51 protein-coding genes and 5 pseudogenes (1 of these 56 running past the window's edge) are annotated in these 57671 nt (G+C 47.3%); 42 read left to right on the top strand and 14 right to left on the bottom strand.

All coding sequences use genetic code 11. The annotated features are described in order from the left end of the window. The 4 genes from PVA01S_RS14380 to PVA01S_RS14365 form a co-directional block, all read left to right on the top strand. Positions 1 to 209, top strand: partial view of an ABC transporter substrate-binding protein gene (locus PVA01S_RS14380; RefSeq protein WP_127608187.1) — the final stretch only. 1117 nt of this gene lie to the left of the window's left edge; 209 of the gene's 1326 nt are visible here — the last part of the coding sequence; its start codon lies beyond the left edge, outside the window; its stop codon occupies positions 207 to 209. 88 nt (positions 210 to 297) lie between these two features. Beyond that, positions 298 to 1179: a carbohydrate ABC transporter permease gene (locus PVA01S_RS14375; protein ID WP_127608186.1), complete on the top strand. Its 882-nt coding sequence runs from the start codon at positions 298 to 300 to the stop codon at positions 1177 to 1179. After that, the gene (locus PVA01S_RS14370; RefSeq protein ID WP_127608185.1) at positions 1166 to 2008 is read left to right on the top strand and encodes a carbohydrate ABC transporter permease; all 843 of its coding nucleotides are present in this window, start codon (positions 1166 to 1168) and stop codon (positions 2006 to 2008) included. The genes PVA01S_RS14375 and PVA01S_RS14370 overlap by 14 nt, the downstream gene beginning before the upstream one ends. Before the next feature lie 26 nt (positions 2009 to 2034). Next, positions 2035 to 3231 (top strand): enolase C-terminal domain-like protein, encoded by a 1197-nt coding sequence (locus PVA01S_RS14365; protein ID WP_127608184.1) that lies wholly within the window; start codon positions 2035 to 2037, stop codon positions 3229 to 3231. Between the two features lie 494 nt (positions 3232 to 3725). On the opposite strand, the pseudogene PVA01S_RS27735 reads toward PVA01S_RS14365, so the two are convergent. Further along, positions 3726 to 3935, bottom strand: a pseudogene (locus PVA01S_RS27735) (IS110 family RNA-guided transposase); the annotation flags it as partial. Between the two features lie 134 nt (positions 3936 to 4069). Between PVA01S_RS27735 and PVA01S_RS14355 the strand changes: the two are divergent. Then, positions 4070 to 4555: a YiaA/YiaB family inner membrane protein gene (locus PVA01S_RS14355; protein ID WP_127608183.1), complete on the top strand. Its 486-nt coding sequence runs from the start codon at positions 4070 to 4072 to the stop codon at positions 4553 to 4555. Here PVA01S_RS14355 and PVA01S_RS14350 read toward each other — a convergent pair. Both PVA01S_RS14350 and PVA01S_RS14345 read right to left on the bottom strand, forming a co-directional pair. Continuing rightward, a pseudogene (locus tag PVA01S_RS14350) lies at positions 4556 to 4736 on the bottom strand (IS3 family transposase); the annotation flags it as partial. Positions 4737 to 4769: 33 nt separating this feature from the next. After that, a complete protein-coding gene (locus PVA01S_RS14345) occupies positions 4770 to 6422 on the bottom strand; it encodes a PucR family transcriptional regulator (protein ID WP_164751839.1) in 1653 nt (550 codons plus the stop codon). A gap of 213 nt (positions 6423 to 6635) precedes the next feature. On the opposite strand from PVA01S_RS14345, the gene dctA reads away from it, so the two are divergent. Next, a complete protein-coding gene (gene dctA / locus PVA01S_RS14340; protein ID WP_127608181.1) occupies positions 6636 to 7976 on the top strand; it encodes a C4-dicarboxylate transporter DctA in 1341 nt (446 codons plus the stop codon). A 58-nt stretch (positions 7977 to 8034) separates the two neighbouring features. Then, positions 8035 to 8387 (top strand): annotated as a pseudogene (locus PVA01S_RS27260) (hypothetical protein); the annotation flags it as partial. A gap of 304 nt (positions 8388 to 8691) precedes the next feature. On the opposite strand, the gene PVA01S_RS14330 reads toward PVA01S_RS27260, so the two are convergent. From PVA01S_RS14330 to allC, 4 genes are read right to left on the bottom strand one after another with little or no spacing between them, the layout of a single operon-like run. Next, positions 8692 to 9240 (bottom strand): chromate transporter, encoded by a 549-nt coding sequence (locus tag PVA01S_RS14330; RefSeq protein WP_127608180.1) that lies wholly within the window; start codon positions 9238 to 9240, stop codon positions 8692 to 8694. A gap of 31 nt (positions 9241 to 9271) precedes the next feature. Next, positions 9272 to 10855 (bottom strand): gamma-glutamyltransferase, encoded by a 1584-nt coding sequence (gene ggt / locus PVA01S_RS14325; protein WP_397375970.1) that lies wholly within the window; start codon positions 10853 to 10855, stop codon positions 9272 to 9274. A 4-nt stretch (positions 10856 to 10859) separates the two neighbouring features. Beyond that, positions 10860 to 12104: a pyridoxal-phosphate-dependent aminotransferase family protein gene (locus PVA01S_RS14320; RefSeq protein WP_127608178.1), complete on the bottom strand. Its 1245-nt coding sequence runs from the start codon at positions 12102 to 12104 to the stop codon at positions 10860 to 10862. Continuing rightward, on the bottom strand, positions 12101 to 13387 hold the full coding sequence (allC, locus tag PVA01S_RS14315; protein WP_127608177.1) for an allantoate deiminase: 1287 nt from the start codon (positions 13385 to 13387) through the stop codon (positions 12101 to 12103). Before allC ends, PVA01S_RS14320 begins: the two co-directional genes overlap by 4 nt. Positions 13388 to 13913: 526 nt before the next feature. Between allC and PVA01S_RS14310 the strand changes: the two genes are divergently transcribed. The 12 genes from PVA01S_RS14310 to PVA01S_RS14255 all read left to right on the top strand — a co-directional run bounded on the left by PVA01S_RS14310 (position 13914) and on the right by PVA01S_RS14255 (position 28761). Next, positions 13914 to 15128, top strand: coding sequence for an efflux RND transporter periplasmic adaptor subunit (locus PVA01S_RS14310; protein WP_127608176.1), 1215 nt, complete (start codon positions 13914 to 13916; stop codon positions 15126 to 15128). A gap of 185 nt (positions 15129 to 15313) precedes the next feature. Continuing rightward, on the top strand, positions 15314 to 16828 hold the full coding sequence (gene tcuA, locus PVA01S_RS14305; RefSeq protein ID WP_127608175.1) for an FAD-dependent tricarballylate dehydrogenase TcuA: 1515 nt from the start codon (positions 15314 to 15316) through the stop codon (positions 16826 to 16828). A gap of 103 nt (positions 16829 to 16931) precedes the next feature. Beyond that, positions 16932 to 17924 carry a 2-hydroxyacid dehydrogenase gene (locus tag PVA01S_RS14300; RefSeq protein ID WP_127608174.1) on the top strand — a complete coding sequence of 331 codons (993 nt, stop codon included), beginning with the start codon at positions 16932 to 16934 and terminating at the stop codon, positions 17922 to 17924. 61 nt (positions 17925 to 17985) lie between these two features. Next, the gene (locus PVA01S_RS14295) at positions 17986 to 19248 is read left to right on the top strand and encodes a nickel-dependent lactate racemase family protein (RefSeq protein ID WP_127608173.1); all 1263 of its coding nucleotides are present in this window, start codon (positions 17986 to 17988) and stop codon (positions 19246 to 19248) included. Positions 19249 to 19368: 120 nt separating this feature from the next. Next, the gene (locus tag PVA01S_RS14290; RefSeq protein WP_127608172.1) at positions 19369 to 20577 is read left to right on the top strand and encodes a 2-methylaconitate cis-trans isomerase PrpF family protein; all 1209 of its coding nucleotides are present in this window, start codon (positions 19369 to 19371) and stop codon (positions 20575 to 20577) included. Positions 20578 to 20757: 180 nt separating this feature from the next. Then, entirely contained in the window at positions 20758 to 21519 is a 762-nt protein-coding gene (gene nfsA / locus PVA01S_RS14285) for an oxygen-insensitive NADPH nitroreductase (protein WP_127608171.1), read from the top strand. A 64-nt stretch (positions 21520 to 21583) separates the two neighbouring features. After that, a complete protein-coding gene (locus tag PVA01S_RS14280; RefSeq protein WP_127608170.1) occupies positions 21584 to 22609 on the top strand; it encodes a tripartite tricarboxylate transporter substrate binding protein in 1026 nt (341 codons plus the stop codon). Positions 22610 to 22670: 61 nt separating this feature from the next. Further along, positions 22671 to 23114 (top strand): tripartite tricarboxylate transporter TctB family protein, encoded by a 444-nt coding sequence (locus PVA01S_RS14275; RefSeq protein ID WP_127608169.1) that lies wholly within the window; start codon positions 22671 to 22673, stop codon positions 23112 to 23114. Between the two features lie 23 nt (positions 23115 to 23137). Continuing rightward, positions 23138 to 24637 (top strand): tripartite tricarboxylate transporter permease, encoded by a 1500-nt coding sequence (locus PVA01S_RS14270; protein ID WP_127608168.1) that lies wholly within the window; start codon positions 23138 to 23140, stop codon positions 24635 to 24637. Positions 24638 to 24655: 18 nt separating this feature from the next. Further along, entirely contained in the window at positions 24656 to 26134 is a 1479-nt protein-coding gene (locus tag PVA01S_RS14265) for an aldehyde dehydrogenase (protein ID WP_127608167.1), read from the top strand. 27 nt (positions 26135 to 26161) lie between these two features. Beyond that, on the top strand, positions 26162 to 27784 hold the full coding sequence (locus PVA01S_RS14260; RefSeq protein ID WP_164751837.1) for a thiamine pyrophosphate-binding protein: 1623 nt from the start codon (positions 26162 to 26164) through the stop codon (positions 27782 to 27784). Between the two features lie 23 nt (positions 27785 to 27807). Then, entirely contained in the window at positions 27808 to 28761 is a 954-nt protein-coding gene (locus tag PVA01S_RS14255) for a 2-hydroxyacid dehydrogenase (RefSeq protein ID WP_127608165.1), read from the top strand. Between the two features lie 27 nt (positions 28762 to 28788). Here the strand turns inward: PVA01S_RS14255 and PVA01S_RS14250 are convergent, their stop codons facing one another. Continuing rightward, a complete protein-coding gene (locus PVA01S_RS14250; protein ID WP_127608164.1) occupies positions 28789 to 29685 on the bottom strand; it encodes a LysR family transcriptional regulator in 897 nt (298 codons plus the stop codon). Between the two features lie 159 nt (positions 29686 to 29844). Between PVA01S_RS14250 and PVA01S_RS27730 the strand changes: the two genes are divergently transcribed. The 3 genes from PVA01S_RS27730 (at position 29845) to PVA01S_RS14235 (ending at position 32090) form a co-directional block, all read left to right on the top strand. Further along, positions 29845 to 30198 (top strand): MFS transporter, encoded by a 354-nt coding sequence (locus PVA01S_RS27730; RefSeq protein ID WP_127608163.1) that lies wholly within the window; start codon positions 29845 to 29847, stop codon positions 30196 to 30198. A 666-nt stretch (positions 30199 to 30864) separates the two neighbouring features. Then, positions 30865 to 31329, top strand: a complete 465-nt coding sequence (gene greA / locus PVA01S_RS14240) for a transcription elongation factor GreA (protein ID WP_230876280.1) — start codon at positions 30865 to 30867, stop codon at positions 31327 to 31329. Between the two features lie 209 nt (positions 31330 to 31538). After that, on the top strand, positions 31539 to 32090 hold the full coding sequence (locus PVA01S_RS14235) for a DUF7010 family protein (protein ID WP_127608161.1): 552 nt from the start codon (positions 31539 to 31541) through the stop codon (positions 32088 to 32090). An 82-nt stretch (positions 32091 to 32172) separates the two neighbouring features. Here PVA01S_RS14235 and PVA01S_RS14230 read toward each other — a convergent pair whose 3' ends face one another. The 3 genes from PVA01S_RS14230 to PVA01S_RS14220 all read right to left on the bottom strand — a co-directional run bounded on the left by PVA01S_RS14230 (position 32173) and on the right by PVA01S_RS14220 (position 33868). Then, positions 32173 to 32667, bottom strand: a complete 495-nt coding sequence (locus tag PVA01S_RS14230) for an SRPBCC domain-containing protein (RefSeq protein ID WP_372814259.1) — start codon at positions 32665 to 32667, stop codon at positions 32173 to 32175. A 92-nt stretch (positions 32668 to 32759) separates the two neighbouring features. After that, on the bottom strand, positions 32760 to 33080 hold the full coding sequence (locus PVA01S_RS14225; RefSeq protein ID WP_054796181.1) for an ArsR/SmtB family transcription factor: 321 nt from the start codon (positions 33078 to 33080) through the stop codon (positions 32760 to 32762). A gap of 47 nt (positions 33081 to 33127) precedes the next feature. Next, positions 33128 to 33868 carry an SDR family NAD(P)-dependent oxidoreductase gene (locus PVA01S_RS14220; RefSeq protein ID WP_127608159.1) on the bottom strand — a complete coding sequence of 247 codons (741 nt, stop codon included), beginning with the start codon at positions 33866 to 33868 and terminating at the stop codon, positions 33128 to 33130. A gap of 125 nt (positions 33869 to 33993) precedes the next feature. On the opposite strand from PVA01S_RS14220, the gene PVA01S_RS14215 reads away from it, so the two are divergent. From PVA01S_RS14215 to PVA01S_RS14195, 5 genes and pseudogenes are all read left to right on the top strand, one after another. Continuing rightward, positions 33994 to 34899 (top strand): LysR family transcriptional regulator, encoded by a 906-nt coding sequence (locus PVA01S_RS14215; protein ID WP_127608158.1) that lies wholly within the window; start codon positions 33994 to 33996, stop codon positions 34897 to 34899. A gap of 318 nt (positions 34900 to 35217) precedes the next feature. Further along, positions 35218 to 35550: pseudogene (locus PVA01S_RS14210) on the top strand (IS110 family transposase); the annotation flags it as partial. A gap of 41 nt (positions 35551 to 35591) precedes the next feature. Then, positions 35592 to 36070 (top strand): annotated as a pseudogene (locus PVA01S_RS14205) (DUF6530 family protein). Between the two features lie 579 nt (positions 36071 to 36649). Beyond that, a complete protein-coding gene (locus PVA01S_RS26650; protein WP_155615386.1) occupies positions 36650 to 36799 on the top strand; it encodes a hypothetical protein in 150 nt (49 codons plus the stop codon). Positions 36800 to 37317: 518 nt separating this feature from the next. Next, entirely contained in the window at positions 37318 to 38100 is a 783-nt protein-coding gene (locus PVA01S_RS14195; protein WP_164751836.1) for a squalene/phytoene synthase family protein, read from the top strand. Positions 38101 to 38490: 390 nt separating this feature from the next. On the opposite strand, the gene PVA01S_RS14190 is transcribed toward PVA01S_RS14195, so the two are convergent. Then, positions 38491 to 39255 (bottom strand): cysteine hydrolase family protein, encoded by a 765-nt coding sequence (locus PVA01S_RS14190; RefSeq protein ID WP_127608156.1) that lies wholly within the window; start codon positions 39253 to 39255, stop codon positions 38491 to 38493. 83 nt (positions 39256 to 39338) lie between these two features. Between PVA01S_RS14190 and PVA01S_RS26645 the strand changes: the two genes are divergently transcribed. Beyond that, positions 39339 to 39506: a hypothetical protein gene (locus PVA01S_RS26645; RefSeq protein WP_155615385.1), complete on the top strand. Its 168-nt coding sequence runs from the start codon at positions 39339 to 39341 to the stop codon at positions 39504 to 39506. Between the two features lie 22 nt (positions 39507 to 39528). After that, the gene (locus PVA01S_RS14185; RefSeq protein WP_127608155.1) at positions 39529 to 40476 is read left to right on the top strand and encodes a Gmad2 immunoglobulin-like domain-containing protein; all 948 of its coding nucleotides are present in this window, start codon (positions 39529 to 39531) and stop codon (positions 40474 to 40476) included. A gap of 227 nt (positions 40477 to 40703) precedes the next feature. Here PVA01S_RS14185 and PVA01S_RS14180 read toward each other — a convergent pair whose 3' ends face one another. Further along, positions 40704 to 42260, bottom strand: coding sequence for an ABC-F family ATP-binding cassette domain-containing protein (locus PVA01S_RS14180; RefSeq protein ID WP_127608154.1), 1557 nt, complete (start codon positions 42258 to 42260; stop codon positions 40704 to 40706). A 478-nt stretch (positions 42261 to 42738) separates the two neighbouring features. Between PVA01S_RS14180 and PVA01S_RS14175 the strand changes: the two genes are divergently transcribed. From PVA01S_RS14175 to PVA01S_RS14120, 12 genes are all read left to right on the top strand, one after another. Continuing rightward, on the top strand, positions 42739 to 44727 hold the full coding sequence (locus PVA01S_RS14175) for a LacI family DNA-binding transcriptional regulator (protein WP_127608153.1): 1989 nt from the start codon (positions 42739 to 42741) through the stop codon (positions 44725 to 44727). A gap of 29 nt (positions 44728 to 44756) precedes the next feature. Then, positions 44757 to 45869 carry a fatty acid desaturase family protein gene (locus PVA01S_RS14170; RefSeq protein ID WP_054796188.1) on the top strand — a complete coding sequence of 371 codons (1113 nt, stop codon included), beginning with the start codon at positions 44757 to 44759 and terminating at the stop codon, positions 45867 to 45869. A gap of 55 nt (positions 45870 to 45924) precedes the next feature. Beyond that, the gene (locus PVA01S_RS14165; RefSeq protein WP_230876277.1) at positions 45925 to 46371 is read left to right on the top strand and encodes a MocE family 2Fe-2S type ferredoxin; all 447 of its coding nucleotides are present in this window, start codon (positions 45925 to 45927) and stop codon (positions 46369 to 46371) included. A gap of 11 nt (positions 46372 to 46382) precedes the next feature. Continuing rightward, on the top strand, positions 46383 to 47633 hold the full coding sequence (locus tag PVA01S_RS14160) for an NAD(P)/FAD-dependent oxidoreductase (protein ID WP_127608152.1): 1251 nt from the start codon (positions 46383 to 46385) through the stop codon (positions 47631 to 47633). Then, on the top strand, positions 47630 to 48448 hold the full coding sequence (locus tag PVA01S_RS14155; RefSeq protein ID WP_306439359.1) for a sugar phosphate isomerase/epimerase family protein: 819 nt from the start codon (positions 47630 to 47632) through the stop codon (positions 48446 to 48448). The genes PVA01S_RS14160 and PVA01S_RS14155 overlap by 4 nt, the downstream gene beginning before the upstream one ends. A gap of 63 nt (positions 48449 to 48511) precedes the next feature. Next, the gene (locus PVA01S_RS14150) at positions 48512 to 49327 is read left to right on the top strand and encodes a sugar phosphate isomerase/epimerase family protein (protein ID WP_127608151.1); all 816 of its coding nucleotides are present in this window, start codon (positions 48512 to 48514) and stop codon (positions 49325 to 49327) included. Positions 49328 to 49372: 45 nt separating this feature from the next. Further along, the gene (locus PVA01S_RS14145; protein WP_127608150.1) at positions 49373 to 50542 is read left to right on the top strand and encodes a levoglucosan dehydrogenase; all 1170 of its coding nucleotides are present in this window, start codon (positions 49373 to 49375) and stop codon (positions 50540 to 50542) included. A 71-nt stretch (positions 50543 to 50613) separates the two neighbouring features. Next, on the top strand, positions 50614 to 52107 hold the full coding sequence (locus PVA01S_RS14140; protein ID WP_127608149.1) for a sugar ABC transporter ATP-binding protein: 1494 nt from the start codon (positions 50614 to 50616) through the stop codon (positions 52105 to 52107). Next, positions 52088 to 53050, top strand: a complete 963-nt coding sequence (locus tag PVA01S_RS14135; RefSeq protein WP_054796191.1) for an ABC transporter permease — start codon at positions 52088 to 52090, stop codon at positions 53048 to 53050. The genes PVA01S_RS14140 and PVA01S_RS14135 overlap by 20 nt, the downstream gene beginning before the upstream one ends. A gap of 17 nt (positions 53051 to 53067) precedes the next feature. Continuing rightward, positions 53068 to 54219, top strand: a complete 1152-nt coding sequence (locus PVA01S_RS14130; RefSeq protein WP_127608148.1) for a Gfo/Idh/MocA family protein — start codon at positions 53068 to 53070, stop codon at positions 54217 to 54219. A gap of 65 nt (positions 54220 to 54284) precedes the next feature. Beyond that, entirely contained in the window at positions 54285 to 55544 is a 1260-nt protein-coding gene (locus PVA01S_RS14125) for a substrate-binding domain-containing protein (protein WP_372814256.1), read from the top strand. 61 nt (positions 55545 to 55605) lie between these two features. Then, on the top strand, positions 55606 to 55791 hold the full coding sequence (locus tag PVA01S_RS14120) for a hypothetical protein (RefSeq protein WP_054796192.1): 186 nt from the start codon (positions 55606 to 55608) through the stop codon (positions 55789 to 55791). Positions 55792 to 55915: 124 nt separating this feature from the next. On the opposite strand, the gene PVA01S_RS14115 is transcribed toward PVA01S_RS14120, so the two are convergent. Beyond that, complete coding sequence (locus PVA01S_RS14115; protein ID WP_236595795.1) at positions 55916 to 56173, bottom strand: hypothetical protein; 258 nt, start codon at positions 56171 to 56173, stop codon at positions 55916 to 55918. A 392-nt stretch (positions 56174 to 56565) separates the two neighbouring features. Between PVA01S_RS14115 and PVA01S_RS14110 the strand changes: the two genes are divergently transcribed. Further along, positions 56566 to 57420 (top strand): ABC transporter ATP-binding protein, encoded by an 855-nt coding sequence (locus tag PVA01S_RS14110; RefSeq protein ID WP_127608147.1) that lies wholly within the window; start codon positions 56566 to 56568, stop codon positions 57418 to 57420. Positions 57421 to 57671 lie beyond the last annotated feature (251 nt).

The raw sequence follows: 57671 nt of genomic DNA, 5'->3' as shown, positions 1-57671 counted from the left end.
CGCTGAGCGCTCCGGATAAGGCCGGATTCGTAAAAGCGCTGCAGTACGCTTATCATGCACCGACCATTTCTACGTATTCGCAATTCTATGATATCGTAGCCGAATCTTATCAAGTCCTCTTGGCTTCGAATTCGAAAGTAACGGCTGACGAAGCCATGAAAAAAGCGGCTGCGCGTGCAAATGAATTGATTGCAAAAGAAGGCAAGTAAGCATACAAATTACACCGATGGCTTTCTGAAGAAGGGAGTTCCTTCTTCAGAAAGCTGGCGGCATCATGAAAAGAAAGGAGGGGGGACAGTGAAGAACGCAATCGTCAAAAAAGAGTGGTGGGCCGCATATGGTTTCATTTTGCCGGCTGCCATTACGCTCTTGTTGTTGGTTACGTATCCTCTACTGTATGGCGCATACATTAGCTTTTTTAATACCAATTTGGTCAACAAATGGGACTTTGTTGCACTGAACAATTATGTAAGCATTTTTTCAAACATTCAGTTTGTCGGAAATATTGTAGTCACGTTGAAATATACGTTGTTTACCGTTATCGGTCACTTCGCGATCGGACTTGTGCTTGGGCTCATACTGAATATGAAGTTGCCGGGCATAACAATTTTTCGGACAATTCTAATCCTCCCTTGGCTGCTCCCGGAAGTAGTAGTCGGATTGTTGTGGAAGTGGTTGTTCAACCCGATGTACGGCCTCTTCAACGATATCCTGATGCGTCTTCATGTGATTGATAGTCCGGTTTCCTGGTTGGGTGACGCATCTTACGCTTTTATCGCGATCGTCATCGTTTGCGTATGGAAGGGTTACCCGATGGTTATGATGATGGTCCTCGCCGGGCTTCAGTCGATATCGCAGGACACGTATGAAGCGGCCAAGATCGATGGCTGTAATCGGGTTCAGTCGTTCCGTTACGTCACGCTGCCCGGTCTGCTTCCGGTGCTCGTGGTCACACTGATCCTTGATACCGTCTGGTGGTTCAAACACTTCACCATGATTTGGCTGCTGACGGAGGGAGGCCCGGGGGACGCCACAAACGTTGTCAGCATCGATATTTTCAAGCAAGCCTTCCAGTTCTTCGATTTTGGCAAAGCTGCGGCAATGGCAGTGATCGTGTTCTTTGTGTGCTTCTTAATCGGATTTTTATACAGGAGGCTGTTCGGCAATGACAACGACTAATGGAAACGGACGCTTGTTCAACCTGCTCATGTATCTAATATTGGCAATTGCTTCCTTATGCGTATTGGTTCCGACGTTGTGGATGCTGTCGACAGCACTCAAGCCGATGGATGAAGTTATGGTTACTCCGCCCAGATGGATCCCGGAACACATCACTTTTGAAGCTTTCTCTCGAATTTGGAAGGATTATCCGTTCGGTACTTATTTCTACAATAGTATTATCGTTGTGCTGGTTTCTACCGGAATCTCCCTAGTATTCTCCGCACTGGCAGGATACGGGGCATCTCGCTTTCAATTCCGCGGGAAGGGGGCGTTCCTGACCTTTTTGCTCGTTACGCAAATGTTTCCGTCTATCATGCTGCTGATTCCGTTCTACAAGGTTTTGAAAACGCTTGGTCTGGTAGACACCCATTGGGGTTTGATTTTGGTGTACATCTCATTTTCAGTCCCGTTCTGCACATGGTTAATGCTTGGCTTTTTTCAAGGGATACCTAAGGAGCTGGATGAGGCGGCGACAATCGACGGATGCGGCCGGGTCCGCACGTTTGTGCAGATTATTCTTCCCTTGTCGTTACCCGGCTTGGCGGCTACGGCGATTTACTCATTCATCGTAGGTTGGAACGAATACATGTTTGCGTTTATTTTGACGACCTCAGAGAAGATGAAAACTTTGCCGATCGGCATCGGTCAATTGAACGGGTTTTATAAGATTGTGTGGAACGATTTGATGGCGGCTTCCATTGTATCAAGCTTGCCCCTAATCATCCTGTTTATTTTCCTGCAAAAGTATTTTATCAGCAGTCTGACGGCAGGAGCCGTAAAACAATAGAGTATGTTCGGATAGGAGCAGCGAAGATGATTACTATACGCGATGTGAAAACGATACTGACTGCCCCGGAGGGAATCAACCTGGTGGTGGTCAAAGTCGAAACGTCGGAACCCGGCTTGTATGGCTTGGGATGCGCTACGTTTACCCAAAGATATTTGACTGTTGCCTCAGCTATCGAGGATTACTTAAAGCCTTTTCTAATCGGAAAAGACGTACACCGTATCGAGGATATTTGGCAGACTGCGATGGTAAGCGGCTATTGGCGCAATGGTCCGGAGTTTAACAATGCTCTTTCGGGCGTCGATATGGCGTTATGGGATATAAAAGGGAAAATTGCCGGTTTACCGGTGTATCAGCTGCTTGGCGGCAAATGCCGCGAAGGCGCTGCAATATACAAGCATGCTGACGGATCGTGCAAAGAAGAGGTAGAAGAAAATGTAAGGTCTTATATGGAACAGGGCGTCCGTTATGTGCGCTGTCAGATGGGGCTATATGGCGGTCGGGACCAAAAAATTATCAAACCTGAGAACGCATTGGACGGCGTTTATTACGATCCGAAGGCTTATATGAGAGGGATCGTCGAATTGTTCGAGCACTTGCGTGGCAAGCTTGGCTGGGAAATCGAATTTTTGCACGATGTTCATGAACGGCTGTCTCCTATAGACGCGGTCGCGTTCGCTAAGCAGATGGAACCATTCCGGCTGTTTTATCTGGAGGACGCGCTGCCGCCGGAACAAATCGAATGGTATCGCACGATTCGTCAGCATACGGTGACTCCAATCGCCATGGGGGAACTGTTTAACAATCCGAATGAATGGCTTCCGCTTATGTCCAATCGCTTGATTGACTTTATCCGTGTGCACGTTAGCCAAGTAGGCGGAATAACTCCGGCTAAAAAAATGACGTCCATGGCAGAGGCTTTCGGCATCCGCACTGCGTGGCACGGGCCGGGAGATGTTTCTCCGGTAGGTCATGCCGCAAACGTGCATTTGGACATAAGCAGCATCAATTTCGGTATTCAGGAGTGGAACGGATTCAAGGAAGAAGTTTACGAAGTATTCTCCGGATGCCCCGTAGAAAAAGACGGATATGTATATCCGAATGACCTTCCAGGACTCGGCATCGATATCGATGAAGAAAAAGCAAAGAAGTATCCGTGTACGAACGTACTTCCAAAATGGACGTTGGCCCGTTTGCCGGACGGGACATCGGCACGTCCGTGACTCGATTAGACTTGAGTGGATTCAATGCTTAAACGGTGATACCCGTTAATGCTATCACGCAGACCATGCCAATGGTCTGTTTTTTTTTGAATTGATGCTTGTGGCCTCCCGGGATTCCTAATAACATCGGCATGAAATTTATTTTCTCACGTCAATTTCAAACTCCAGTTTATTACGCTCCCTCAATATGATTCAGTTTCCTCGCTGAGACTCATGAATTCGCAGGATTTCACCCTGTGTAAGATGAGAGAAGAGAGTCACACGGAGGAGCCGGTGGCTAGATCCGTAGAAAGGGCATGCGAGAACAAAGGTGTGGTGTCCAACACCCAAGTTGTTCCATATTGTGCACGTCTCCACGTAGCCCTAGCGATTCTCGCTCCCATGTCTCAACGGGTCTATGCCCTTACATGCTTCGTCACATCTAACTAAGGGGTGGAGGTCGGTTTTTCTAACGGAACGGGTCCATTTTGCGCAACATATCCCGATAGGTGGGGAGGTTCCATGCCGACGATGACTTTGGTCAACTTGTAAGACTTGAGCAGATCTTGAATCCAACGACCGAACAGTTGAAAGCCCTCGTCATGGTTGCCGAACTCCAGCGGCGATCCCAGTGCAATTCCCCAATAGCTGACCGAACGAGCAACGTGAGCCTCCTGGGCAATATCTACACCGACAACCAAATGCAAAGAGCAAGTGTTTTCAATGAGTTGATTTTGCTTGTCCTGGGCCTTAGTGTGGTACTAAAAAAAGATAGTACTTGTAGGATATTGGTAAATTATTTAAATTATAAGTAGTTCAAGTATTAACCAAAAATGGTTGCTATGGAGGATAAACGCATATGAATCATCAAAAATATCAAAGAAGGAATACACCTGCTTTTACAGCTGTATCTTACTTCGCTTTTGCAGCAGGATTGTTTTTATTTGCAATTGGGGTTTATAACGCGGATTGGCAGCTTAATGTCAAAGGGTACTATATCCTTTGTGTGGTTCTCATAACGATGACCTGTATTGTGGTGCAGAAGGTTGCCCGAGACAACGCAGAAGACAAATTTTTGCAGCAAGATAACCCAAAGCATAAAATGCGTAATACGACAGCCTTTACTGGCATGTCATATATCGGTTTATTGATTGGCTATGCAATGTTCTTTATTGGACTATATAATGCGCCCTTTGAATTGAACGTCAAAGGATACTACATTGCCGTGGTTCTCCTTATCTCGTACAGCGCTATCGGTGTGCAGAAAGTTATCCGCGACAACGTTGAGGACAAAGAGATCCTTGGGGACCTGGAGTTTAATCGTAATCCTCAAGACACGATATAGTTAAGCTGCCTTTAAGGCATGAGTTCGGTACTGTACTGGGCTCATGCCTTTTAGTTTTGTCTTAATTCGTTTGTGATTATAGTAGTATCTATTTTTCTAGTTCCACTTTGAATGGTTCAATACTCTCAAATTCCTGTGTGTATAAGAATTCGGATTTTAAGATGTTAAGAAACCTTTCGATACAACGCAAAAGAGAACGTTCTTCTCTATCAAGCTAATGGAGTAGAGGTTCAATCAGATAAGCGACCCGGAAGCGAAGACTATCGCTTGGGGTGCGCAAACTCCGTCCTGTTAATTGCTCGCACTTGTCCAATCGGTAGATAACGGTATTTCGATGAACAAAAAGCTGTTTGGCGGTTTCAGCGATTTGGCAATGATTCTCATAAAAGACCATCAGTGTTCTCATCAGTTCTTTTCGTTCTTTTTCCTCCAGTCCTTTCAGATCTTGAAAGGTGTCCAAGTAAAATTTCTTCAACTCTCCTATGGGAACCATTCGTAATAAATCCGCCAATTCTTTAATGTGATTGAATTGGACAAACATCCTTTTCTTACTGAGATATCCGGTTTGCAGGGCATCGAACGCTTCTTTGTAGGTGACGGAAATATCCAAGAGCTTTTGCACGGGATTACCAACTCCGAAGGAGACGGCAATCTGAGTCCTCTTATAGATCTCATCGGCAATCTTTTTTAATAGCTCCGCCAGTTCCATTTCCGTTTCTTGAAGATAAGGCTCATTCGGATTATAGGAAAGGATGACAACAAACAGGTCGTTTTTCGTGAAAATGACAAAGGGCGTTCCATGATCCGTAAATCCTTTTTTAATTAATTGATAGAGTTCCTCGCGCTCCGTAAATCTGCTGTCTTCAAGCGAAGCGGGGTTTATGCCGTTTGATTCCGCCGGCGCGTCTTTTTTGGCTGCGATACACAAAGAGGTGCTGTGTTCGTTTAGACCGTATCTTTTTCCCCGATGAATCACTTCCTGTTCGGAGGTTACGAACCCTTCCACCAAATCCGAAAAAAATTCATTCTTGTACCTTCTTGAGCGTTCCTTTACCGCCTGCTGTTTCAGCATTTCGAAGCTGATCACGTTGGCCGCTTGCTCCATTGCCATTAAGGGATGTTTATTGGTTGGCGGATTGTCAATGAACGAAATCAGGAATCCTTGAGGCTGATAGGTTTGAATAGGGTGAACGGCTACGTTTCGGCATGGTGAATCGGCATCCGCCACCAAGGACAAAGATTGGGTGGAGCGGGTGGCCGGCAAGGCCGTTAATGCATGCTGGATGACGGGCAGCAACGCCATATAAGGTGCGCTTTGAAAATGTCGGGATGAAGAAATGAGCTCCAGTTTATGATTTAACAGCAGTGTAGGGGAATCCAGCAACTTGGAGAGCTCTTGCACAATCTCCGGAATGCTTTTTCCCTCCAGCACGATACTGGTGAAATGTCTGTGGCTTTCTAAAGCGTATCGCAGCTCGTCGGCACTTTTTTCGAGAATATAGCTGAGCGACTGGTTCATAATTTCTCCAAGAGAAAAATCCAGAGGAAGCTCAATGATGGGAAAGTTCAGCTTATTGGCGACTTCTACAACACGAATAGGGATTGCCGGTAAAAAGCGCTTCGTCTTGATCATGAGTCCGGCGCAGCCGACATTGGCCATATTGGAGACCAGAGATTCCAGTGCTTCCGGACGATCCTTTATGACATATGCCGTGGTTAGCAGCAGCTCCTGAGGTTTTAAAAAGTCGATAATATCCGGAGCGTCCATCATGTTGACAGAATAGACGATGCGGTTCAACCCTTCTTCCCCGGCGATTACTCTGGATGTGGACAAGCAGGGAATTTTCAGAAGATCCGCTAATATCATGGACAACCTCTCCTTCATTACATTATGCGTAATATAATTTAACAAAAATATATCACATAGGGCGGATTTTGTGCAATATGAACAAAGGGAATTTTAATTTTGTTTATTCTGTATGATGAATAAGTCAAATAAATTCATTATAATCTGTTATATAAACAAACAATATATGTGATATAAGGTCACGTTAAATGGTTGGAAGGAGAGAAAGAGAGTATGAATTCGCAAACGCAAACTGAGATATTAAAGAGGCCCTTTTACAAAGGACTATTTTTTCAGATTATTGCATCGATCGTCGCGGGTATTTTAGTGGGCTATTTTTGGCCGACCATTGGCATTGCCCTGAAGCCGCTAGGCGATGGCTTCATCAAACTGATCAAAATGATCATTGCACCGCTTGTTTTTGGAGTTGTTGTCGTTGGTATTGCCAAGGTCGGTGACATAAAAGCGGTCGGAAGAATGGGAGGAAAAACGATCCTCTACTTCGAAATCGTAACGACCATCGCGCTGATCATAGGCATGGTAGTTGCAAACTTGATGAATCCCGGTGCAGGAATGAATGTCAATACCGCTACCCTATCAACGGATGCAGTCACCAAAGCGACCAAGGGCTCGCAGCTTCCCAGCACGACGGATTTCTTCCTGAATATGATCCCGGAAAGCGCCATCGGAGCGTTCGCAAACAATTCGATATTGCAAGTATTGCTAATATCTTGTTTGTGCGGCTTTGCAATCATCCATATTGGCGGACGGACGTCGGAGGTTCTGGTCGATTTCCTTGAACATGCCAACAAAGTCATGTTTCAAATTATGGGCTATATCATGAAGCTTACGGCGCTAGCGACATTCGGCGCATTGGCCTTCGCGGTCAGCCAGTACGGGATTAACACGCTCCTTTCATTCGGTAAACTGTTTATTGCCATGACCGTCGCATGTGTTGCCTTTCTCATTATATTAGCCATCATCATGCGGGCATACGTTGGTCTCAGTCTCTGGAAACTAATTCTCTACGTCCGCGAGGAGATTCTTCTCGCGTTCGCAACAGGTTCGACGGAAGCGGTCATGCCGCAGCTGATGAATAAGTTCGAGCACGCCGGCTGCAACCGCGCCGTTGTCGGACTGGTGGTGCCTACAGGATATTCGTTCAATCTGGACGGGGCCTCAATCTATTTATCGCTGGCACTGGTTTTTCTCGCCCAAGCGACCGGCACTCATTTGAGCATTGCCGAGCAGCTTGTGCTTCTGGGAGTTCTGCTGTTAACGTCCAAGGGGATGGCCGGAATACCGGGGTCCGCATTTGTTGCACTGTCAGCAACCGCGGCGGCAACAGGCTCCATACCAATGGCCGCAGTCGCCCTGATGCTTGCGCCTGACCGATTCATGGGAAATTATCGGACAACAGTCAATATTATTGGGTATGCTGTTGCCACCTTCGTCGTTGCGCGTTGGGAGGGCTTGCTTAATAAGCATCAGGCGGAAAACGTGCTTGACGGCAGACTTGCGTATGCTCTCGGCGAAACTAACCTTGCCGATGCAACTAAGAAGCAAGCGTTCTGACCCGGCATATCATGTGAAAAAAGAGGGGATGAAAACTCCCATGAAAGATTTTGGTTTCATTCACGAGCTGGTAGAACAATCCTTGTGTTAAGTATTACAGCAGACCGGTAAATGAGCCGGATCTGCTGTTTCGTTTGCAGTTATTGCAAATCCTGTACCATCTATCAGACGAACGTATCGTACAAGAAACCCGCACGCAGGCTGGCACAGCCGGAACAAAGTCCGCTCGACGTACGGCGGGATGCGGCAAAGCGTCTGCTTCGCGTTGTGGTCAAGCGGCATCCGAAGCTCGAGAAGAAGCTGCTGCCTGACCATGAAGGCTCGGTGAGCGAATAACTGAATCTTGCCAAACAGATCGTCGAGGACGAGCGACTGCTGTCGCACAAAGGGATGAAGTCAGCCATCGATCCTCTCCCAGCCGTAGTAGCATTATGGACGGATTCTAACCATTTTCATCATCTGAGGTGCGGCGCTGCATGTATGGCTAACGGGCATAAAATGGTGGACAACGGAAAATGACATGCAAGCCGGCAACGGCTGCATGTCATTTTTCTTTACAGAAAACAGGCTGCCAAGGTAGCCGGCCCATTAAAGTCGTGGAAGAACGCTATCGTGGATTCCGCTTGCTATGGAGCATACATTCCAAGGGGATAACAGGGGGGATCATACGCGTTATGGTCATCGCCAGGCGTTAGGCAGCTGCCTCATCAGCAGTCTATCCATGCATGAAAATAGCGCCGATGACCAGAGAAGCCACAATCCCCCAGATCGGATTCAGCCCCAAATATTGCACCGAAATAAAAAAAAGGGCTGCAATCAAAAAAGGCAGAAAAGAAAACATCCCGCTTCCTTTTTGAAAAGCAAACTTCGCAAAATCAAACGCCAACATGGCCAACATGACAAAAATGACCGGTTGAATCCCTTTGATCATACCCTTAATATAAATATTGCTCTGCAATTTATACATCACATTCACGAGCAAAACCATGAGCAGTGCGGTCGGCAGCACGACGGCTCCGACCGCAACAACAGCACCGCTCCATCCCGCAACCTTGAATCCGATATAGGCCGCAAGCTTGGTTGCGATAGGACCCGGAAGCGCATTGCCGAATGCAAGCGCTTGTCCGAATTCCTCGTTTCCCATCCAGCCAAACCGGTTCACCACTTCATTCTGGTACAAGGGAATAATCGACGGGCCTCCGCCATACCCCAGCATAGTCGATCTCCCAAAAGCGATAAATAAATCCAACAGCGTCTTGATCATCCTGCTCCTTCATTCCTTTCATTGCCGAACTTTACCAACCGATGGCAAGACCATCTCCTCGGGGATCGGCGGCGCCGTACATAACCCCGTTCGTATCGATACAGATTCCTTGGGCCTGGCCTACTATACCGTCCCAACCGGACACGAGTTCCACGCGATGCCCCCACTGCATGAGCTTCTCCGCGGCCGATTGCAAATTCCGGTTTTCCATTTTCAGCGAATCGCTCGCTTGACCCCAAGTCCGCCCATACACCCAACGCGGCAAAGCGATCGCTTCTTGAATTGTGCAGCCATAATCCAAAACACCGGTCAATATGGATAACTGTGTTTGCGGCTGCCCTTCGCCGCCCTGGGTTCCAAGTAATAAGTATGGCTTTTCCCCGCGCAGCACCATCCCCGGCATCAACGTATGAAAGGTGCGTTTGTTCGGAAGCAAGGCGTTGGGGTGCTCTGCATCCAGCGAAAAAAATGAACCTCTATTTTGCAAAATCACACCTGTACCCTCCGGAACGTAGGCCGACCCGAAATCATAGTATAAGCTTTGGATGAAAGAGACCGCGTTCCCCTCATCGTCCACGACAGCGGCATAAGCGGTATCCTGCCCCATGGGCGAAGATAGAAAAGGGCTGGCTTCCATGGGCGTTAATGATATTTGCTCGCTTAATTGCCTTGCGAAATCTTTTGACAACAGTTGGTCTACAGGAATATGCGCAAAATCCGGATCCGTCAAGTAACGATCCCGATATTGAAATGCCTTTTTGACGACCTCCACCATCAGGTGATAAAATGCGGCCGAATCTCGCGGAATGCCTGCCAGGTCAAAATGCTCCAATATATTCATCATGAGCAGCAGTGAAAATCCTTGGGAGTTCGGCGGCATTTGGTAAATCCGGTCGCCTTTGTACGTTGTCGACAACGGCTCGACCCAATCGCTTCGATGGGAGAGGAAATCTTCTTCAGTCAGAAGCCCCCCGTCAGCCCGAATGGCCAGGACCATAGCTTCCATGAACGGCCCTTTATAAAAAGCATCCCTTCCTTCCTTCATCAGAAGACGCAAGGTCGCCGCCAATTCGGATTGAACGAGACGCGAACCCTCGCTTTTTAATCGGCCTCCATCCATAAATACTTCCTTCAGAGTCTTATCCTCGCGGATCCATTGCTCGTCTTTACACATCCAGCGATACAGATCTCTGGAAACCGGAAAGCCTTGTTCGGCATATTGGACAGCCGGGGCAATAAGCTTATCCCAAGGCAGTCGGCCAAATCGGGTCCACGCCTCCCACCAGGCATCGACCATACCGGGTACCGTTATGGCGCTCAGAACACCGCGATCGGGAATACGGGATAACCCTTTATCCTTAAACAGGGATGAAGAGACCTCCCGGCCGGAACGGCCGCTTCCGTTAAGACCGATGACCTTTCGATCTTTCGCTGAATACATTAAGAAAAAGCTATCGCCCCCGATTCCCGTCATGTGAGGATAGACTACGGCCAAGGTTGCGCTAACCGCAACCGCAGCGTCAAAAGCGTTCCCTCCCTCGCGCAGGACGAAGCTTCCGACGGTGCTGGCCATATAATGCGGGGAAGCGACCATACCTTGATGCCCCATCGGCATGATGTTATTCAACAGGAACCTCTCCTTCCCGATAAACCTGGAGTGCCGCCTGAACGCCTGCAGCTGCATGGATTGGCACACCGAAGCAGATCATGACGGCCTCTAAAGCGCCGAGCAGATGCAGCACATTTTTCTTTCTGCAGCTAAATCCCATCGTACCGATCCGCCATATTTTCCCCTTTAACGGGCCGAAAGAGCTGGCAATTTCAATTCCGAACTGCTCCAGCAGCATGGCTCTCACCGCTTCGCCATCGATACCTTCAGGAATCCGGATACAGGTAACCATAGGCAATTTGCATTTCGGGTCTCCGTACAGCTGCAGCCCCATGCTTTGAATTCCTGCCATTAAAGCCTTCTCGTTTAGTGCATGTCTCGCAAAACGAACTTCCAGGCCTTCTTCCAAAACAATTCTTAACCCTTCCCTGAGTGCGTAAAGCATGGATGTCGCTTCCGTATGGTGATTCAATCGGGCGGGGCTCCAATAATCCTGGAGCTGGCTCAAATCGAAATAATTGCTTCGAATCGCAGTTCCTGCCGAAAGGGTCTGGGACATCGGATCGCGTAACCCTTTCTCGATTGTTTTTCTTCGTAAAATTTTCGCTTCCGCACGGCTGTTATAGGTGAGCGGGGACATGCCCGAAGGCACGGAAAGACATTTTTGCGTTCCTCCGATGACCACATCAAGCCCCCAGGCGTCGGTCTCAACCGGTGTTCCCCCAATCGTGGCCACAGCATCAACGACCAGCAAAATATCGAGTTCCCTGCACACCTTACCAATGTCCGCAAGCGGCTGCATACGTCCCGTAGAGGTTTCACCGTGCACGATCGCAACGAGCTTCGGCTTTTCCCGGTGAATGGCCCGTATCACTTCTTCCGGATCGAATACGCTTCCCCATTCCGTTTCCAGAGTCGCTATTTCCGCGCCGCAGCGCTCGGCAATTTCCATAAGCAAATACCCGAATCGTCCGTAAATCGGTATAAGCACTTTATCCCCGGGTTCAATTAAACTGGTTAATGCCGCTTCAATTCCCGAGCGGGAGGTCCCGTCAACGGGATATGCCCACTGATTGGAGGTTTGAAACACCTGACGAAGCATCCCCATCGTCTCGTTCATTAAATCGGTGAATTCAGGATCAAATTGGCCCAGGATCGGAAAGGACATTGCTCTGAGAACCCTGGGGTCCACTTCCACAGGACCGGGTGTCATGATCGTACGCAGGGACGGGGACAAATCCTTATACATTTTCATATTTCCTCCTCCTTATAGCCCAGCAGATATAATAATTCGATCAACACGGCGGTGCCGACGGCCAAATCTGCGGGAGACGTGTATTCTTGTGGGGAATGGCTGATCCCCAAATGGCTTGGAACAAAAATAAGGGCCGACGGACAGATGTGTTGAAACATTTGAGCATCGTGTCCTGCGCCACTGGCCATGCTAAGGTGAGAAATATCATGGCTTTTGCAAATCCGCTCAATCTTTGCAGACAACCCTTTGTCCATGTTTACGGGCGAAGCATTCATCCATAAATGGGTTTGGACATGAAGCTCCTGCTCTTCAGCAATTTTTCTGAATTCCGTTAAAAACCGATGACAAAACGTTTCTAAAACGGTGGCATCCGGATGCCGTACATCTACTGTAAAAATGACCTTCTCCGGTATCACATTCGCAACATTGGGCTTGACCTCAAACCGGCCTACCGTCGCCACCAAAGGCGCTCCCTGTTCCCTTGCGGCATTCAGCAAATATTGAGTCATCCCGCTAGCTCCGCCCAAAGCATCCTTTCTCCACATCATAGGCGTAGTCCCGGCATGGTTCGCTTCTCCCGTTACTTCGATCGTGTAGCGTCTTTGTCCCACAATGGCCTCGACAATCCCGATATTCAAGTTCTTTCTTTCCAGAACGATGCCTTGCTCCACATGAAGTTCAATAAACGCGCCGATATCTTGACGGCGGCTGTCCCGTAACGTACCGGAACCGAAGCCTGCAGCTTCCATCGCTTCGCGAAAAGAAATGCCGTTCTCATCGGTCAATAAGGCGATTTCTTCAACATGTCTGCGGCCCGTAATGCTCCCCGAGCCCCAGTAGGTCATCGGAAACCGGCTCCCTTCTTCTTCGCACAAGGAAACGACCTCCAGACTCCGCTTCGGCATGCCGAAATGTTGCTTCAAAAATTTCAGGGCAATCACGCCTGCCGCAATACCGAAGGTGCCATCGTACATCCCGCCGTTTTTGACAGTATCCACATGCGAGCCCGTCATAATCGACGTCTTGTTCGTTTCCGTTCCCGGCAGTTTTCCAAACAGATTGCCTACCCAATCGAAGGAAGCCTCCAAACCTGCTTGTTCCATTGCAGCAGCTAAAGCAAGCTGGGCATCCCGCCAAGCTTCCGAGTACAACAGGCGCGTGACGCCCCCTTCTTCCTGCTTTCCAAAAGAACCCATCCAGAGCATGAATTCTTCGATTTCTTCAGTAATGCTTTCTATGATTTCGCATTTGTCATGCAGCGAGAATGTGACTTTACCCTCCATAACGGTTCCTCCCAGTGACCCTTGGCACAGCGCCACACGCGTTTGCCGGCCTGATCTTTAGTTTGGTGTAATGTTTCGTTACATCTCGTATTTTTTATCCAAATTATAAGGGTTGGGTCAAAGGAAAGTCATTGTTCAATATATCTAATAATGATATTTATTTTTAGCTATAATATCCTAATTCGGGAAAAGAGAAGTGGAAGCAAGCTAGAAGTAGATTCTGCATAACCCATTGTTGAGCACTTGGAGGATTTCGCAATCATTATGCGATTGAGAGGGATAAGTTAGTTTTGCAGGCCTAAAACTCTCAATAACTATGCAAAAAAAGCCTGATTTTATCAGGCTTTTTTCACGTATCTTTCTCATACGGTTTGTATCAAATTATGGGATAAAATAATCCGGATTCGAGAATTCGTTTTATGATAAAGGCATCCCCTTGTCATTAGAGGAAGCGGATGACGGCGATTCGGATGGTTTGGGCCGGTTGCTGGCCGTCCTGTTAATTTCGGCTAGCGGAGTCTTGTACATGTTTAGTAAAGGAGAGGAAGTGAAAGTAATATCCGTTACACAGGCAGATCTGGTCCAATACGTCCAGGCAACCGGCAAGGTGAAGCCGAAAGATGAGCGTAAGTTTTATGCCCGGACAAATGGAAAACTGCTTCATGTATACATAAAGGCCGGGGATAAAGTAAGAGAGAAGCAAGTGCTTGCAGAGATTGATCCTTCCGATACCCAGTTCAAGCTGCAGCAGCTCGAACTTCAGCTCGAGCAAGTGCAGGCTGATTGGAATAAAATGCAGGAAGGACCAAAGCCGGAGGAAGTGAAACTACAAGAAGAGAGCATTCATCAGGGAGAAATAAAATTAGCTATGATAACAAGGGAATGGAATAAATTGAGGAATGATTATGATACAGGTACAGCACTTAACACGCAATTACAGCAAAAAGAAGATGAAATGAAGCTGGCCCAATCTGCTTTAAATGCCGCCCCAAATAATCTTGCCTTAATACAACAAGGACCAAGCCTGATAGACAGAACTAAGTACGACGCGAAAGTAAAAGAGATTCAACTTCAACAGGAACAACTGGAAAAGGATCTTTTGAATATGCAGGTTGTATCCAATAGGAGTGGAACCGTTATAGATTTGACAGTACAGGAGGGTCAAATTGTAGAAAGGGGCAGGGAGCTGCTGACCTTAGCGGATCTTTCACAAATAGAGATCATATCCGATGTTAAGGAAGTACAAATATCTCAAATCTTTATGAATCAAGCAGCCGTTATTGAGGGCTCTGCTCTTGGTGAAGAGCAATACAAGGCACGCGTCATCAAAATGACCCCTATTGCCAAGGCGTCTCAAGATAACCAGGGCAAAAAAGCTGTCGTCGCTGTCACATTGTCCTTGGACGAAAGCACCGCTAAGCTGCTTCCCGGATACAAGGTGGATGTTAACTTTGTAAGCGGCCGAACTGAATCCGCTTTGCAAGTACCTTACGCCGCCGTGAAGCAAAACGACGACGGAACAAGCTATGTATGGACGGCACAAGGAACAAGGGCAGTCCGAACTCCTATTGAGACAGGCATCAAAAATGAGGCTTTTATCGAAGTGAAAAAGGGACTTGAAGCAGGTAGTCTGGTTATCGTAAATGTACCTGACTCGCTAAGAGATCAACAGAAAATTGCTGTGACTCCATTAATTAGTCGTGTTTCTGCTATCCCGGTTGGAATAGGCTATATACAATAGGGTCTAGCCTGCCAGCCATGGCGGGCTTATTTGTTTTGCAAAATGAAAATGATACAGCTTTTATTTCTACCCTTATGATAAAAATTACTTATACTAAATCATAAAAACTAAATATTTGGATTATGATTATGCCCGTATTACACTTATAAGCAGATAAACTTATTCCTACTGTGGAGGTTAAAAATATGGCCGATGAAAAATTTTTAACTTACGATGTGGTTGTTGTAGGGGCAGGGAATGCCGCATTATGTGCCGGTATATCAGCTAAAGAAAATGGATCGAAAGTATTGATACTTGAAAAGGGTCCGATTCAAAAGCGGGGAGGTAATTCCTTTTTCACGGATGGTGCTATACGTACTGCCTATCGTGATCTGGAGGAACTGAGGGAGGTGCTTCCCGGAATAACGGATGAAGAAGCAGCGAGAATTTATATGCCTGTCTACAATGAAGAAGATTATTACAATGATTTGATGAGGGTAACAGAAGGAAAAAGTGATCCCCAATTAGCCAAACAACTAGTATCCCAATCCATGAAAGTGATTAAATGGCTGTACGAAAATGGAGTAATTTTCGAGCTTAACGAAAATCAATCTTTTGAGAAAGATGGCAAAACACACTTCTGGGGCGGCCTTCCGTTGAAAACCAAAAATAAAGGCGTGGGACTTGTTGCCCAATTGAACGAGCGCGTGGCAGAGCTCGGAATCGATGTGTGGTACGAATCACGTGCCATCAAGCTGGAGATGGAAAATCATCAAGTAACAGCCATTCAAATCGAACAACCGGAAGGCATTGTAACGGTGCGTACGGGTAGTGTTATTTTGGCCTGCGGCGGATTTGAGGCAAACCAAACGATGCGTTCCGAGCATCTTGGCTCCCAATGGGATGCAGCAATTGTCAGAGGCTCCGAATATAATACTGGAGACGGGCTTAAGATAGCGTTAGAAGCCGGAGCTCAGGCTTACGGCGACTGGTCTGGATGTCATTCGATCGGAACTGACCTTAACGCACCTAAAGTAGGAGATTTCACGAAGCCGGGAGACATCTTCAAAAAGTCCTCTTTTCCGCTAGGACTCATCTTTAATAATGAGGGGAATAGATTCGTGGATGAGGGCGCGGATTTTAGAAACTATACGTATGCGAAATATGGACGGGAAGTCTTAAAACAGCCGGGCCACATGGCCTATCAGATTTTCGATGCGCAGGTGCACCCCATGCTTCGCAAGGAGTATTTCCTAGAGGAAGCCACCTTCTTTAAAGCGGATAGCCTGGAACAATTAGCGGACCTTATTAAAATAGATAAGGAGCAATTCCTCCAAACGATCGAGGCATACAATCAAGCCGTGCAGGAAGGCGATTATAATCCTACAGTGAAGGACGGTAAAGGAACAAAGGGCATTACGCCCCCGAAATCTAATTGGGCGCTGCGTATGGACCAGGGACCTTTCTATGCGTTTCCCGTTACTTGCGGCATTACATTTACCTTTGGCGGTGTGCATGTGAATCCGACCGGCGAGGTGCTGGACAAAGAGGGTGCACCTATTTCCGGGCTCTATGCAGCAGGTGAAATGGTTGGCGGTTTATTCTATGAAAATTATCCCGGCGGATCCGGCCTGATGTCAGGTGCCGTTTTCGGCAAATTCGCGGGAGCCTCCGCAAGCCGTTATGTAAGGGGAAAAACGAAAGATATCGTTAACCAATAACGTTTTCAATAAAGATTTTTTTTCAATAAAGATAGTTCAACTGCCAGCGCAGTGAGGACTATTTTTATTTTATCCGCCAGTCAACGAAGGAGTGACGGGAAAGATGAAGGCCAAAGTGGTCTCGCTCGATAAAATTTCTGATCGCATGAAAAGTTTAATTCGAAGTAAGCTGCACGCCGATTTTGAAATCGTGTTTTGTGAAAATGACCGCGACGTGCACAACCATATTTCTTCGGCTAACGTACTCATTACTTTTACAAGAGGCATTTCTAAGGAATGGATGGAACAAGCCGAAACCTGCCGGTTTATTCAAAAATTAGGTGCCGGTGTAAACAACATTGATCTTGAAACCGCTTCGAACAGAGGGATTCCCGTAAGTATGACAAAGGGGGGAAATGCCCGGTCGGTGGCGGAACATGCCGTTGCTTTGATGATGATGGTCTTCAAGCAAATGAATATCGCCCATAACGAAATTGTAAACAAGGGCAGCTGGTTAAAGACAGAACTGCGGGATCGCTCCTATGAGCTGTCTCACAAAAAAGTGGGCTTGGTTGGTTTTGGTGCCATTGGAAAGGAGGTCGCTAAGCTATTGCAGGGGTTTGATTGTGATATTCGCTATTTCGATGTGTACCGTCTGACCGACGAACAGGAGTTACAGAATAACGTTCGTTATATGGAGCTGGACCAGCTTCTGGCTGAGTCCGATGTCGTCTCCCTGCATACGCCGCTAAATGAGCAGACGTACCATTTGATCAACGAACACAAACTTAAATTAATGAAGCCGGCATCCATTCTCATCAATACCTGCAGAGGCGGGATCGTGGATGAGGAGGCCTTGTATAGATGTTTACTCGACGAGCACATTCTCGGTGCCGGTCTCGATGTGTTCGAGCAGGAGCCGATAGAACGAGGACATCCTTTTACTACATTGACCAATATGGTGCTCACGCCGCACATCGGAGGGGGAACCGTGGAGGCGATGCATAACGTGCTGGATAAAGCGTGCCGCCATATCAATCATTTTCATCAGCACGGGTCATTTTACGATGAGAAGGATATCGTTAATCTATCAGCGCTAACTCTAAAGGATCAATGAAATGGGGGGAAAGCAATGGAGGCGATAGAGTACAAATAATCCGGGGAGTTGAAAAGTACCGATGATCTATCAAATTCCTTATGGAAAAGGATTACTGCATTTTGAGTTGGAAGTTCCTGTCGCTGAGCTGGCTGTGAAATCTTTGGCCCAAGTATTAGACGAAAGGGAAGAGGTCCGGAAAGCGATCCGCAGCCCGATTGGAAGTGAGCGCTTGGCCGATCTTGCAGCAGGCAAAAAGAACGCAGTCATTGTGATCAATGACATTACAAGACCGACTCCAACTAAATTATTAGTGGAGGAAATTACAAAAGAGTTAAACGAAGGCGGGATCCCGGATACATCGATTACTTTGCTTGTTGCAACTGGGAACCATCGCCCGAACACGAATGAAGAACTCCATGAGATGGTAGGGTATGAAAATTTCCAAAGATTTTTAATAGTCAATCACAACGCATCGGATCCTTCCCAACTGGTTTACCTCGGGCAAACAAGAAGAGGTTTGGACATCGAAGTCAACCGTTTGGTAGTAGAAGCGGATTTGACGATTATTACGGGAATTATCACTCCACATCAAACGGCTGGTTTTAGCGGCGGCAGAAAAAGTATCGTGCCGGGTGTAGCCGGCGTGACAAGCCTGCTGCAGCATCATTCTTTTCCAATACGTTCGGAAGAACCCGTTATGGGAATTACCGAAAACAACAGGTTTCATGAGGAAGCTGTCGAGGCCGCGAGAACCGTAGGCGTTGATTTCATCGTTAATGTTGTCAAAAATCATCGCGGGGAAATTGTAGCTACTGTTGCCGGTGATCTGGAAGAAGCTCATGAAGCCGGAGTAACGATTTGCAGACAGGCTTGGGAATTGGAAGTGCCTCATCTATATGACATTACCATTGTTTCTCCCGGAGGATATCCCAAAGATTTTGACATGCATCAATCGCAAAAAGCTCTCGCATCTGCTGAAATCATAACGAAACCCGGCGGCTCGATTATTTTGGTTGCTGAATGTCCGGATGGTATAGGATCGTTTGGGAAATTATTGATAGAGTCAAGAGATCCGCAGGAAGTGATCGATCGGTTTAAGCAGTCCGGCTTTGACAACCATAACCATTCTTCGAAAGCTTATATGTATGCCCGCGCCTTACTCAAGCATAATGTCTACTTTATATCGCATCATTTGGATCCGTCACAATTGAAAACTATGTTTTTCTATCCCTCGAAGTCTATCGAACAGGCATTTCAAAGTGCGAAAATGAAATGTTCCGCTCCACCGACTGTAGCCGTCCTGCCTTACGCAGTAGATTGTCTGTTAAAGGTAAGACAGTGAAACATGACATGTTAACATCGAATTTTTTTATATATAAACAAAGAATAAATGTATTTTTTTTATTCTCCACAGGGTGCTACCATAATTGTATGAACAAATTTACCCAATGGAGGTAAGGCTATGTACGATTTTGGCCAAATTCATAAAATTCCAGCCGTCATCATGAGGGGGGGAACCAGCAAAGGTTTGGTACTGAGAAATTCAGATCTTCCTTGGGATCCTGCATTGCGGGATGAAGTCATTATACGATTATACGGTACTCCTGACATTAATCAAATTGATGGGCTTGGCGGAGGTACGCCTCTGCAAAGCAAACTCGCGCTGGTCGGACGCCCCTCACATCCGGATGCGGATATTGATTATACATTTGGTCAAGTCAGCCTGAAGAGCAAAAGAATTGATTATAACGTAACTTGTGGGAATTTCGTTACTGCTGTAGGCTTGTATGCTGCAGAGGAGGGCTACGTGGAATTGAAGGAGCCCACCACTCACGTCCATATCTATAATACGAATACGAATAAAATCATAGTTGCGGAAATACCGGTCAAGAACGGGCAAATCCAATATGAGGGCGATTATGTAATTGACGGCGTTTCCGGAGCATCATCGAGAATCATGATCAACTTTTTGGACTCGGGCGGTGGATTTACCGGCAGAACTCTTCCCACTGGAAATCCAGTTGATCTAGTCCAACTTAAAGATGGGCGGGATTTTCAAGTCACGATTATTGACTGTGCGAATGTTGTGATTTTTGTTCGGGCGACAGATCTGGGGCTGAAGGGTATTGAGTCAGAAACAGAAATTAACGGTCATCCACACCTGCTGGACACATTGGAACACATTAGGGTGGAATGTGGACTATTAATTGGCGTTATAAAGGAGGAAGACCGGGCAGCAGTGTCCCCGTCGACTCATGCGCTTCCCAAAATAGCCTTAGTCTCCTCATCGAGTGAATATACCACAAATAAAAACAAGCTGATCCAGGAAACCGAAGTCGATATCGTATCCCGTTACATTTCGATGGGGTCGCTGCACAGGGCCTATGCGGTCAGTGGTGCGATGGCTCTCGCCACGGCTACCAAAATCCCTGATACGATTCCTAATCAATTATTTTCTTCGCCTAACCCGGAGGTAAAGATTGGCCATCCGTCCGGAATCCTAGAAGTGGAATCCGTTGTCGTACAAGACGGTAATAACTGGAGAGTGACAAGGGCCGCGAATGGACGGACGGCCAGAAGATTAATGGAGGGCTATGCCCATGTTCCAGCCGCACTGCTTCGAAGCTGGATGCCGGGGGATGCACAAGTAAAAGAAGGAATTTGTGAATAATTGTCTAAATGTTGAAATAATAGTAAATTTGCAGTGAAAGCCCAAAACTGGAAAAGGAAGTGATGAGGAACAGAGAAAGGAAAGCGCTATCATTCGGTTTGAATCTACTGCTTTGAAATGAAGAGCAGATCAAGCTATTTCCATCGCACAAAGGTGCCAAGAGGGAGGGAATGAACTTCGATGAATGCTGAAAATTATCCCGATGTGATCCGTCTATTACAAAATCATCGATCCGTACGTAAATTCATAAATAAAGAAATTGCTGAATCCGATTTGGAGCACATCATTAGGTCGGCCCAAGCAGCTTCCTCATCAAGCCACGGCCAATCTTATTCGATTATTAGGGTGACCGATCCTAAGAAGAGAAGTAAATTGTCAGTGTATGCCGGCAATCAAACTCACGTGAAAACCTGCGCTGAGTTCCTCGTTTTCTGTGCAGACTTATATCGGTTGGAACAGATCTCGCTTCTCAGCGGGGTGGATATGGCCGAATCGCTGGATACTACAGAGATGTTTCTGATTTCAACGATCGATGCCGCGCTCGCAGCGCAAAATACCGCTGTTTCCGCTGAAGCGCTTGGATTTGGGATTGTTTATACCGGAGGGCTGCGAAATTATCCCTATGAAGTAACGCAACTGTTGAACTTACCGAGGCGGGTTTACCCGGTTTTTGGGATGTGTATCGGCTATCCCGAGGAAATCCCGGAAAAAAAGCCCCGGCTTCCTTTGAAAGCGTTTTATTTTGAAAATGAGTATAAACGAATCGAAGATACGTCCCTACATATTCGAAAATATGACGAAGTGATGAAACAATATTATCTCAACAGGACCGAAGGCAGCCGATCTGAGACTTGGACAGAAACGCAAACCATGAAACGCAAGCCATCCCGAAGATTGTTCATGAAGCCCTTTTTAAAGGAACAAGGCTTTCTTCTTATATGAGACTACCCATAACGACGGTTACCGGTATTTCTAATACATTTATGAGGTTAGGGAGGTAATTGGTTTGAAGAAAAAAATTCAAAAAGCGGTTTCTCCTATCTTTATTTTATTTCTGGTACTGGCACTTGCGGCCTGCGGTGCACAGAGATCGACCCATTCGACGGAAGTGATGTCGAAGGATACCGGTTCAGCCAATAAAGCGGATGATTACCCTCACAAAGCCATCAACTTGGTAGTTCCTTTCACAGCCGGGTCTCCCGGCGATGTGTTCTCCAGAACCTTTGGCAAGATTGCCGAGAAATACCTCGGACAATCCCTCGTTATCGTCAATAAAGAGGGCGGAAGCGGCGCAATCGGCGTAACGCATATGTTAGCGCAGCCGGCTGATGGTTACACCATTGTTTATCACTCTTCGACCTTTGCCTACACAATGGCAGCGGGCCAAGTCTCTCTTAAATCGAAGGATATCCTTCCCATCGCAACGATCAACGCGGATTATCAAACTGTGGCCGTAAAGAAAGACAGCCCATTTACAACATTTGAGGAGCTGGTGAAATTCGCCAAGGAAAATCCCGGTAAGCTGAAGTTTTCCGGCTCGACGGTTAAAGGAACCAATCATGTACTCGCTTTAAAAATATTCAAAGAGGCTGGAATTCAAGCGAGCTATATTCCTTATGACGGGGGAAACAAGTCGGTGCTTGCACTGTTAGGAGGAAATGTGGATGTCCTGGTAGGATCCAGTTCGGTTGTGAATGCGCAGGTCGATTCCGGTGACCTTCGTTTGTTAGCCGTGAGCAGCGGTGAGCGGGCTCCGAACCGTAAAGACGTTCCTACCTTGAAAGAGCTCGGTCTCACGAAAATCGCAGATGAAAATATATGGAGAGGTTTCTTCGGAAAGCCGGGCATTCCCAAAGAGAGACTGGAAAAATTGGAAAAGGCGTTTGAACAGGCCATGAAGGATCCGGAGTGGCAGGAATATCAGAAAAAAGAAAACCAAATCGACTTTTACAAGAACAGCGCCGATTTCGCCAAATACTTTGAACAATTTATGAAAGATGGGGAAGAAGTATTCAAAGGCTTGCCCAACTAATTGAAAGGGGGATTAGCACAGGCTGATTCCCCAACCATTACATGGCAACGGAGGCGTAGGGATGGGCTATAAATTAGCAACTTATATATCTTTGCTTTTTTTCATCGGCATTGGAGCGTTTTTTTTCATCTCCTCTCAAACATTGCCCAAGTCATCCAGCGGGCAAATCGGGCCGGCCTACTTTCCCGGCATAGTGAGTGTCCTTCTCATTCTGTGCTGTATCCTCAGCTTTTTTACGACAATGAAGAAAAATGACCAACACATCCCGCTGCCTAATCTTCGCTATATCATTTGGACGATAGTACTGTCCGCCTTATTTACAGCTGTTTGGGAATGGATGGGCTTGTTTTACATCGTATCGTTTGTTTTTCTTGCCATTCTCATATATTTGTACGATCAAGCCAAACCTTCTTTTATAAAAGTATGTAAAGCCATGGGTATTTCACTGCTAATGGTGCTGCTGGTGTATGGAACTTTTGAACTTCTATTGGGCATCACCTTCTAAAAACCGGGTATGGAGGTTCGTATATGGAGTTTTTTTCCTTTGATTTCTCCCTTCTGTTTACTTGGGGAAATATGTTTGCCATTATTTTTGGCGCCATATTCGGGTTATTTATCGGAGTTCTACCAGGACTCGGACCCACGGTTGGCATCGCTCTGCTATTACCGCTTACCTACAATATGGACCCGTTGGCTTCTATTCTCATGCTGGTATCCCTCTATCAATCCGCTGAATATGGGGGTTCCATTTCGTCTATTGTACTAGGCATACCGGGTAATGCCGCGGCTGTCGCGACAACACTTGACGGCAACGCCATGGCGAAACAAGGATTTCCAGGCAAGGCGTTAGGCTATTCTTTAACCTCATCCACCATCGGGGGATTATTCGGAACCTTAATATTGATGGTGCTGGCCATCCCTTTAACCAAACTGACCATCAAGTTTGCCGACCCGGAATTTTTCTTAATCGGGGTTTTAGGACTCGTATGCATTATCAGTTTAAGCTCGAAGGATGCGATGAAAAGCGCTGTGTCCGTACTGCTGGGGCTGCTTCTCGGCATGATCGGCATGGATGTCTTTACGGGATCTCAAAGATTTACAATGGGAAGCATGGATTTGATGGAAGGACTCTCGATGATTGCCATGCTGACGGGGATGTTCGCCATTTCGGAAGTATTGTCGATGTTGACAGATGATCTGAATAAGCGCTACGTAACAGACAACCAGAATTTGAAGACGAATTTAACATGGAAGGAGTATAAATCGGTCAATAAAAGTGTATGGAAGGGATCGATTATCGGAACTCTGGCGGGGATTATCCCGGGATTAGGAGCGGGTCCGGCTTCGTGGCTTGCCTACACGGATGCTAAAAGATCTTCGAAAAATCCGAAAAAATTCGGGAAGGGGGAACCGAATGGAATTGCCGCCCCTGAAGCAGCCAACAATGCGGTTGTGGGCGGAGCCTTAATTCCCTTATTAACGTTGGGGATTCCTGGGTCAGCCGCTACAGCCGTGATTTTATCCGCATTTATGATTCACGGCATTCAACCCGGCCCGCAGGTGTTTAAGAATGATCCCAATCTGATCTACGGGATTTTCTGGGGATTTCTGGTTGCGACGATTGCGATGTATTATTTGGGCAAATGGACTACGTCCTTGTGGGCTAGAACGTTAACCATTCCAAACTATATTTTGATTCCGATCATCCTTTTTGCAGCTTTGATCGGTGCTTTTGCCGCGAGGGGCTCCCTTTTTGATGTGTGGGTTACGATCATCGTCGGTGTGGTCAGCTTCTTTATTTTAAAGCTGGATTATTCTTTCCCCGCGTTCATATTGGCATTCGTGCTTGGCCCGATGCTGGAGAAAAGCTTAAGGCGCTCATTGATGTTATCTGATGGCAGTTACAGCATTTTTGTCTCCAGAGGGTACTCCATCGTCCTTGTAGGCTTGATAGCCCTTCTTGTAGGCAACATGCTTTTTCAATTTTTGAAAAAGAGATCTGTTAAAAAAGAAGACATTTCAATATAGAGGCGGGTGAACAGGAACATGGCAGCTCATTACCAAATGCTAATCAAGGGACGCTGGGTGGACAGCTCAACCAAGGAACGTTTCCCGTCGATCAATCCGTTCAATCAAGAAGTTTGGTCGGAGATTCCACAAGCTTCGGAAGAGGATGTGAACGAAGCGATCGAAGCGGCGCGTACAACGTTTGATACGTCCTGGAAACATGTAAACGGTTTAGAGAGAGCCCGATTGTTAATGAAATTCGCTGATCTATTAGACGAAGATGCGGAGCGAATGGCCGCACTGGAGACAACCGATAACGGCAAAGTGATTCGCGAAACAACAAATCAGATGCATTTTGCCGCTAGAAATTATCGTTTCTTCGCAGGTTACGCCGACAAATTATATGGCGAAGTCATTCCGCTCGATAATCCGATGATGTTCGACTATACCCTAAGGGAAGCCGTCGGCGTAGTCGTTCTTATCACCTCGTGGAACTCGCCTATTGCCATATTGGCCAACAAGCTTGCGCCGGCCCTGGCTGCAGGGAACACGGTTGTGATTAAGCCCTCTGAGCACACAAGCGCCACTACATTAGAGCTGGGTAAGCTGATTCAAAAGGCCGGTTTTCCGGATGGTGTGGTGAATATCGTCACAGGGGACGGCAGGGTAGGAAATTACTTAACGCAGCACCCGGGCGTAAACAAGATCAGCTTTACCGGCGGGACGGAAACCGGTAAGCTCATTTCCCGCAATGCAAGCCAGAATTTGATTCCGGTAACCCTTGAACTCGGAGGGAAATCCCCTAATATCATTTTCGACGATGCGGATATTCATGCGGCTGTAATCGGAGCGGTAGCGGGCATCTATGGCGCAAGCGGCCAAACCTGCATTGCCGGATCGCGTCTGCTTGTACAGCACTCCGTTTACGATGAAGTGATTCAAAAGATTGTGGACAAAGCAAAAACGATTCGATTAGGCAATCCTATAGATCCGTTAACGGAAATGGGCCCGGCCGCGAATAAGCCTCAGTATGATCGGATTCTCGGGATGATCAGCAAGGGGAAAGACGAGGGAGCAAAATTAGTTTATGGAGGCCATGCAGTAACCGATCATGAGCTGAAGAACGGCTATTTTATTGCCCCCGCGATATTCATCGATGTTGATAATAAAAGTACGATTGCGCAGGAAGAAATTTTTGGACCCGTTCTGTCTGTTATTCCATTCACAGATCAAGACGAAGCTGTACAGATTGCCAATGACAGCAAGTATGGCTTGGCATCCGGGATATGGACGTCCAATGTGAAGCGGGTTCACCGGTTAGCCAGACAAATTCAGGCGGGAACCGTTTGGGTGAATACATATAGGACATCGGCAGCTCAAGCTCCGTTCGGAGGGGTAAAATTGAGCGGCCATGGGAGAGAAAGAGGCTGGCATGCGCTGTTGGAATACACGCAGATCAAGAATATCATGTTGAATTTATCCGACGATACGCGGGATCCGTTCTCGATACAAATGTGAGCTCAGAATAGTGGAGAGGTGACGAGTTTGAAATTAGGAGAAGCGATTACCAGGAAATTAGGAAATTCAGGAATCAATACGGTGTTCGGCCTTCCTGGAGGGGGAAGCAGTTCCGATTTGCTATGTTATATGGGTGATCTTGATATGGAATTTGTACTGACTCAGAACGAAACTACAGCCGCCATTATGGCAAGTGTGTACGGCGAGGTCACCGGTAAGCCAGGCGTATGCCTTTCTGACCTCGGGCCGGGAGCCTTATCTATGTCAACGGGTATTGCGTACGCCTTATTGGACCGTGCGCCGTTAATCTCATTGAGTGACAGATATGGTCACGATAGCGTAGATTACGCGCTGCGGCAAAAGGTGTCCCACATTGAGGCTTTTAAACCGCTAACCAAGCTCGCCAGCAGCCTGTCGGTTTCCAATTGGAGCAGCATGTTAAATAGAGGATACACTGTCTCCATGACTCCCAAGAGAGGGCCTGTACACTTCGACGTTCCGAATGACATCATTAACAAGGATGTCGACGAAGACACCGGCAGCTTCTGCCGTGATGCTTATCGGCTGACGGCTGATGAGGCCAGCTTGAAAGCAGCGGCCGCTCTCATTAAAAAAGCTAAATTCCCCGTTGCTATTGTGGGTCTAAGCATTAATACAGGTAATGGGGAACAGTACGAACATTTAAAAGCGTTTATCGAACAATTTGGCATTCCAACATTTAAAACAGCTAAGGCTAAAGGGTCTTTAAGTGATTATCATGAACTGTCGCTAGGTGTATTCATGGGCGGAAGACTCGAGACTTCCATCATGGATAAATGTGATTTGATTGTTGGAATTGGTCTTGACCCTGTTGAACTGCTGCCTAAGAAATGGCGGTACACGCAGCCCGTTGTCTACATAAGCAATGATTCAAATGATCAAGAAATGTACCGTGCCGTTGTGGAAGCGGTGGGGGACATTGGAAATACCTTACATTCCATTCGTGAATATATGACGGACTGCAGTAATCAATGGAAGCTGGATGAAGTAGCCAGCTATCGTAATCTGGTAAGAGTGACCTTAGAGACATCGGGTCCTGCTCTCACCGCAGACAAGGTCATCATGATCTCGCAGGAGGAACTGCCCAAGGATGTTTTGATGACCGCCGACGTTGGAGCCAGCAAGCTGCTGGTTATTGAATTGTGGGAGTCGATGAACCCGCAGTCCTTTTTTATCTCAAACGGATTGGCAACTATGGGCTTTGGGCTGCCTGCTGCAATGGCTCTGCAGCATGTTTATCCCAATAAGGTGGTCGCTTCTCTAACCGGTGATGGGGGATTCATGATGCGATTGCCGGAAATCGCCACCGCTGTGCAAAACAAATGGCCTGTGATTTCAATTATATTCTCCGACCGCAGGTTGAGCCTGATGGATGTTAAGCAGGTTAAGAAAGGCTACAGCAAGCCGTTTGGTACCGAGTTTGTGGCACCGGATTACGTCAAATTTGCCGAAAGTTTAGGAGCTAACGGGTGGAGCGCCGAGACGGAAGACGAGCTCAGATTGGCTATCCGTCAGGCACTTGCCTCCACTAACGGCATGCCTTCCATCATAGAAGCTAAGATTGATCCGTCGACCTATCACGAACAGTTTGAAGCGATTCGAGAACTATAGAGGTTAAAAGGGGATGAAAACTAGTGAGTGCTCAGGACGCTGTAAAAAAATTGGCCGTTTTAGGCGATTATGAAAAGGTCTTCCCTACTTCGCCTTATGCGAACCCATGTAGGGAGCTGGGGTTTGAAATCACGTTCTCACACGATCCGGTTACAGAAGCCGAAGCCGTGGAATTGATGCGGGAGGCTGATGTCGTTGTTCTCGTTCGAGAGAGGGTTCCCCTTCCTGACCATGTCTTGAAGCAACTGCCACGGCTGAAGGCCATCTCGCAGGCCGGTACCGGAGTGTCTCATATTGACCTGGATGCAGTGAACCAAAGAGGGATTCAAGTATTCACCTCGCCGGGCCTGTCCATTTCGTCTGTTGCGGAACTGACAATCGGTATGATGATCGCCTGTTCACGACAATTCCCGGTTCATCAGGCTCATTTAAAAGAAGGAAACTGGATCCAAACGCCGGGGTTTGAATTAAAAGGAAAGCGGCTTGGTCTGCTGGGCTTCGGCAAAATTGCCAAAGAGGTGGCGAAAATTGCCTCCGCCCTCGGTATGGAAGTGACAGCTTGGCGCCCGACGGGGATCAAGGGGGATGAAAATTCCTATGGAGTTCAGGTGTTAGAGCTCGATGAGCTCCTTGGAACTTCGGATGTGGTTTCCGTCCATCTCCGTCTCGTTCCTGCTTTAAAAGGTTTGTTGAATAGGGAGAGACTTCGCCAACTAAAGCAGGGAAGTATAGTTATCAATACTTCAAGAGGTGCCCTTGTCAATACCGAAGCGCTTGTTGGCTTATTAAAGTCAGGACATCTTCGAGGTGCGGGAATCGATACGTTTGAAGAAGAACCGCTGAAGTCTAATCCGTTTGCGGACTGCCCGAATGTTGTGCTGACCCCTCATATCGGTTATGTAACGTGGGACGTTCTTCAGCGCTTCGCGGACGAGTCGCTGAAGAATATCATTACCTTTAAAGATAACAGCATTTGAGAGGATACACCCGGCGCCGGCGCTTTATTACTCTATAGGATGTTCCGAAGCATCACCTAGAACATGGCATGATTCTTGCTTTATAAAATCTACAAAGGCTTTCACTACCGAAAGCTCCAATGTAATGTCGCGGTTAATCATCCAGGTTTTTCTAAGGATAGGCTTGTTGTCTGACGAATGTAAATTTATGGTGTGTAAAGAGTCGTGATCACTTAGAATGATGCCCGGTATGATCGCATAACCCATACCATGCTTAACAAGTTCTACACAAGTGTCTATTCGATCTACTTCCATAGTGATAAGCGGAGGCTGATTATAATGAGCTTGCCACCATTTGTAAATGGAGTCTTTTAAGTGCGAATCGGTTTTATAATTGATTCTCGGAAGATTGGGCAAATCTTGCAAATGGATTGGGTTCGTAGAAGCAATGCAGAGGGGCTCCTCATACAACAAATGTATTTGTTCATGCCAATTGTTCTCACCACGCACGATTCCAATATGCACTTCATCTCTGTATAAGAAATTTACAACCTCTGAACTCCAGCCTGTTTTGACGTGGATTTCAATTTCGGGATAAATCTCTAGAAATTGTTTTAATAAAATCGGCAGACGGTACCTGGCAAAGTTACTTGAAACGCCGAGCCGCAGCGTCCCTCGAACTTGATCGTTCATATTTTGGACCATTTCCTTGGTCTTTCGCAATTCAAGCAGCATCTTTTCAGCATATTCTACCATGCTCTCTCCTTGCGGGGTAAACTCAACCCCCTTTTTACCTCGCGAAACCATTTGGGCACCGAACTGTTTTTCAATATTTTGTATGCGGTACGTTAAAGCCGGTTGAGAGATGTAAAGGAGCTCTGCTGCTTTGGAGATGCTTTTTTTCTCATAAAGGGTTTTAATAATGAGCCAGTCTTTCTCGTCCATGAGTACCTCCGAATATAATAGATAAAAATTATCGAAATTTAAAATATCTCACAATCATACTTATAATTATAAATTGTACTACAGTTAAATTGGGAATCAAAGTAAATTAGCGCTCATTAAGGAAATTTATATAGATAGGAAGTCGGTGAGAAGCTTTTGGTGTTTTTTATGGTCTCGCTGCATGCTTCCTTCCTCGGGATTACCGCTGTTGAAATAAGTATTATTGTTGCTTGTTATGCGCTGCTGCCCGTTTTTCTCGCAGTACGAATGGGTAAATGGACCGATAAGTATGGGATACGAAGGATGTTAATGCTCGGCAACGGTGCGTATTTGGTTGCAGTGGTTATGGGTACGGCGCTTCCCAATTTTGTAACATTTGTACTGCAGCAGTCACTCATTGGCATAGCTATTACTTTATTAATGGTTTCTTTGCAAAAATGTATGGGCAGGTGCTCTCTAATCGGGAACTCTTTTCCGCTTATTTTCCATTGCTGGGGGAACAAATGGGGGTAAATTCGGTCGAATGAAGCTGTTAACCAGGTCGTTATACATTAGCGGCGTAATTTACTTATTAACCCCTTTATCACCCTGGATCACAGTGTTGGTTGTGTTTGTCGGAATACTAGGGGGCAGCCGCTTAGTTTATCGTTTGTATTGGAAGTCAGCCCATCGGATCGCCGAGGTGAAGTACTGGGACTTCGGATGACGGTAAACCGCGCATCTCAGTTCATGATTCCATTGGTTTTCGGCGGAATTGGAGGCTTGGCAGGCGTGTCCGCCGTATTTTGGGCGAGTGGGGCAGTGTTGGCATTTCTCGGATATGTAACGAGACCCCTGCCGATGGAAATATGCTGCCCATCCAAATCATTTATGGATAAGTTCAACCGGTGAAAGGACAGACGAATGATTACATTCGGCCTGTCCTTTTCTAATCGTACTATGTATGGCCTCGATTCCTTTCAACGTCTTATCAGGGCATACATCGCCCAGTATGTAGATATTGGAAATATTAGTATTTTTTTGAAGAGAATCGATAAATTCATCGATAGCTTTTTGGATATACGGGAATTTCTCTATGTCTCCCGTCCTGTAGGCAAGATAAGTTCCATTTAGTCACGGGATAAGGTAAAATGGTACGACGATAGCCAGATGGGAGTGGGAACAGTGGGTAATGATGAAATGATTTTAACGCGAGAGGGCTTGGCGAAATTAGAGGAGGAACTCCGCGAGCTTAAAACCGTCAAGCGTAAAGAATTAGCTGAGCGGCTGAAAGTAGCGATTAGTTACGGTGATCTCAAGGAAAACAGCGAATATCATTCGGCTAAGGATGATCAGGCATTTATGGAAACAAGGATCCTGACGCTTGAGCGCATGTTAAAAAAAGCCAAGGTAGTGGATGAGGCCAGCATGAGCTTGAACCACGTAAGCATAGGTTCTGTAGTGATCCTAAATGATATCGAATTCGCTGAGAAGATTGAATACCGTATTGTTGGTCCGGCCGAAGCCAATGTGGCGGATAACAAAATCTCATACGAAAGTCCGCTCGGGAAAGAGCTCCTGGGCAAAAAAGTAGGTGACATCATTAACGTGAACGCTCCGATGGGTATCCTGCAATATGAGCTGCTTGAAATTAAGGGGAGCTAAAAGCGGGAAGTGGTCAAAAATTGGCGTTAATAGGAAACGAGAGTATAATATAGTGATACGCGGGCTGCCGGTTCCTCGATCGGCAGCCTTGCTGTGCTGCCGGGCACATTCATGTTAATAAACAATAACACGCTATGCAACAATAGTCTCAAGATTACGTCATTAATACAGGGTTGGGTAAAAACATTTTATGGGAATGGATGATTCGCATGAAGTATGAAGACATGACTTTTGAAGAAATGAGAAATGATCTGATCAGGACGGCCAAAAGAGGATATTCCTTTCCGCTTGCCGGAGCACTATTCATGATTGTGGTGACTATTCTAGCTCAATTTTTAGAAGAAGACATTTTAAAAATGGTTTGGTTGTTTGGCATGGGGAGTATATTTCCATTAGGCGTATTGCTTGGTAAAATGCTTGGTTTTGATGTCATGTGTAAAAGTCCTCTTGGAGTGTTGGGTGGACTGGTTGGCGGGATTCAAGGATTATTCTTGCCTGTCTGGATATTTGCATACGTGCATAACCCCGAATATTTGCCATTCTTTATCGGTGTGTTGGGCGGAGCTCATTTCCTGCCGTATTTCTTGATTTATCGTAGTAAAGCCTACTTATTCATGGCAGTAGCTACCGTCATCGTTTCGGTTATATTTGGTGCCATATTTGTTGAAAATTCATATTTTACAACGCCAATAGCGATCGCATGCGTCTATTTCATTTCTTTTTTTTGGATTCAAAATGAAAACCGGAGGGACCATATATAAAGGGTATGGCTTGATGACACAAACGGCCGCCGGCTTCAAAGCCAAGCGGCCGTGCTGATGTATTCGGTCATCACACCGCACCTTACTTAATTTCTTCCAGAAATTCCTCCAGATTGTCCCAAGTCGAGGCTATACCTTCGAGCATTCCCATATCCATTACGGTCTTGAGTGCGTCGGCCGATGCGTATTGAGCGTGGCTGATCAGTTTCGTCTTGCCTTCATGTTCGACGAAGGTCATCGTGACCAGCGTCTCCGGCATTCCCTCAACTATATTGCCTTCCGCATCGGAGAACGAGTCGACGTAGACAATCCGCTCTGGCTCTACAATTTCGTGGTAGACTGCTTTGCCCCAAGATTCCTGGCCGTAATATTCCTGGCTCTCGTCTGTGCACTTCATACAGAAATGCCATACCCCGCCCGGACGGAAGTCGATGTTGCAAACCGTAAGCGGCCAGCCTTTCGGTCCAAACCAGCGTTTTAAGTGTTCAGCTTCCGAAAAAGCCTTAAACACGAGCTCACGCGGCGCATCGAATACGCGCTCCAGTACCAGAACATGATCTTCTACTTTCGATATCATTTTATTTGTCGTCAATTCATTTTCCTCCTAAATAATGAATTATGCAGTTGCACAATTGCTCCCAGCTGCGCTACAAAGCCGTATCCCCGTTATTACTTTCCTTGCAATTCACGTAAATAATCGTCCAAGCGGTCGAATCTATCCTCCCATAGGGTTCGAAAGGAATCAATCCACTCATCCAGTTCTAAGAAGGGCTGTGGCTGCAGTTTATAGATGCGGCGATTCGCGCTTGGATGCACCTCAACGAGCCCGGAATCACCAAGTACACGTAGATGTTTAGATACCTGCGGCTGACGGAGCCCGAGTCGTTCGGCTATTTCTCCTACAGTGAGTGGACCGTCACGCAAAAGCTCGACGATGTGTAATCGGTTGGGCTCGGCAAGTGCACTCAATGTTGTCATGTTCACGCCCATATAACGTATCTCCTTTCCATTTGAATATACACTTATAGGAATATTCCCTATAACGTTTGTCCACTGTCCACTGTAATGATTTGACCTGTCATTGCTTCTTGTTCCAAGGCTGCGCAGATAAATTTAGCGATATCTTCAGGTGTTGAAACTCGCTGCAGCAGAAGATTAGGAGCCAGCCTCTTCATTTGTTCCTCCCTTCCAGCCCACCATCTTGTCGCGACGGCTCCTGGAACAACACAGTTGACTCTAATATCCGGAGCTAAGGCGCGTGCTAACGATTTCGTAAGACCGTGAACTGCCGCTTTGGATACGGCGTATGGAAGAGAGGATCCTAATCCTGTTTGTCCGGCTATACTGCCGAGGTTGACTATCGCTCCTTGTTTATTCATTTTCATGAAAGGGGCTGCAGCTCGCGCGCAGTGATACATTCCTTTGACATTAACATCATAAAGCTCGTCCCATACTTCTTCCGTTGCCGCTTCCAGATCATCAAACGGGATATGCCGTGTAATGCTGGCATTATTCACAAGCAAATCAATTCTCCCAAATTGCTGCACCAATTTATCAACCATTTCCCTTACTTCCTTGTCTTGAGAAACGTCGGCTTGTATGGCTATTGCGCACCCACCTTTTATATTGATGATTTGTGCTGTTTCTTCCGCATCGGCTTTAGAGCGCGAATAGTTCACGGCGACGGTTGCCCCCCGCTCAGCAAGCGCGAGACAAGTAGCGCGGCCAATCCCTGTACCACCGCCGGTAACAAGAGCCACTTTGTTTTTTAAATTCATATGTAGTCATCTCCTTTTGCTACACTCTGATGTAAATGATTGTATATTGCCATTTCGAATTTGTATAATTGAATAAATTGATCGATAGGTTCAAAAAAAATGAACTCGGAGCTAGGAGAACTACGATGGATCTTAAAACATTAAAAACCTTTCAAATGATTGTGAAGTACGGTAGTTTTATCCGTGCAGCTGATGCAATGAATTATGTACAATCTACCGTCACGATGCAAATCCAAAAGCTTGAATCCGAATTGGGCGTTCAGCTTATCGAACGCGGAAAAAAGATCCGGTTAACAGAAGCCGGAAGACTGTTCTACGACCAGAGTTTGCAAATTGTAAAGAATATGGAACAATTACAAACGAACTTGTCGGATTTACAATTAGGCGAAAGGGGGAATATCCGTTTAGGGGTGACGGAGCCAACTGCCAGTTATCGATTACCTGGTATCTTAGAGAGATTTTTATCACAATTTCCGAAAATTCGTATCTCTCTGGACTTTGCAAACACGCCAACATTGAGCGAGCGGCTTCTCAAAGGGGATGTTGATTTGGCTCTTTGTTCGGCACCGGATCTGGGTTCCGATCTCTATTTTGAACCCTTATTTAAGGAAGAGTTTGTGGTCTTGATGCCGGAGAACCATCCACTTGCCCAAAAAGCGGTTATTACGCCGGATGATATTCGGGGACATCGTCTGCTCATCACGTCAGAAACCTGTCCGTACCGCAGAAAACTTGAGATGGTACTGCAGGAATCAGGGAACGTTCCAATAGACACGATGGAGATTGGCAGTATGACAGCTTTGAAATATTATGTCGAAAGCGGACTAGGTATTGCCCTTGTGCCAGAGATTGTTTTGAAACCGGTTCCTACAGGAACTACGATACGGGCTATGAGCGGCAGTCTTATATACATGACTTTCGGCATTCTTTCCAAGCCATCGGAATATCCGTTGAAACTGGCAAGCTCAAAGCTTTACCAATTTCTCAAGCAAGAACTTCTTGAACAATCCCCCAATGGACTCATACGGTGAACCGTAGCACAAGTCATTGAGTTAACGGTTAACGATAGTCCAATACCGAGAGGGCTGCCACGCGGCAGCCCTTCACTAGCTAACGGGCAGCATTCCTGTAATGAAGAAAATCGGGGTTTGAATGCAAAAAAGGCCTCTTGATATCATAAATAGTGTCCTGACGCTGGCCGGCAAAAGGGACAACTACACATGTATCAGGAGGCTTACAATGAAATATAACCAAAATCATAAGATTGTTCAAATCACTCCACGTACGCTCATCATTGGCGTAGACATTGCTAAGTTCGCGCATGTCGCTCGTGTGCAAGATTTCAGAGGATTAGAGTTTTTAAGGATTGGGAAGGGAAAGCAGCATTGCAATTGCTAAAGCTCAATATGTTACCTCATGAGCTGGTAGTGTTCTCTGATGAAGCGATACAAACGCATCTTAGGAAGGCCGTAAAACGAGCTGTCGGCTTGAGCAAGGTGAGAGAGTTAAAGCATGTCGCAAGCCTCTCCATTGGCATTCGTCAGGGCTCAGATATGGCTAAATTAGAGCTCAGCACATTATTAGATAAGTACGAACTATTTCAACAGAGGTTAGAAGACCTCGACTCAAAGATGGACAAACTTCTCGTCCAAATTCCTGGTGTTGAGCAAATGTTAGTAATTTAGTAAATTACTAATTTAGTAAACGGAAAGAAGGAAACAAAATGAAAATACCTACTACATTAAAACATAAACCTGTTGTCGTTTCTGAAAACTATGATCAGGTTGACGGCCGATTCGCCGGGAATACGGATGCGAAAGGTCTTTCCTTGGGATTAGCTCAGTGGAACGATAGGGGAAAGGTCGATATTTCTGCGAAAGTATGGAGATACACGGGGGAAAAATGGTCGCGGCAATCCGAGGAACTCCCACTCCATCGCGTTCTTGATTTGTCTATTCTGATTTGCCGATCCTTAGCGTATTTCCGCGAAGCCTACAGGTACGAGCATTTATATGATCCACAAAATCCTGTCATAGACCGGGTTGGTCTGCAGGGGGATGCCATGACTGTAGCAGTATGTACAGAGAATGATAAAATTCACGAAGATATCAGACTGTTCAGTCAAGCACTGAGTGATGATGATGAGTTGACGGGGAAAGGCTGCGCACATTATCAAGAATGTTAAAGGATATGGGATATTAAGGAGAGAATTACATGGATAAGAATAAGCGTAAGGAACTTCTGGAAGTATACACAAGCAGCTTAAGACCTACATGGGTGTAATACAAATAACAAATAAGGTCAACGGCAAAATTTATGTAGATAGCTATCCCAACCTAAAAAACAAATGGGTGACCATTTATGATTATATCCATATATCACCCCTAGATGAAGAAGCTTTTTTGACGGAGTTAAAGAAGCGATGTCCTCATTTGCACATGGAGACACGTTAAGCCTTCTGTGCTGAATAGCAGGCTGTCATGTTAATAACGAAAAAGAATGGATGGCCTACGGAAATTCAATGGTAAAGACTTGATCTCTACGATATCATTCGTACACTTTGTAGATTCTGATCTCGATAAAGATTTGCTGACGATTATTGCGGAAAACGTTAGCACAATAAATGCCGGCGGCTGAAGCTGCCGGCAATTTAAATATACACCCATGTTTGTGTCGCGGCGCTGTGATACAAACATAGGCTGTTATTCTTGGTAGGAACAGGCTGATTTATGGATGATTTCCCAAGAATATGTGCAGTCTAAATGCGGAGGTGAAATAATCATGGACGAGCAAAAGGAAACAGTCACTTCATTCGATCCCAAAACCGGACAATCCAAGGAAGTCAATATAGTCTTGGATCATGCCCGAAATGGGGGGATGAAATACGTAGTCGAAGAAGAAGAGAAGAATAACCGGAAGAATAGCCACTGACGAATAGATAGAAAGCGCATGCTCCCACAGGGGCTTTCCCCTTAACGACACGCGCTTTCTTACATTATTATTAACTACTATTCGTCAATACGTGCTCGACAGGTTTCAGGACTAGTTTGCGTTCTAAGCTGCTGTTATAACTGTGGACTCCAATTTTGTTTCTGTATGACTAGTTCCATTATCCATGCTCTTCCTCCTTTCGCTTGTACAGGCTAATAGGCTTCGTTGCCGCAAAAATAATAATCGACTTCCATTACCTCAGTTTAGTAAAATAAATAGTATAGCCTCTAAAAGCTGAACGAACAGATACGAGAGCTCAATAAAGCTCTGGAGAAGGCTGCCGACAGCAATGGATCGGCAGCCTTCTCCGCTAACGGACAGCTTAGTAGAGTAATGGTTATCGGATTTGGATTGACAATATCAATGTATGTTATCATGAAATTAAACGATGAAAAAATTAAAAGCTAAGCTTATACTTGGAGGGAATACTCATTAATAACGTCGTCCGGAATGATGCAATGACCATGTTGAAGAAAACGAGCCGTACTTTTTATATTCCGATAAGTCAATTGGATTTAGGATTAAGGGAGGCTGTAACATCTGCCTATCTGTGTATGCGGGCTATAGATGAAATCGAGGATCATGATGAACTCACAGACCCATTGAAAGTGGAACTATTACTCGGGATACACGAGGCATTCCAATCCCCGCATATTATCGAAGCAACACAAAAAATACTATCGCCGTATGGGGCCGTATTACCGGCAGTTACCAGGCAACTCGATGAGTGGGCGATGCTATGTCCGACCTCCGGAGCCCCAATCGTATATCGTTACATCGCAAAGATGTCGTTACAAATGGCCGAATGGGTTCAGAACGGGTGGAGCATTCATACGGAAGAGGATTTGGACCGCTATACCTATAGTGTAGCTGGTATGGTTGGAGAAATGTTATCTGAACTATGGTTGTGGCATGACGGGACGCAATCCGATCTAACGAAGGCGGTTGCCTTTGGAAGAGGACTGCAGGCGGTCAATATCCTCCGAAATCGAGAGGAAGATCTTAAACGTGGCGTTGACTTCTTTCCTGACGGCTGGGGATTCAAGGAGATGCAGCAATACACACGTCGCAATTTACAACTTGCCGACTCTTATATCGCAGATCTGAAGGAAGGTCCGGCGTTGAAATTTTGCAAGATACCATTAGCGCTAGCTCATGCTACGGTAAACCTCATCGCTGTCGGAGGAAACAAATTAACGAGAGATGCGGTTCTAAAAATTGTGAGTCGTGTGACTGGATAACCGATTGTCCATATGTAGACGTAAATAAGAAGGGGCTGTCCCCAAACTCTGGCTGGCCTAATAATACGAAAAAACAAACGCATAAGCAGTTGCACTTTGGAAGAAAACAGCAAGGCGAGCGCAAACGGGGCTCCCATCAACGTTCAGGGGCATGGATACTCTCAGTAGCCTGATCGTGGATTTCTTTTTTCAATCCGTGTAATCCTCTCAGCAATTTCGTCAAGGTTGTGGAGGTATTCCTGAAAAACGACGTGTATTGCAAAAGAGAGCCCATCTAAGTCAGACACGATGTTTAGTTGCCCAATTCCGAATTCCTTGCGGAGAATGTAAACCACTCCGAAGTAAGAATTTTGCTATGCGTTGAACTGGGGGGATTTTCATGTTCAGTCCCTATGAATTTTTCATTTTATCTATAGTCTCATTTGTAGACCATGAAGCACTGGCAATCATACGAAAATTTATTTTTGCGGCCTTATCCCCATCCAAGTCGTTTATTTTTGCGGAAGCTGTGGCATCGTGAACCACTGCCACTTCAAATCCCTGTTCGATGAGTTCGCGCATATGAGATTCAATGCACAGATTCCCTGACATACCTGCAAGAATGACGCGGGTAATTCCCTGTTTTCGCAGCTGCAAAACCAAGTCATTGGCTTCGGGTCCGAAAATTTTATGCGGACTTGTGATGACGGTTTGGCCATCTTCAATATAGGGCTTATATTTATCCAGAAAGTCGGCACCAGAACCTTTAAAGCCTTCAAGCGATAATGGGCCTTTTCGTTGATACATGTGGATACCGTGCATCAAATGTTCCATAGCTCCCCCAAACATCCATTTTTGGTCATAGGGATAATAGTAATGAGGGGACACAAACACTTTAAACTTGTTTTCCTTTGCTGTTTTTAATAATAATTCAATGTTCTCAATCGTATGATTTTCAGCAACGCTGTCTTTTACTAAATTCCAGGCTACACCTTTTGGGCTTAAAAAGTCATTTTGCGGATCTGTGAGCACCAAAGCGGTATTGGTTTGAGTCACTTTCATTCCCGGTGATGGAAGTGGTGCGGTTTGCGCTGCTGCAACATTTGGATAAAAACCATAAAGATCAACATTGACAAATAACGAAAACACAAAGAAACACGGTACAATTTTTCTCATGAGGATCTCCTTTCATTGATACACGTACATATTATGTGCTTTATTCAATGGTTTATCCAAGATTCAACAGGGGACAGAGGTTGATGGGAAAACAACTCATTTTGTTCACGAACGGGAATCGAGAGCACCAGAACGGTGCTTCGGTTCCCGTTCCTTCTTTCTCAACTAAAGGGCAGTTATCGGCAGGGAAGTACACGATCAGAGGAAACCGGGAGGCGGCTTTGAAACTTTTGAGGCTCATGCTGCGTTAACCTTTCAAAGGAGCTGAGAAGCATGAGAAAACGGAAAGGGTTTCTTATTCTCGCTTTGCTTTGCATGGCGATGCTAGTGGCAGCATGCGGTCAGGAAAGCGGTTCTGCGGACCCCGCAGCGAATCAGGTATCCGAACAGGAGACGCCAGCGGTCAAGGTAGTTGACAAGGGGAGCATCATACAAAAGGAAGGGAGCCGTTGGTTAATCACAGCCTATGTTGAAAAAAACGGCGCCCCCTATATCGATGCCTTCTGGTTTACCGTAAACGAGCGGACGGTGCTCCAGAACAGCGGCGGCCGTAACGTTTCGCCTGAGAGTATGCCGGTCGGCGCACAAGTGGAAGCGTGGCATGCAGGGGCAGTCAAAGAATCGTACCCGGCACAGACCGTTGCCGTCAAAATCATCATGCATGATCATACGAAGGAGGTGCCCGAAGGCATGATCGGTCAAACGGACGCCGTGCAAGCCGCCCTGCAATCGCAAACCGGGCCGACCGCCGCATGGGCTGTCAAAACCGCCTCGCTGGATGCGGAGAACGGCTACTGGAACGTAGAACTCGTCCAACACGAAACCGTCGATCAACCAGTCACTATACAAATTGACGCCCGCTCCGGCCAAACCGTCCCGATTCCTGTGGCGGCAAACGATGCCTTCCGCGTATTTTCGCCCCTGCCGGGGACAAAAGTCGGCCCCACCTTCACGGTCGAAGGCGAAGCCCGCGTATTCGAAGCCGCATTTAGCTGGACGTTGGAAGACGGACACACTATTTTAGCCGAAGGGCACGAAATGGCCGAAGAGGGCGCCCCGGCATGGGGCCGTTTCCACTTCGACGTCAGCTATGAGAAAGCTTCGCAGCCCAACATGATGTTAATCCTGTACATTCACAGCGCCAAAGACGGAGGCGCCGGGCATGAGTTGATCGTTCCTTTGAAAGTTCCCGAGGAGCGCATCAATTATACGGTTGAGTGATAGTAACTGAGATCGATAAATCGGCAAATTGACGGAAGTGGGCCGGACCCGGGGAGCACATTCCAGAAGCAACGGGTCGGAACATAGCATGGGGAGGAGGGTGCTGAACCCTCCTCTTTTGCCGTCTCGAATGGGAGGCTGGTTAGGGAGAAGAGTCTCATGCTTCTGTTCGCAAAAAAAAGCTTGTCTTACCACTAACGGTCAGACAAGCTTTCGAGGAATACCGTTTAAAACACCTTCGTTGTCCAGGATTCACAGTTCCATGTATCTGTAACGACATCGCGATAAAATTCCGGTTCGTGGGAGATCAGCAGGATGCTGCCTTTGTACGCCTTAAGGGCACGCTTCAGCTCATCCTTGGCATCCACATCCAAATGGTTGGTCGGCTCATCGAGCACGAGCAGGTTCGTTTCGCGGTTGATCAGCTTGCAGAGGCGCACCTTCGCCTTCTCGCCGCCGCTAAGCACGGCAATTTTGCTCTCGATATGCTTGGTCGTGAGCCCGCACTTGGCCAGCGCCGCGCGCACTTCGAACTGCGAGAAAGAAGGGAATTCGTTCCATACTTCCTCGATACATGTGTTATAGTTGGCATCCTTCGTTTCCTGCTCGAAGTAACCAATGTTCAGGTTCTCTCCGAGCTGAACGGAGCCGGACAAAGCCTTGATTTCGCCTAAGATACTCCTCAGCAGCGTCGTTTTACCGATCCCGTTCGCACCCACAAGCGCGATCTTCTGACCGCGTTCCATACGGAGGTTAAGCGGCCTTGACAAGGGACTATCATAACCGATGACGAGATCCTTGGCTTCGAAAATCAGCTTGCCGGACGTTCTCGCTTCCTTGAAGTTGAACTGTGGCTTCGGTTTTTCCTTAGCGAGCTCGATAACTTCCATCTTGTCGAGCTTCTTTTGTCTGGACATCGCCATATTCCGCGTCGCGACACTCGCTTTGTTCCGGGCCACGAAGTCTTTCAAATCGGCAATCTCCTGCTGTTGGCGCTTATAGGCGGATTCCAGCTGTTGCTTTTTCATTTCATAGACCTGCTGGAAGTGGTCGTAATCGCCAACATAGCGGTTTAGCTCCTGGTTCTCCATATGATAGATCAGGTTGATGACGCTGTTAAGGAACGGAATGTCGTGTGAAATTAGAATGAATGCATTCTCGTACTCTTGCAGGTAGCGCTTCAACCAATCGATATGCTGTTCATCGAGATAGTTCGTCGGCTCGTCGAGGAGCAGGATGTCCGGCTTTTCGAGCAGCAGCTTCGCCAGCAATACCTTCGTCCGTTGACCGCCGCTAAGGTCGTTGACGTCCTTATCCAGTCCGATATCGGTAAGTCCCAGTCCGCGGGCGGTTTCTTCAATTTTGGCGTCGATCATGTAAAAATCCTGATTCGTCAACGTATCCTGAATCGTTCCGACATCCTCGAGCAGCTGCTCAAGCTCCTCCGGAGATACCTCGCCCATCTTGGCGTACATGTCGTTCATCTCTTGTTCCATATCAAACAAGTATTGGAAGGCTCCCTTTAGGACGTCGCGGATCGTCATGCCCTTACTGAGCACCGCATGCTGATCGAGATATCCAACGCGCATGCGCTTGGACCATTCGATCTTCCCGTCATCCGGCTGGAGCTTGCCCGTAATGATGTTCATGAAGGTGGATTTGCCTTCGCCGTTGGCGCCGATAAGTCCGATGTGCTCGCCCTTGAGCAGGCGGAAGGATACATCGTTGAAGATGGCGCGGTCTCCAAAGCCATGGCTTAGTCTTTCTACGTTTAATATGCTCATGAATGACACCTTTTCCTTTAAACTTTATTATCGCTTTATTATAAGCGTTAAGGTGCGGATAACTCAATGTGGGAGACGATGTAAAAACCTTAATATAAAGAGTCTATTTCGTGTTACGCAAGCGAGTTTTACCAAGATAATTTTTTACGTAAAAAAATGAATAATGAACATAGTTGAAACCGAATATCATGTTATTGAGTATGTTTTTTACGTAAAAAACGTTGGAATGATCAAAATAAATAGAAAAACAGCCTAATAAGAAGAGGAAAAATATAAATTTCTTTAAATTACGCGGAAAAAATTGCGTAAATTATATAGACGAACAAGTGTGTTTTATGGTATAAAAGACATATGAACTCGTTTATTTGCGCAAATTACCTATGATTACCCTTAAATGTTAGGAAATGAGGTGTGTTGAGAGTCGAAGCTGAATAATTGATACGATTTTTTACGTAAATAATAAAATTGGTGAGTGACGATGAAGATAAAAGACATCGCAGCAAAAGCAGGAGTTTCGGTCGCCACAGTATCGCATGTGGTCAACAAAACAAGATATGTAAGTGCAGAATTAACGGAACGAGTGCTGGCTGTCATAAACGAATCGGAAGGTCAGCCTAACTTTGTATTACGAAATATGAAAGCCCTTCATTCAGATGTGATTTTATGTCTGGTGGAGAATGTAGAGGATTATTTTTACGTCAATATCATTAAAGGGATAAAAAGCAAAGCGGTTGAGTTCGGCTATCATGTGGTGATATTAAACTCGCAGAACAAAGGTTCGATACGTGATTATATAAGGCTGGAGAAACCTTGCGGCATCATCCTGGTACCTGACAAGAACAGTAATGAAGACGTATTCAAGATGAGGGAATTGAGCACGCCGGCCGTATTCATCAATCATCTTGAAAGCGATTCAAAAACTGGCAATGTCGTGATTAATTATTATGAGAACGCCTACAAGGCTGCGCATCATGTCATAAAAAGCGGACATGAAAGGGTTTGTTATATTCATGAGCTGAAGGATGGCTATACGCACCGTCAAATGCTCAACGGATATAAAGATGCGCTGCGAAACAACGGCATTCCGTTTGATCCGGCGCTTGTCATCGGCGTTGGCGCCTATGATCAATTTGATAAACAGATGATGGACAAAATCTTTACAGACGAAAATCGGCCGACCGCAGTGCTCAGCGCAGATAAAAATGCGACGTTGGAGCTGTTAAGATTATTCAACAGCAACAATATAAAGTGTCCCGATGATATTTCGCTGGTCAGCTTTAACGAGTTCGAGCTGAGTCATTTGCTTCAGCCCGCTCTGACGACCGCTGCGTTTGACCCTGTAGAGATTGGCATGAAAAGTGTTGAGAAGCTAAATGACAAGTTAAAGGGTTCGGAGGATAGCGCGGAGGACACGATCGTTCCCAGCAGGCTGAGGGTAAGAAATTCCACGCAGTGCATTGGCAGAGGGCCGCTTGGGGAAAAAGCGGAAAGTCCCGAAGTTTTGCAACTGAGTCCTTTTGAGATGGAACAGATTAAAGCAGGTTCCTATACGGCAGCCATTTCTTTTCACTATTCAGGCATTGCTTGGGCAAGGCTGCATGAAAAAGGGATCAAGGACGTTTTTGCGGAGTTGGGTGTAAAAGTTCTTGCCGTTATGGATGCGCACTTTGATCCTGAACTTCAAATCAAGCAGCATGCAAGTATTTTAACGATGAATCCCGATGTTCTGATCAGTATTCCCGCCGATGAGATTTTGACGGTTCAAAGCTACAGGGAAGTTGCCGCTGCAGGAACGAAGCTTGTTCTGATTGATAATGTGCCGAATGGGTTTACCCGCGACGATTATGTGACCTGCGTCTCAGTCAATCAGAGGGAGAACGGTCAAATTGCGGGCAGAATCCTTGGCGAACATTTAACCAAAAATAAGAAGAAAAAAATCGGATTAATCATGCACGGCGCCTCTTTCTTTGCCACAAAGCAAAGAGATATGGCCGTAGAGCAGGTGTTGCGCGAGGAGTTCCCCGAACTGGAAATCGTAGCGATCGAAAATTTCATCAACGAAAAGAAAGCCTTCGACAAGTGCTATGAGATGATCCGAAGCCATCCTGAAATCGAAGGACTATATGTATCGTGGGAAGGCCCGGCGTTGGAAGCGTTAGCCGCTTTACGCGAATTGAACCGCGAAGACATCAGTATTGTAACGGCGGACTTGGATCATGAGGGAGCTATGAACATCGCGATGGGCGGGCCGATCAAGGGGCTCAGCGCTCAGCGGCCTTATGAGCAGGGAAGAGCGATGGCTCTAGCGGCCGCTAATGCGTTAATCGGCAAAAAAATCCCGTCATTTATCGGGATTACGCCTTATCGAATCACGGCCGACAACCTGTTGACCGGGTGGCAGGAAGTATTGCGTGAAAGACCTCCCGCTGCATTGGTCAATGCAATGAAAAGCAATAAAACAGTCTGACGAAATATGGATTTAAGGAGGAGTTATTTATGGCTGTCAATATCAACAGAAGAGATTATAGCCTCGGCGGACCGGAGGATAAGCGGGCGCAGGAGAAAGGGATTGCGTCGGCCGAATGGTACGCTTCCCCGATTCCCCGCCAAAAGATGAAGGAGCTCATGAAGCGTAAGGACGGCCCGGCCATCCGGGATACGATCATCTGGTTTGCTTTGCTGGGCATCCTCGGCTATCTGGCATACCTTTCCTGGGGGACATGGTGGGCAATTCCGGCATTCGCAGCGTACGGTGCCGTGTATGCGCTGCCAGGGAACTCGCGTTGGCATGAGGCCAGTCATGGAACCATGTTCAAAACGCCTTGGATGAACGAAGTGATTTATCAGATCGCTTCATTCATGAACCTGTTCCCGGCGACGCCTTGGCGCTGGAGCCATGCCCGCCATCATACCGACACCTATATTGTTGGCCGTGATCCCGAGATCCATGCCCCAAGACCACCGGTTTGGCGAGTGTTGGCGGCGGAATTGTTTCGCTTGATAGGCGGAGTGATCGACCTGAAAAGAGTCTTGCTGCATGCCTTCGGTAAGATGGATAAAGAGGAACTGGAGTATATTCCTGCATCCGAGTTCAAGAAAGCGTATTGGGAAGCTCGTGTATGGATACTTATCTTTTTGGCGGTAATAGCGGCTTGTATTTACACGGGAAGCATACTGCCGGCCATGTTTATCGTTCTTCCAACCTTTTACGGCTTCTACGCCGTTATGATTGTCGCTTGGACGCAGCATTTGGGGCTTAATGAAGATGTTCTGGATCACCGCCTGAATACACGTACGGTTTATATGAATCCGATTATCCGATTCCTTTACTGCAACATGAACTATCACATCGAGCATCATATGTTTCCAATGGTTCCTTATCATGCACTTCCCAAGCTTCATGAAGAGATGAAGGGGGACTGCCCGCCGGCAAGCCCGAGTCTCTGGGCGGCTCTCATGGAAGTTTTCACGGCGCTTCGGAAGCAGCGTAAAGATCCTACTTATACCATCGTGCGCAAGCTACCCGAAACCGCGCGTCCGTATAAATATGGTCCGGCACCCTATGGAACGGTAGCTCCTGACGCGACGCTCATGCGGAAAGCGGAGTAAGCAGGAAAGCATCGCAGGGACCAAACTTAAATTTCTCCATCAAGGAGATTCTTGAATGACGGCATTGAAAGCGCTTAATAGTCCGCGGCAATGCAGGCGGCTTATCGTTCCTCGCATTGCCCGGCTGTCATTCGCACTGCAGCAGTTCAAACCTACAAGCGATTACATGATGGAGGTACTTATGAATAACGAAGGCTGGATTAAAACATGTGCTGTTGAAGATATCGATGTAGAAGATGTTGTTCGATTTGATCATGGCGACCGAACCTACGCGCTTTATCGTAATGCCAAAGGGGACTGCTTCGCGACCGACGGGCATTGCACGCATGAGAAGGTTCATCTGGCGGACGGCCTGGTGATGGGAAATCTCATCGAATGTCCGAAGCATAACGGCCGACTTGATTTCACAACCGGTGAAGCCAAGCGGGCCCCAATCTGCGACGCGATTAAGACGTATCCCGTTAAGATTGACGCGGGTATGCTCTTCATCAAAGTCGATTGAGGGGGATCGTCATGAACGAAGCTGGCATGGTTATTATCGGGGCAGGCGAAGCCGGAGCGCGTGCGGCTGTCGAACTGCGGACGCAGGGCTGGAGCGGACCTATCACGCTAATCGGTGAAGAGAAGCATGCGCCTTACGAGCGTCCTCCTCTTTCAAAAAATTTGCTGCTGGGCGAAGATGAACCGTCGCCGATTTTCATCCTGAACGATGAGAAGCTGTTACAGCACGACATTACATTCCTGTCCGGCTGCATGGCCGTAGAGATCGACAGAAATAACCGTGCCGTTATTCTTGAAGACGGACGGCAACTCCCGTACGACCGGCTGCTGCTTGCTACAGGGGCCCGCCCGCGCAAGTACGCGTTAGAAGGCTCCGAGAACGCGGATGTGCTCTACCTGCGGACGTTTTCCGACGCACTGTCGCTTCGTTCGCGTTTGCAGCCCGGGACTCATGTTGCGGTCATCGGCGGCGGATTCATCGGACTTGAAGCCGCGGCGAGCGCTGTTGAGCGAGGCTGTACCGTGTCGCTCATCGAACTGGGCCCGCGCATTCTGACGCGGGGTGTGCCCAAGGAAATCGCCGACATCGTGGAAGCCCGTCATCGTGCCGCCGGCGTCGATTTCAAATTGGGCGTTACCATCGACAGCATAGCAAACAACGGCGGCCGTCAGGCTATCGTTCTTGCCGACGGGACCTCGATCGAATGCGACTCTATTATTATCGGGATCGGCGCTGTTCCGGAGATAACGCTGGCTGCCGGTTGCGGGCTGGAGATCGAGAATGGAATACGGGTTGACGAGAGGCTCCAAACAAGCGATCCGTATATTTTTGCCGCCGGGGACTGCTGCTCCTTCCCGCATGCTTTATATGACGGCCGACGAATTCGGCTTGAGTCCTGGCGCAATGCCCAGGATCAAGGTTCACTTGCGGCTCGTAACATGATGGGCGCAGGGGAAGCTTATACAGTCGTACCCTGGTTCTGGTCCGATCAGTACGAACAAACGCTGCAAGTGGCCGGTTTGACGGACTTTGGCGAAATCATGGTAAGCCGCAATATCGGCGAAGACGGCAAGTTCTTTTTCCATCTTACCTCTGACGGACGGTTAGTCGCGGCCAGCGCTGTTGGGCCGATCTCTAAAATTGCCAAGGACATCCGTTTCGCTGAAATGCTCATTCAACAGCAAGCGAGACCTGATCTGAACAATTTGGAAAACCCTGACGTGAAGCTGAAAGCGCTTCTAAAGGATCTGGTGAGGCCATGATGAAAATAAAAAGCATCAAATCGCTCTGGGGGATGGAAGGTTCTCTGGAGAGCCAGTTCGAGCAGATTGCCGCCGCAGGCTACCATGGAATTGAATCCCCCGTACCAAGCCAACTGGCCATTACCGGTGGAGTGAACGTGGAAGAGAAGCGGTTCCGCAGTCTGCTGGAGCAATACAAGCTCGATTATGTTTCGATGGTGTTCACAGAGGGACCCGATCATGCGGAATCGTTTCGCCGGCAGACGGAACAAGCGGCGGCACTGGCCCCGATCATGATCAATTCACATAGCGCCAAAGACGCAATGCCGTTTGACGAACAGGCGGCATTTTTCGAAAAAGCGCTCGCCGTCGAGCAGAGATTGGGCATTCCGGTCGGACACGAAACACACCGGGGACGAGCCATGTTTACGCCTTGGACGACAGCGGCTCTCCTCCGGGAATTCCCGGAATTGAAGCTGACAGCCGATTTTAGTCACTGGGTATGCGTGTGTGAATCGCTGCTGCAAGATCAGAAGGAATCCCTGGAGATGGCTTTCCAGCGGACTATACATGTTCACTCGCGGGTCGGATATGCGCAAGGACCGCAAGTCCCCCATCCCGCGGCTCCCGAATACAAGACGGAACTGAGCGCGCATGAAGACTGGTGGAAGCAGATTATTCAAGCGCGAGCAAATAGCGGCATGCCGCTCACGTTCACGCCGGAATTCGGACCGCCGGATTACATGCCGAGACTGCCGTTCACGGGCCAGCCGGTGGCGGATTTGTGGCAAGTCTGCTTATGGATGAAGGAGCGGTTTGAAAAGCTGATCGCATAGTAACAGCGGAGGCAATGGAAGCCAATGAATGAACGCGTTTAATGATCCCGGGGAGGTTTTGAAATGAAATTGGGTTACCAAACAAATACATGGGGCGGTGTAGTCGGACATCCCGCAGGTGTAACTTCCGTCAAAGATCTTTATTACTTGGCCAACGGTTCGACCGAGCAGGCACTTCGGGATATAGCGGCCGCAGGATACAAGGGCATCGAGCTGTTTGACGGAAATTTGATGCAGTATGAGAATCGCCAGGACGAATTTCGCCAGCTGTTGAAAAGTCTGGACCTGGCAGTGGTAGGGGTGTATACCGGGGCGAATTTTATTTTCAAAGATATTCTGGAAGAAGAGTTTGACAAAATCGAGAAGGTTGCCAAACTGGCCGCTGAGTTCGGCACGGAGCATCTTGTGTTTGGAGGAGGCGCCATACGGGCGGGCGGCATTCAGGAATCGGACTATGAGCAGTTGGCACATTCTTTGGAGCGGGGCGCGAAAATTGCGGAAAAATACGGATTGGTGCCAAGCTACCACCCGCATTTGGGCACATGTGTGCAGGGACCGGATCAGCTCGACAAAATTATGGGGCTGACTTCGATTGCATTATGCCCGGATACGGCCCATATCGAAGCGGGTGGCGGAGATCCCGTAGCCGTGATTAAAAAATATGTGGATCGAATCAAATATGTGCATTTCAAGGATTACAAGTCCGGCGCTTTCTTACCGCTTGGAGAAGGCAACCAGAATTTCGCGGAGATGGTATCCATCTTGCGTGAAGCGAACTATGAAGGCTGGATCACGGTGGAGCTCGACAGCTACGAGGATCCATTCAAGGGCGCACAGATTAGTAAAGCCTACTTGAAAGAGCGTTTAAACATCGGGTAATGCCGGTTTCTATTCGTAAGTCATCATAACAAAGGAGATTACACCGTGCGTAAACTAAACATAGCAATGATCGGCGGAGGCTTCATGGGGAAGGCACATTCAATCGCTTATGCGGGAATGCCGATGTTTTTTTGGCCGGCGCCTGCGCTTCCTCAGCGTAAAACCGTCGTGGATATAAACGAAGAAATGGCAAAAGCCGCCGCCGAGCGTTATGGATTCGAATCTTATTCGACCGACTGGAGAAGCGTGGTAGAAGACCCGGCTATCGACATTATCGATATTGTGACGCCGAATGACTCGCATGCCGAGATCGCCATTGCGGCTGCGAAAGCCGGCAAGCATATTATTTGTGAAAAGCCACTTGCCCGTACCGCAGAAGAATCAAAACGGATGCTGGATGCCGTGAAGGAAGCAGGCGTGAAGCATATGGTGGCCTTCAACTATCGACGCACCCCTGCAATCGCACTGGCAAAGAAATATATCGAAGAAGGCTCGATCGGTAAAATTTTGAATTTCCGCGGAACGTATCTTCAGGATTGGTCGGCGGATCCGAATTCGCCTCTCTCCTGGAGGTTCCGGAAATCGGTTGCCGGTTCCGGGGCACTCGGCGATATTGCAACGCACGTTATCGATATGGCGCGTTACCTGGTCGGGGACATCAGCGAAGTATTGGCAACGTCCCAAACCTGGATCAAGGAACGTCCGGTTCAATCCGGCTCTGTTGACAAGCTTGGTACGGTGAAGGCCGGAAGCGATGTGAGGAAGGAAGCGGTAGACGTAGACGATGAAGTGAGCGCGCTTCTCCGATTCGATAACGGCGCCATCGGCAGCATAGAAGCAACACGCAATGCGTGGGGCCGGAATAACTTTATTACGTTTGAAATCCATGGCGAGCTGGGTTCCATCTGTTTTAACTATGAGCGCAGGGATGAACTGCAAGTATGCTTCTCCAGCGATCCGGAAGACAGAAGAGGGTTCCGCACCGTTTATACGGGGCCGGCTCATCCGTATGGCGAAGCACTGTGGCCGATTCCCGCCTTGGGCATTGGTTACACAGAAACCAAGATCATTGAAGCGCATGACTTTATTTCTTCCATCGTAAACGATACGGAAGTGTCTCCGAATTTCGAGGACGGTTATCGGATTGCGGTTATCAGTGATGCCATCCTGGAATCTGCCAATGCTGAAAAATGGGTGAAGATCGTTTACATGTAGATTTTGCATAAGAAGGATAGCGTTCGGGACGGTCGCCCGTCCCGAGGTCATCCTATAAAGGAGTACTTCGAATGGAAACGCCAATGCTGGAAATGCGCCAAATCTCCAAATCATTTAATGGAATTAAAGTACTCGATCAAGTTCATTTCGAATTGAGAAAGGGCGAGGTTCATGCCCTGATGGGCGGTAATGGGGCCGGGAAATCGACCTTAATGAAGATTTTGACGGGCGTATATGAGTTGGATGCGGGCAGCATACATTTGGACGGTGCCGAAGTTCAAATCAAAACGCCTAATGATGCGGAGAAACAAGGGATTTCCATGATCTTTCAGGAGTTCAGTCTTATTCCCACGTTAACCGTCGCTCAAAACATATATATCGGGAGAGAACCAAGAACGGCATGGGGTTTTATTGATGACAAGAAATGCGTTCAAATGGCTGCGCAGCTGCTGGAGGAATTGAACGTTGATATCAAACCGAATGACCTGGTGGCTGATCTGGGCGTCGGGTACTGGCAGATGACGGAAATTGCCAAGGCGTTAGCCAAGGAAACGAAAATTTTGATCATGGACGAGCCCACATCTTCTTTAACGAAACGGGAAACGGAAATATTGTTCGACTTTATTGGGGGATTGAAACGGAAGGGCTATTCCATTATATACATTTCCCACCGGATGGAAGAAATATTCCAGATTTGCGACAGAATTACGATCATGGGCGACGGGCGTCACATTATCACAGCGGATACGAATGAGTTGGATATGGACAGCGTCATTCAGCACATCGCGGGTAAAAACCTGGATAAGTTTGAATGGAAGCAGCGCAAACAACCGGCCAGCCACAAGGTTATCCTTCAAGTTAAAAATTTGAAAACAAACGATCGGGTGAACGGTATAGATTTTGAATTGAAGCATGGAGAAATTGTGGGAATCGCCGGTTTGATGGGAAGCGGTCGAAGCGAAACCTTGCGGGCGCTGTTCGGAATCGATTCGATCACCGAAGGTGAAATTCATATAAAAGGAAAGAAAGTCGCTATACGGTCGCCAAAAGACGCCATCCATAACGGACTTGCTTTAGTGCCTGAGGATCGAAGGGTTCAAGGGTTGGTGCTGGATCATGAAGTGAAAGATAATATTTTGCTTCCGTCCCTTTCCAAGATTACGAATGTGCTTGTCAACGATAGGAAGGGAAACCAAATGTCCGAAGAATGGGTCAAAAAATTAAACATTAAAACCGACTCCATTTATAAGAAATCGCGTTTGCTGTCAGGCGGGAATCAACAAAAAATCGTTTTTGCCAAATGGTTGGCCAATTCGCCGGAAATCATCATGCTTGACGAACCGACTATCGGGATCGATATCCGGGCCAAAACGGAAATTATCGATATGGTTCGTGATTTAGCCGATGAAGGAAAGAGCATTCTGCTTGTATCTTCGGAAATGACGGAACTTTTGGCCGTAAGCGACCGGATCCTTGTGTTTCATGAAGGAAAAGTCGTCAAACAATTTATGCGCGAGGAAATCAATTCGGAGGAGAATTTGCAGCATGCAATCCAAGGCTTCTAACCCGGGTATTCAGGGTTTTAATTGGCGGCAATATATTGTTTATATCGCTTTTGTAGGCGTTTTCATTTACTTCTCAATCACGTTAAGCTCTGACGGATTTTTGTCGGCGAACAACCTGTTGAATATTATTCGCCAGACTGCGATCATATCCATCATGGCCGTGGCGATGACTTTTGTGATGAGTGCTGCGGAAATCGATCTGTCTATCGGTTCCATAGCGGCTCTATCTTCATTAACGTCGGCCATGGCGTTGGAAGCTGGATTCGGTATTCCGGGGGCGATCATAGCCGGCCTGGGGACGGGGTTCATTATCGGTTTAATTAACGGTTTGCTGGTGACCAAGGTCATTATCCCTTCTTTCCTGGTCACGCTCGGGATGATGGGGATAGCCAAAGGAATGGCGATGTGGATAACGAATACGGCGCCTGTGCCGATCATTGACAAAACGTTTGTGTATTTCTTCGGATCTGGCGATGTCGGAAGCGTGCCGATTCTGTTGATCTGGACTGTGGCGATCGTTTTTATCGGGCATGTGATATTGCGTAAAACCGCATTCGGCAGAAGAACGCTGGCCACAGGCGGAAATCAAAGCGCAGCAAAGTTCTCGGGTGTGAACGTTGCCAGAACGAAACTGTACGTGATGATCGGATCGGGCGTGCTTGCAGGACTTGCCGGCATGCTGTATGCGGGAAGGATGCATTCCGGACGCTACACCTTCGGCGAAGGAGACGAACTATCCGTCATTGCAGCCGTTATTTTAGGAGGCACCAGTTTATTTGGAGGCGTAGGTACGGTTATCGGCACGGTCATTGGGTCGCTGATGATTGGAACGGTCAACAACGGTTTGATCATTATGGGACTGGATGTCAGCCAGCAAATGATCGTAAAGGGACTCATTATTATCCTCGCTGTGGCTTTCGGACGTAAAGCGATCAGTAAGTAATCAAGGAAGGATTGCTCATGAGAAAAATAAAAGCAGCGATACTGGGAGCCGGTTTTATCGGACAAGCGCACATTGAAGCGGTCAGACGGCTCAGTTTTGTCGAAGTCGTTGCGATCGCGCAAAGCGGTCAGGACAAAGCCGAGCAAAGCGCAAAATTACTAAATGTCCCAAAAGCCTATGGCAATTATATGGACTTATTGAAAGACCCGGAAATTGATGTGATCCATAATTGTACGCCGAATTATTTGCATTACGAGATTAATAAGCAAATTTTATTGCATGGAAAGCATCTGCTCTCGGAGAAGCCGCTCACGCTGACAAGCGAAGAGGCCAAGGAACTGTACCATTTGGCGAAAGAAAAAAATCTGGTTAGCGGAATCAATTTCAATTACAGACAGTTCCCCATGGTTCAGCACCTTCGCGGTATGGTGAGGGACAATGAGCTGGGCGATATCCGTATTGTCCGCGGCAATTACTTGCAGGATTGGTTATTGTACGATACGGACTATAACTGGCGGCTGGAGCCCGAGTACGGCGGAAAAACAAGGGCCATCGGTGACATCGGCTCCCACTTATTCGACCTGACGCAGTACGTAACAGGAATGAAAATTACGGAAGTCATGGCCGATACGGCGATTATGATCCCTCAACGCTACAAACCGCTAAAAGAAAAGCAAACTTTCCAAAACGGCGGAAAGGAAAATGCCAGTCTGGTTGATGTCAGTACGGAAGATTATTGCTCCGTATTGGTCAAATTCGATAATGGGGCAAGAGGCGTTTTTACGGTCTCCCAAGTATCCGCAGGGAGCAAGAATGCCCTGGTTTTGAATATAGACGGCTCTGTCGCTTCCGGCACCTGGAAGCAGGAAGAACCGTTCCGTCTGACCATAAGGTACCGGGATAAACCAAGTGAAACCGTATTGAGAGACCCCGGCCTCGTGAAGAAAGAGGTGCTTCCGTTCCTTCATTACCCGGGCGGGCATGAAGAGGGATGGACGGAAAGCCTGAAAAACATGATGCAGAACTTTTACGATGCCGTAGAAGGGAAAATGACCCATTCTGATTCCGTTGCTTCCTTCGCGGAAGGTTATCAAATCATGCTTATCATCGATGCCATCGTCAAAAGCGCTAAAACGGGCACTTGGGAAAAGGTTGAGAGCATTTCTTGACCAGGTACGCATGAAAGGGGGAATGCCGCCCAAAAGTACAGCGTTTTCTTGCAAGGGCAACAAGCTTGAAGGGAATCTGGCTTCATCGGTGTGTGTTTGCAACTAAATTTCATGTAGAAGAGGGGTTATCGAAAATGAAAAAATTATTTTCCGCATGCTTTGTATTCATTTTGATGTTCAGCATCGTCTTATCCGGATGTGGAAGCAGCAGCAGCAAGGGAACCGGCGGCGAAGCAAACAGCAATACGCCGGCGGCCACGCCACCGGCAGCAACCACTACTCCTGACGGTCCAGTGACTATTAATCAGAGCCTTCCCGATAAAGAGATTTTAAGTAAAGGTCCGAATGGAGAAAGCGCCATCTCCGCCAAAACGCTGAAGCTGACTCCGGAAGAATTGGCGAAAATCAAAGAAGGAAAATACAAAGCAGCCGTTGCCCTGCACTATGCCGGCAACGACTGGTCGACTGCGCAGGTCAAAGGGCTCAAGGATACATTTGCCAAGATGGGTATCGAAGTGATTGCGCAAACGGACGCTAACTTTAAACCGGAAAAACAAGTATCCGATATTGAGACTATATTGACCAAAAAACCGAACATCCTCATCAGTATTCCCGTTGATCCTGTCTCCACCGCAGAAGCGTTTAAAAAAGCTGCTGCCGCGGGCGTGAAGCTGGTATTTATGGATAATAAACCGAACGGTTTGGAGCACGGTAAAGATTATGTCAGTGTAGTTTCCGCGGATAACTATGGAAACGGCGTTGAAGCGGCCAATCTTATGGCCAAGGCGCTTGGTGAAAAAGGAGATATCGGCGTTATTTTCCACGATGCGGATTTCTTCGTAACCAAACAAAGAACGGAAGCTTTTGAGAAAACGATCAAAGAAAAATATCCGAACATCAAGATCGTCGATCGCGGCGGTATTGCAGGACCCAATGACGGCGAGAAAGTGGCTTCTGCGATGCTGACTAAAAACCCGAATTTGAAAGGGATCTTTGTCGTATGGGATGCTCCTGCGGAAGGGGCCCTGGCAGCTGCACGCTCGGCAGGCAAAAATGATCTGGTCATCACTACTATTGATTTGGGCACAAACGTTGCGCTTAATATCGCACAAGGCGACATGGTCAAAGGTCTCGGCGCACAATTACCTTACGACCAAGGCGTTGCCGAAGCCATTCTGGCCGCTTATTCCTTGCTTGGCAAAGAAACGCCTCCATATGTTGCCGTACCTGCCCTTGCCGTATCGAAAGAAAATATTCTGGAATCCTGGAAAACCGTCTACCAAGTCGATGCACCAAAAACGATTCAAGACGCTGCCAAGAAGTAATTGGATGCAATCAAGACTGGATTCCCTCTGATTGCTTAGCGACCAGTAAGGAGAGGATACCATGGAATTAATGGAAGGCATGCGGGTTGTCGTCGTCAAAGCAACAGGCGAGTTAAGGTCGTATGAAATGGTTACAGTCGTCGACATCAAGGGTGATGAGGTCGTCGTAGGCGATATGACAGGGGATTTGCACAACGTGCGGATAGACAATATCCAGATCTTAACTCCTGATCCTGATCATCACTAAACCCGATATTCAAAACCGGTAAAGAAATGCTGTAAGCATGAACAAGGGACTTCCCGATGGCGGGAAGTCCCTTGTTCATTTTCATAAGATACAAAGAACAGATATGCCTAGAGAACGATTCTATTTAATCATACTTGTCCTCGTCGATTCTGCTCTTATGTTCAAGGATAAGTTCGGCCTCGGTTTCAAAGTTCAAATGGAGCGGCTCCGGAAGCAGATCGAGAATATGCTTGATCAGAGGCAGCTCTGCCAATTCCTCGAGTGTCTGCGGTCGTTGATCTAACCCGTAAACCCACTCGCGTACAGCATCGATAAACTTATAGAAAGAAGCTTCAAATTCATCCGCAGTCGATTCCGCTTCATCGTTTTCCGACCCCGCCATAGACTTCCAGTTTTTAAAGCCGCTTCTAACGTCTGCTCGACTTTCGCGTCCATCCTGTAACCTCCCGATAAGGATATCTGTGTTCTTCATGTTCGCTTTGATCTATTATACCAGCCTTATGCAGGATCAGCTAAAACGCCTCGCTGCCGCCGGCAACATCGCATCAAAGCAAGCTGCAACAATAGGCGTGCATCAGGTTATGATAAGAGATGATAATGAGAATCATTATTGACAAATGAACTGAAATCGAAATACAATTAAAGTCTTACGAATCGGGATAATTGGTCTCTCCAAGTTTTATTGACACTCCGTGTAACGCTATTTATTATACGTTCCTTATTTCTTATACCTGCTTGCCAATTCCAAAGCATGACATTGAAGGAGGATATACAATGACCCGCTTATTTACCAAACAGCTGGACGTAGCTTATGATGACCGCCTGATTGTCGAAGGATTGAATTTATCCATTCCGAATGGAAAAATTACAGCCCTCGTAGGCGCCAACGGCTCCGGCAAGTCGACCATTCTTAAATCTATGGCGCGGATTATGAAGCCCAAGGGCGGGCAAATTTTCCTGGACGGCAAATCGATTCATCAGCAGACGACTAAGGATGTAGCGAAGCAGCTTGCCATCCTGCCGCAAAATCCGACGGCCCCTGACGGGCTGACTGTGCAGGAACTCGTCTCTTATGGACGGTTTCCGCATCAGAAGGGGTTCGGCTCGCTGAGCAAGGAGGACAAAGAGGTTATTCATTGGGCAGTCGAAGTGACGGGCATGGGGGATTTTGCAGACCGACCTGTCGATCAGTTATCCGGCGGACAGAGGCAGCGCGCTTGGATTGCCATGGCGCTGGCTCAGCAGACGGATATTCTGTTTCTCGACGAGCCGACCACTTTCCTGGATATGGCGCATCAGCTCGAGGTGCTGAAGCTGCTGCAGAAGCTGAACGCGGAAGAAGGACGTACTATCATTATGGTGGTGCATGATTTGAATCATGCGACCCGCTATGCTCAGCACGTGGTTGCGATTCAAAGCGGCCGAGTGGTGAGCGAAGGGACGCCGGAGCAGGTAGTCACGCAGGATGTACTTCGTCAGGTATTCGGAATTGAGGCGGACATCGTGCCCGACCCGCGCACAGGCGTGCCGCTGTGCATGCCTTACGAGTTGGTGGGTGAGCTTCCCGGCACACAGCATCGAAATTCTGTACCAGAGGAGCAGCGGGCTGCCATGGCCGCAGGCGTTTGATTCCGGTCAACTTGAAGCACATGGCTACCAATTGATCGAAACAGCATGAGGAGGAGATCCACATCGACAATCCATGTTCCGTTGATGCCGGGCGTTGTGCTGCCGGATCCCGCAGCCTGCGGGGCGGCGCTCATGGGTCTTGTCGGGTGAGGGAAAGCATAGCAGGCTGAGCCGGCATCGTCTGCAGCGTCTACGGCGCCAAGCAAGCTGGAGCAGAAGGAGAGAACTGTCACTTGCAAACGAATATCAAA

It is taken from the genome of Paenibacillus validus NBRC 15382 (assembly GCF_004000985.1).
GTDB lineage: Bacteria > Bacillota > Bacilli > Paenibacillales > NBRC-103111 > Paenibacillus_G > Paenibacillus_G validus.
This window is presented reverse-complemented; position numbering and strand designations above follow the sequence as displayed.

Excerpts from the sequence above, each read along its gene's own strand:
- PVA01S_RS14370 (WP_127608185.1), top strand. The coding sequence starts at position 1,166 with ATGACAACGACTAATGGAAACGGACGCTTGTTCAACCTGCTCATGTAT.
- PVA01S_RS14365 (WP_127608184.1), top strand. The coding sequence starts at position 2,035 with ATGATTACTATACGCGATGTGAAAACGATACTGACTGCCCCGGAGGGA.
- PVA01S_RS14355 (WP_127608183.1), top strand. The coding sequence starts at position 4,070 with ATGAATCATCAAAAATATCAAAGAAGGAATACACCTGCTTTTACAGCT.
- PVA01S_RS14345 (WP_164751839.1), bottom strand. The coding sequence starts at position 6,422 with ATGATATTAGCGGATCTTCTGAAAATTCCCTGCTTGTCCACATCCAGA.
- dctA (WP_127608181.1), top strand. The coding sequence starts at position 6,636 with ATGAATTCGCAAACGCAAACTGAGATATTAAAGAGGCCCTTTTACAAA.
- PVA01S_RS14330 (WP_127608180.1), bottom strand. The coding sequence starts at position 9,240 with ATGATCAAGACGCTGTTGGATTTATTTATCGCTTTTGGGAGATCGACT.
- ggt (WP_397375970.1), bottom strand. The coding sequence starts at position 10,855 with ATGCCGATGGGGCATCAAGGTATGGTCGCTTCCCCGCATTATATGGCC.
- PVA01S_RS14320 (WP_127608178.1), bottom strand. The coding sequence starts at position 12,104 with ATGAAAATGTATAAGGATTTGTCCCCGTCCCTGCGTACGATCATGACA.
- allC (WP_127608177.1), bottom strand. The coding sequence starts at position 13,387 with ATGGAGGGTAAAGTCACATTCTCGCTGCATGACAAATGCGAAATCATA.
- PVA01S_RS14310 (WP_127608176.1), top strand. The coding sequence starts at position 13,914 with ATGTTTAGTAAAGGAGAGGAAGTGAAAGTAATATCCGTTACACAGGCA.
- tcuA (WP_127608175.1), top strand. The coding sequence starts at position 15,314 with ATGGCCGATGAAAAATTTTTAACTTACGATGTGGTTGTTGTAGGGGCA.
- PVA01S_RS14300 (WP_127608174.1), top strand. The coding sequence starts at position 16,932 with ATGAAGGCCAAAGTGGTCTCGCTCGATAAAATTTCTGATCGCATGAAA.
- PVA01S_RS14295 (WP_127608173.1), top strand. The coding sequence starts at position 17,986 with ATGATCTATCAAATTCCTTATGGAAAAGGATTACTGCATTTTGAGTTG.
- PVA01S_RS14290 (WP_127608172.1), top strand. The coding sequence starts at position 19,369 with ATGTACGATTTTGGCCAAATTCATAAAATTCCAGCCGTCATCATGAGG.
- nfsA (WP_127608171.1), top strand. The coding sequence starts at position 20,758 with ATGAATGCTGAAAATTATCCCGATGTGATCCGTCTATTACAAAATCAT.
- PVA01S_RS14275 (WP_127608169.1), top strand. The coding sequence starts at position 22,671 with ATGGGCTATAAATTAGCAACTTATATATCTTTGCTTTTTTTCATCGGC.
- PVA01S_RS14270 (WP_127608168.1), top strand. The coding sequence starts at position 23,138 with ATGGAGTTTTTTTCCTTTGATTTCTCCCTTCTGTTTACTTGGGGAAAT.
- PVA01S_RS14265 (WP_127608167.1), top strand. The coding sequence starts at position 24,656 with ATGGCAGCTCATTACCAAATGCTAATCAAGGGACGCTGGGTGGACAGC.
- PVA01S_RS14250 (WP_127608164.1), bottom strand. The coding sequence starts at position 29,685 with ATGGACGAGAAAGACTGGCTCATTATTAAAACCCTTTATGAGAAAAAA.
- greA (WP_230876280.1), top strand. The coding sequence starts at position 30,865 with ATGATTTTAACGCGAGAGGGCTTGGCGAAATTAGAGGAGGAACTCCGC.
- PVA01S_RS14235 (WP_127608161.1), top strand. The coding sequence starts at position 31,539 with ATGAAGTATGAAGACATGACTTTTGAAGAAATGAGAAATGATCTGATC.
- PVA01S_RS14230 (WP_372814259.1), bottom strand. The coding sequence starts at position 32,667 with ATGATATCGAAAGTAGAAGATCATGTTCTGGTACTGGAGCGCGTATTC.
- PVA01S_RS14225 (WP_054796181.1), bottom strand. The coding sequence starts at position 33,080 with ATGGGCGTGAACATGACAACATTGAGTGCACTTGCCGAGCCCAACCGA.
- PVA01S_RS14220 (WP_127608159.1), bottom strand. The coding sequence starts at position 33,868 with ATGAATTTAAAAAACAAAGTGGCTCTTGTTACCGGCGGTGGTACAGGG.
- PVA01S_RS14215 (WP_127608158.1), top strand. The coding sequence starts at position 33,994 with ATGGATCTTAAAACATTAAAAACCTTTCAAATGATTGTGAAGTACGGT.
- PVA01S_RS26650 (WP_155615386.1), top strand. The coding sequence starts at position 36,650 with ATGGACGAGCAAAAGGAAACAGTCACTTCATTCGATCCCAAAACCGGA.
- PVA01S_RS14195 (WP_164751836.1), top strand. The coding sequence starts at position 37,318 with ATGACCATGTTGAAGAAAACGAGCCGTACTTTTTATATTCCGATAAGT.
- PVA01S_RS14190 (WP_127608156.1), bottom strand. The coding sequence starts at position 39,255 with ATGAGAAAAATTGTACCGTGTTTCTTTGTGTTTTCGTTATTTGTCAAT.
- PVA01S_RS26645 (WP_155615385.1), top strand. The coding sequence starts at position 39,339 with ATGGGAAAACAACTCATTTTGTTCACGAACGGGAATCGAGAGCACCAG.
- PVA01S_RS14185 (WP_127608155.1), top strand. The coding sequence starts at position 39,529 with ATGAGAAAACGGAAAGGGTTTCTTATTCTCGCTTTGCTTTGCATGGCG.
- PVA01S_RS14180 (WP_127608154.1), bottom strand. The coding sequence starts at position 42,260 with ATGAGCATATTAAACGTAGAAAGACTAAGCCATGGCTTTGGAGACCGC.
- PVA01S_RS14175 (WP_127608153.1), top strand. The coding sequence starts at position 42,739 with ATGAAGATAAAAGACATCGCAGCAAAAGCAGGAGTTTCGGTCGCCACA.
- PVA01S_RS14170 (WP_054796188.1), top strand. The coding sequence starts at position 44,757 with ATGGCTGTCAATATCAACAGAAGAGATTATAGCCTCGGCGGACCGGAG.
- PVA01S_RS14165 (WP_230876277.1), top strand. The coding sequence starts at position 45,925 with ATGACGGCATTGAAAGCGCTTAATAGTCCGCGGCAATGCAGGCGGCTT.
- PVA01S_RS14160 (WP_127608152.1), top strand. The coding sequence starts at position 46,383 with ATGAACGAAGCTGGCATGGTTATTATCGGGGCAGGCGAAGCCGGAGCG.
- PVA01S_RS14155 (WP_306439359.1), top strand. The coding sequence starts at position 47,630 with ATGATGAAAATAAAAAGCATCAAATCGCTCTGGGGGATGGAAGGTTCT.
- PVA01S_RS14150 (WP_127608151.1), top strand. The coding sequence starts at position 48,512 with ATGAAATTGGGTTACCAAACAAATACATGGGGCGGTGTAGTCGGACAT.
- PVA01S_RS14140 (WP_127608149.1), top strand. The coding sequence starts at position 50,614 with ATGGAAACGCCAATGCTGGAAATGCGCCAAATCTCCAAATCATTTAAT.
- PVA01S_RS14135 (WP_054796191.1), top strand. The coding sequence starts at position 52,088 with ATGCAATCCAAGGCTTCTAACCCGGGTATTCAGGGTTTTAATTGGCGG.
- PVA01S_RS14130 (WP_127608148.1), top strand. The coding sequence starts at position 53,068 with ATGAGAAAAATAAAAGCAGCGATACTGGGAGCCGGTTTTATCGGACAA.
- PVA01S_RS14120 (WP_054796192.1), top strand. The coding sequence starts at position 55,606 with ATGGAATTAATGGAAGGCATGCGGGTTGTCGTCGTCAAAGCAACAGGC.
- PVA01S_RS14115 (WP_236595795.1), bottom strand. The coding sequence starts at position 56,173 with ATGGCGGGGTCGGAAAACGATGAAGCGGAATCGACTGCGGATGAATTT.
- PVA01S_RS14110 (WP_127608147.1), top strand. The coding sequence starts at position 56,566 with ATGACCCGCTTATTTACCAAACAGCTGGACGTAGCTTATGATGACCGC.